A 57671-nucleotide genomic window follows, 5' to 3' on the forward strand; every position below is an offset into this window, starting at 1 on the left:
AAGAGGATGATGAAGTCGAGCATGGTGCTGGCATTTTTGACGTAGTAGAGATCGTATTCAAGCTTTCGCTTGGCATCCTCTTCAGATGCACCATAGGGGTAGAGCATCTGCGCCCAACCGGTCAGACCGGGCTTGACCCAATGTCGTTGTGGATAGTAGGGAATGTCGTTCGACAGCTGCATGACGAACTCCGGCCGCTCCGGTCGTGGTCCTACCAGGCTCATATCCCCATTTAGTATGTTGTAGATCTGCGGTAACTCATCCAGCCGGGTCTTGCGCAGGAAACCACCCAGCTTGGTGATACGGGCGTCATTTTTGGTAGCCCACCTGGCAACACCATCCGCCTCGGCATCGGTGCGCATACTGCGGAATTTATAGACCTTGAACAGCTTACCGTTTTTGCCTACACGAACCTGACTGTAAAGAATCGGATCCCGGCCCCCGGATTCGATCAGACTGGCGATGGTAACCAGAACCATCAGTGGCGCGGCAAACAGAAAGATTATGATGCCTACTGACATATCAAAGGCTTTTTTAATCGTCCGGTTCAATGCCCGCTGCCGATAACCATCGGTATAGAGCATCCAGCTGGGATAGAGCAGATCGATATTGATGATCGAAAGCTCTTTTTCAAAGAAGGTCAGTAGATCGAGTATTCTGATCCCTTTGATTTTACACTCAAGCAACTCATGGTTAGGCAGTTTCTTGCGTCGATCATCCACAGCCACCACAATCTCATCCACCGCCAGGCGGTTGGATATCTCCAGCAGCGACTGATCCTTGACGATCTGCCGATCCTTATCGATCAGTTCAATTCTGTCACCGAGATTCACATAGGCCACCACCACGATACCCAGTGTATCTTTATCTCTCATCGACTCCTCAATGCGATCCGCATTGATTCCCACACCCAGGACCAGAACCCGGCGTTTCAGGATTTTATCGGAAGTCACACGAACGAAAATGGTTCGCGCCACCAGAATTCCGAGCAGTGACAGAGCCAAACCATAACTGAGTACCGATTGGCCATTACCAACGAATATGGGCGCAACAACTAGTAACAACAGCATCGCCACACCACCGACTAGAAAGGCCAGGATAATCCGTAGCAGGAAGCCCGATGAGGTTGCCATCGACCCCTTCTGGTAGAGGCCCAGGGCGGTCATTGCGGAGAACATCACCAGCGAGAAAATTACTGGTATGTTGCCCTCCAAACTGGAGATTGTTTGGTTGGCGATTTGATGGAATAGCAGAATGGCGCCATGCATCGAAGAGAAAAATATCAAGACCTCAGCAACGGCCAGCAGTACTACGGCCTTAGAGATATAGATTCCAAAAAGCTTGATCATGGCTTAGCTATTGCTATCTCTCGATGGTACTAACAGACGTCATCCAATTTACATCAGAAATTCAATCCGTCGAATTTTACAATATCCTTGAGTTGACAGACCAGGGCCTGTTAATCCGACAAGCATAACAATTTCTGTACAAGAATGCTGTTGTTGTGTGGAATTTTTACTAACGAGCGGTATCGTCCCGGTAGGCGTAGTAGTCCTCCTTCGAGTTGAGCACGAATACCACATTGGCTTCACCATCAATTTCAGGGACTGCCTGCAAGGTGATTGGAGCTTCCAGATCACAGTCTTCTGCTTCGACTGAGTTGTCTCCGTCCCAGATCAATATTGAGTAGATCGAACGATCCTCCACATTGTAGCTGGCTTCGGCATACACCTCTTCGCCAACCACGGAGAGGAGTATTTTGGCATGGTTGAAATCAGGACTGAGATTCCTGGTATTGAGGAGAGGTGTGAGAAACTGTCTCTCTCCACTGTCTGTATCATGCATTGCCCAGACCAGAATCGGGTTCTGTTTCAGATCATCCAGGGTATACTCTTCGAGCATGTAGGGACTACCAAACTCGGGCATAGAACCACTCCTCATTGTAATCAAAAGATAATAGCCGGGAATCACGCTGAGCGCTGCCAAACAGACAACCCGCACAGAGCGGGTTGTCTGTTACCGCGTAGGCCATATTCAGCCGTTCAGCCTCTCCTGAATGGCATTCACTACTGCCTCACTGGAGGTGGCGCTGACGGTCAACAGCATATTTTCATTGCTGTAGTAACCGACCAGCGGTGCGGTCTTTTCCTGATAGACGTCGAGACGGTTTGAGATCGCCTCTTCCGTCTCGTCATCGCGCTGTACGACTTTTCCACCACATTTGTCGCAGACACCCTCGACTTTTGTCGGCATGCTTTTGACATTGTAGATGGCGCCACAGGCTTCGCAGGTTCTGCGGGTGGTCAGGCGATCCAGGATCACCTCCCTGGGCACATCGATCTCCACGGCGAAATCGAGATCCACATCGATCTTTTTAAGCAGTTCACCCAAGGCCTCTGCCTGAGGAATGGTACGGGGAAAGCCATCCAGCAGAAAGCCATTCTCACAATCCGGTTCCTGCAGACGCTGCTCCATGATGCCCATGATCAGATCATCAGGTACCAAGTCACCCGCCTTCATGAAGGCCTCTGCCTGCTTGCCCAGTTCTGTACCGGCCTGGACCGCACCACGTAAGATGTCACCGGTAGAAATCTGAACTGAACCGTCCAGCTTGGTCAATTCCTTGGCAACTGTGCCCTTGCCCGCACCGGGCGCACCTAAAAGTATCAGCTTCATAATATGATCGCTCCTGAAAGTTGTTTTTCTAAAATCGTGTTTTTGTTGTTAAGGCCGGCACAAAAATACCCGATATGGGGATAGTAACGCTCGGCCCATGGTCAAAACCGGCGCTATTATACGTGACAAGAACCCGGCAGTCCTGCAGGATAGGCCGGTAACTCATGCAGAACTTGAGGTGCCAAGTTATTTTCAAGCAAAAAGAAAAACTTACAGTAGCTTTCTCAGCTTCACTCTTATTGCTTAACAGCTGCTCAAGCTCGCCCCCCAAAGATACCGCTGACGCCTGCCAGATCTTTGAGGAAAAGAGCGACTGGTACGAAGCCTCCCAATCGTCGTTTGAAAAATGGGGTGTACCCATTCATATACAACTGGCATTCATCCATCAGGAATCCAGGTTCAGGCATGATGCCAAACCGCCCAGGGAGAAGCTGTTCTGGTTTATTCCCTGGTTTCGTAAATCCTCCGCCTACGGTTATGCTCAGGTTAAAGACTCCACCTGGGACTGGTACCGGGAGAAGACGGGTAATCGCTGGGCAGACCGGGATGACTATGAGGATGCCGTAGATTTCATCGGCTGGTATGTGAAAATGACCCACAGCAAACTCGGTATCTCGAAATGGGACCCGTACCGGCAATACCTGGCCTACCATGAGGGGCACGGTGGTTACGCAAAAGACAGCTTCAAGAAAAAACCCTGGCTGACCAAGGTGGCGCGCCGGGTGGAGAGTAATGCAAAACGTTACCGCCAACAGATCGCCAGCTGCCGAAGCAGACTGGAAAGTGGCTCCGGATGGTGGCCCTTTTGAGTCACCGACAGCACTCCCCGATCCAATCACCAGCGCACTCAGGCCAACAACAAGTATGGTTAGCTGAAAAGGACATCGCTGTTGCTATACCACCACTTTTATTAGGTTAAATTTCAGCCCACACCGCCGATACTCTTTCTGATAGGCCAGCATGGTTGAAATCCTATGCCTTGGGTATAGAGTTGAGTGTAGAGATTGGCATCAATCAGGGCACTTATGTGATCATTAGTTTTTTCAATGCTATTGAAGTATTTATAAAAATTAATACTTTCTATTTAACCCATTCCATAGACCAATACTAGCCCCAACATTAAACTATGTAAGGTTTCTAAAGGGTTTCAGTTAGGTTTCACAGGCATGACATCGGGTATTGGAAATGGATATTGAGATCGCACTAAACGTCACGACCGCTATCCTCTTCATGGGCATTCTTGGCCTATTGCTCTCTTCCATGCTGGTATTTGCCAACAAAAAACTCTGGGTCTTTGAAGACCCCCGAATCGATGATCTCGAAGGCATGCTGCCCGCCACCAACTGTGGCGCCTGTGGCAGTGCCGGATGCCGTCCCTTCGCCGAGGCGCTGATCTCCGGCGAGGTTACCCCCGCTCAATGTACCGTCAGCAACGCTGAGGCAATCGAGGACATCGCCGACTACCTGGGCGTGGAGAGTGGCGACGTGGTGAAACGGGTAGCTCGTCTAGCGTGCGCCGGTGGCAATCATGTCGCCCGTATGCGCGCCCAATATAATGGTTTGGAGAGCTGCCGCGCGGCCGCAGTCGTTTCCGGCGGTCCGAAAAGCTGTACATGGGGCTGTATCGGTCTGTCCGATTGCGCGGAGGTGTGTGACTTCGATGCAATCACTATGGATCACAACGGACTGCCCATCGTGGACAACGCAAAATGCACCGCTTGCGGCGATTGTGTCGATATCTGCCCCAAGGATCTGTTCTCAATTCAGGATGCTGCTCATCGGTTGTGGGTGGCCTGTAAAAACCTGGAACATGGTGACAGCGCAGAGAATGATTGCGAAGTCGCCTGCACCGCCTGCGAAAGGTGCGTAAAGGACTCACCGGAAGGATTGATTAGTATTCAAGACAATTTGGCTGTAATCGACTATAACAAGATTAGTTTAGCCTCCCCTATTGCTACTGAGCGTTGCCCAACCGGGGCAATTGTTTGGCTTGATGAAACCCTGGGAGTCATCAAAGGACAACAAGCCAAGCGCATAGTACGTAAAGAAGCACTGCCTATCTGATGTGGGCGGTGAAAACCTTAAGCCTATGCTTTCTGTTTCCACTCTTTGAGATACGCATCGAGAGAGTGGTGGAAGGTAAATTGCAAACCTAGCAAAGAGAAGTTTCCATGTTCGGTAAGAAAGAAGAGAAGAGCTTCAAATACCCTGGCATCCGTATGGCAATGGATGGTAACGGGGCAGTCATCATGTGTGAGAGGGAAGCCTCTGATGCCGCTGGTGCATACCCCATCACTCCATCAACCCAGATGGGTGAATATTGGGCCGAAGAGACCGCCAAAGGGCATGTCAATGTTTCTGATCGGTCACTGATCTTTATCGAGCCGGAGTCGGAGCATGCGGCCGCTGCGGTTACTGCCGGCATGTCCATGACCGGCTTGCGCGCCACCAACTTCTCCTCTGCCCAGGGCATCGCATTCATGCATGAATCCCTTTATGCGGCCGTGGGTAAGCGCCTCCCCTATGTACTGAATATCGGCTGCCGGGCAATCACCAAAGCCTCGCTCAACGTACACTGCGGCCATGACGATTTTCACTGTATTGACGATACCGGCTTTTTCCAGGTATTCGCCAACAACGCCCAGGGTGCCGCCGATCTGAACCTGATCGGCCGCAAGATCGCTGAGCTGTCTCTGACTCCGGCGGCTGTTGCTCAGGACGGCTTTCTGACCACCCATCTTATCGAACCGCTGCAGGTGCCTGAACGGGAGCTGATTGCCGAATATCTGGGTCTTCCGGAGGATGAGATCGAATGCCCCACCCCGGCACAGAAGCTGCTGTTCGGTGAGACCCGTCGCCGGGTACCGGCCATCTGGGATGTGGACAACCCCATGCTCTCAGGCTCGGTACAGAACCAGGATGCCTATATGCAGACCACCGCTGCGCAAAGGCCCTACTTCTTCCAGCACATCCCGGAGATCGCGGATCAGGCGATGGAAGAGTATTACCAACTGACCGGTCGCCGTTACGAGCGCATCGGCTGCTATAACACAGAAAAGGCAGACTATCTGATCGTCGGCATGGGCTCGATGATCGTACAGGCCCATGGTTTGGCCGACTATCTGGAAAAGACCCGCAAACTGAAGATCGGCGTGGTCGATATCACCATGTTCCGCCCCTTTCCGGGTGACCTCCTGGGGCAGATTCTGAAGGGTAAAAAAGGCGTCTGTGTACTGGAACGTACCGACCAGCCCCTGGCTGAAGATCTGCCACTGATGCGGGAACTCCGCTCGGTGGTCTCGAAATGTATCGAAAACGGTCAGGCAAAAGCGGGCAAACTGGCACAGCCCTATGAAAAGTATGACAGCTACAGCAGTTTCGCCGACGCCCCTCACCTCTATTCCGGCGCCTACGGCCTGGGTTCCCGTGACCTGCAGCCTGAGGCCTTGATTGCCGCCATTGAGAATATGTTACCTGACGGCAGTCAGCGTAAGTTCTTCTACCTGGGGATCGATTTCGTACGCGATGCGGATACGCCCAAGCAGGAGATCCATATCCAGAAACTGCTTGAAGCCTATCCCAACATCGGTGATATGGCACTGCGCGGTTCCGAAAATCCGAACCTGATGCCGGAAGGCTCGATTACCGTAAGAATGCACTCGGTCGGTGGCTGGGGCGCCATCACCACCGGCAAGAACCTGGTCATGACCCTCTATGATCTGCTCGGTTACGAGATCAAAGCGAATCCGAAATATGGTTCCGAGAAGAAGGGTCAGCCCACCACCTACTACCTCTCTGCGGCACCGACACCGATTCCGCTGAACTGTGAGTATCACTATGTGGATGTGGTCTTGAGCCCGGATCCGAACGTATTCGGTCACTCCAACCCGCTGGCCGGTCTGAAACAGGGCGGCACCCTGATCATCCAGTCGTACCTGGGTTCAGCGGATGAGGTATGGGAATCCTTCCCCCGCTGGATGCAGCAGCAGGTCATCGACAACGAGATCCATGTCTTCTATGTGGATGGTTTCAAGATCGCCAAAGAGGAGGCCTCCGACGCTGAATTGCAACTGCGTATGCAGGGTAACGCGTTCCAGGGCGCCTTCTTTGCCGGCTCTCCGCTGATGGAGATGGCAGGGCTGGATGAGAAGAAACTTTTCAGCGCCATCGAGAGTCAGCTCGAAGCCAAGTTCGGCAGCAAGGGTCGCCGGGTGGTTGAAGACAATCTGCGGGTTGTACGTCGTGGTTTCGATGAGATCCATGAGATCACCAACAAGACCATTGGCAGCCGTGCCCAGCTGCCGGTGAAGAAAGAGATCGGCATGCCGGTGATGCTCAAGCAGCTGCCTGAAGCGGAAGGCGGCATCTCCGATATACACCGTTTCTGGGAACAGACCGGCAGCTTCTATGCCACCGGTAAGGGCAATGAGAATCTGGCCGACCCCTACCAGGCTCTGTCGCTGATGCCGGCCTCCACCGGTGTCTTCCGTGACATGACCCAGATCCGTTTCGACTACCCGAAATGGGTCGCAGAAAACTGCACCGCCTGTGGCGACTGCTACACCATCTGTCCCGACAGTGCGATCCCCGGCCTGGTCAACAAAGTCAGCGATGTTTTCGCCACTGCGATCAACCGCATCGAAACCGCTGGCCGTCCGACCCAATACCTGCGCAGAGAGAGCCGCAACGTGGAGAAACGTCTGCGTGAACTGCTCGAAGAGGCCGGTGAAGCCGCCAACGTGCGCAGCGTGCTGGATCAGGCCGTACTCGAGACCATAGGTGCCGCCGAGATTGAAGAGGATACGCGGGCTGCCCTGGAAGAGGAGTTCGGTCTGTTTCTGCAGGCATTGGGTGAGTTCGACTTCTCCGTGACCAAACCCTACTGGAACAATATGGAGAAGAAGAGCAAAAACAGTGGTGGCCTCTTCTCCATTACCGTCAACCCATACACCTGTAAGGGCTGCATGGAGTGTGTCACCATCTGTGAAGACGACGCATTGGTCGCCACCCATCAGGACGAAGCCGCGATTGCGCGCATGCGTGACGACTGGAATTTCTGGCTGGATCTGCCGACCAGTGATCCTTCCTTCAACCGCATCGACGACCTGGATGAGAAAGTGGGTGCGCTGCAGACCCTGCTGATGGACAAGGAGAACTACAACTCCCTCTCCTGTGGTGACGGCGCCTGCCTGGGTTGTGGTGAAAAGACCATCATCCATCTGTTCACCTCAACCGTCACTGCCCTGATGCAGCCGCGGGTCAAACAGCAGATCGAGAAGATCGACAAACTGATCGAACAGCTGGAACAACACATCCGACTGAAACTGGCCGAAGGTGTGGATCTGAGCAGCTCGAAAGCCATCTCGGAAGCGATGTCCGGCAGTGAAGAGAGTGATCTGACCCTCTCCGGACTGAGCGAGAATCTGGACAGCGACCACGAGAAGACGGTCATCGATCGTGAGTGGCTGCAGTCCACAACCCGGTTGCTGGATGAACTGAGAGATCTGAAATGGCGTTACACCGAAGGTGAGACCAACAACGGTCGAGCGGAGATGGGTATTGTCAACGCCACCGGTTGTACCTCTGTATGGGGCTCCACTTACCCCTTCAACCCCTATCCGTTCCCCTGGGCCAGCCACCTGTTCCAGGACAGCCCATCCGTCGCCATGGGCCTTTTCGAAGGCCACATGCGTAAGATGGCGAACGGCTTTGCCACCATCCGTAAAGCGGAACTGGAACTGGCGGGCAAGTACAATGCCGTCGAGCACGGCGCCTTCTTCCAGCAGTTCAACTGGAAGCAGTTCAACGAAGAGGAGTGGCTGCTCTGTCCACCGGTCGTATCGGTCGGTGGTGATGGCGCGATGTATGACATCGGTTTCCAAAACCTCTCCCGTGCCCTCGCCTCCGGCATGCCGGTGAAAGTCCTGGTACTCGATACCCAGGTCTACTCCAACACCGGTGGTCAGGCCTGTACCTCCGGCTACATCGGCCAGGTTGCGGATATGAGCCCCTACGGTAAGGCCTGGAAAGGTAAGGAAGAGATTCGTAAAGAGGTCTCCCTGATCGGCATCGCCCATCGGACAACCTACGTCCTGCAGGGCACCATCAGTAACACCACCCACCTGTTGGAAGGCTACATCGATGGCCTGAACAGCCGCCATCCGGCACTGTTCAACATCTATGCGGTCTGTCCTCCGGAGCATGGAGTTGGCGACGACATCGCTTTCAGACAGTCGAAAATGGCTGTGGAATCGAGAGCCTACCCGCTGATGAAATATGATCCGGATGCCGGTGAGACCATTGAGGATTGTATCGATCTGGATGGCAATCCTTCACTGGACGATGACTGGCCGACCTACACCATCGACTACCTGGACGACAAAGGTGAAGCGTGTAAATTGGAAGTTCCCATGACCTTCGCCGACTTTGCCGTCACCGAAGGGCGTTTCCGCAAGCAGTTCCGCACGGCGCCTCCAGAGACCTGGAACGATGACATGGTCGCCATGCATGAGTTCCTGGAGATGGATGAAGATGATCGGGAAGGCAAATTCCCTTACATCTGGGGTGTGGACAGCAAGAACCGTCTTATGCGTATCATCTGTGCACAGGAGATCGCCAAATCCTGTCAAGAGCGCCGACAGTTCTGGCGTCAGCTGAAGGGTGTCGCCGGTGAGATGAACAAAGTGGATGTGGATGCCCTGGTCGATCAGGCCAAGGTCGATATGGCCAACCGCCTCAGCTCCACTCTGCTGTCGATGGCCGCCAGCGGCAATGCAGACGCCCTGGCAGGTTCCATCTCAGCCAACGGCAGCAATGGGGCAGCTGCCCCGGCGGGAAGTAACGGTGCAGATTCTGCGGATTACGAACCGGTATGGATCGAAACCCCGGAATGCACCGCCTGTGACGAATGTATCGAGATCAATCCGAAAATTTTCGCCTACAACGACGAAAAGAAAGCGATTATCGTCGATCCCAAGGGGGGTAAGTTCAAGGATATCGTGAAGGCTGCCGAGAAGTGTACGGCTGCCTGCATCCATCCGGGATCACCCTGGAACACTACTGAAAAAGACCTGGAAAAGTTTGTCAAACGGGCCGCGAAATTTCAGTAAATTCAGGGCGACCATGGGGCTCTGCCGGCATGGTCGATAAGGCTAACAGTATGCGGAGCTTCGGCTCCGCCTGTTAAATCTCGATTCCGCAATTGATCGCTACTATTCGGCGCAAGGATACTGTTATGGCAAACCCGATAATGGATTTCCCACAACACCGTGTTCAATTGCGAACTCAAGGTTAAACGAGATCAGAGAGACTATGGGATTGTTCAACCTGCTGTTTGGGCAGAAAGGCTTTACACACGGTATCCATCCACCCTATCACAAGGATACGGCGGATAAACCGATCCGCCGTCTTCCCTTCCCCCCGCAATTGGTATTGCCGCTGGACCAGCATATTGGTAAACCGGCAATACCCCTGGTCGTCAAAGGTCAGGAGGTGGTTCGGGGTGAACCGATTGCCAAGGCAGACGGTAACTTTTCAGTCCCTCTGCATGCCCCGGCCACTGGACGAGTGGCCGGTATCGAATTGATGCCAACCCCCAAGGGCCCGAAGACCAGTGCCATCCTCATCGATGTCTATGAGGGCTCGACTCAGGAGGTGCTTTGGGAACAGCCGCGGGATATGAGCGAACTATCCCCGCAGGAGATCATCCAGGCGATCCAGGACAGCGGCATGGTCGGTCTTGGTGGCGCGGCCTTCCCGTCGCATATGAAGCTCGCCATTCCTGATGACAAGCAGGTCGATACGCTGATCGTCAATGGTTGCGAATGTGAACCCTACCTGACCTGTGACCACCGGATCATGCTGGAGCATCCCAAAGCCCTGCTGCGCGGGATTCGCTACGCGATGCGCGCCACCGGTACGGAAAAGGCGATCATCGGCATCGAAGACAACAAAATGGATGCGGTGGAGCTACTGAAGGGCCACCTCTCCAAAGGCAGCCCGGTTGAGGTCAAGGCGGTAGAGACCAAGTACCCTCAGGGCTCTGAAAAGATGCTGATCAAATCGGCCCTCGACCGGGAAGTACCCACCGGCGGTCTGCCTGCCGATGTCGGTGTGGTGGTCAACAACGTGGGGACCCTGGCCGGTCTAGGCGATCTACTGCCAAAAGGACGGGGGTTGATCGAACGGGTGATCACCGTCGCCGGACCTGGCATCGCCAAACCGGGCAACTACCTGGTGCCTCTGGGTACCCCGATCCGACATATTCTCGACCATGTGGGTTATGAGGGTGCCCGCACCGAGTTTATATTGGGCGGTCCGATGATGGGGCCAGCCGTCTCCGCATTGGATACCCCGATTACCAAGGGAACCTCCGGACTGCTGGTACTCAATGAACCCTCTATCGAGGAAGAGAGCCATAAAATCTGGCCCTGTATCCGTTGCGCCCGTTGCGTCAGTGCCTGCCCGATGCATCTCAATCCCTCGATGCTCGGACAACTGGCGGCGAAACGCAAATATGAGGAGATGGCTGAAGACTATCACCTGACCGACTGTTTCGAGTGTGGCTGCTGCTCCTATGTCTGCCCCTCGAATATTCCCCTGGTGCAGTATTTTCGGATCGCCAAAGCGATCAACCGGGAACAGGCTGCCTAACCCTAAGGCCTATGTTGTATAGCTGAAAAACAAACATGAGTAAAAAAACCACCATTGAACTGCGTACCTCTCCTCATGCCCATGCCGGGGAGGATGTGGTCGTTATCATGCGCAATGTGGTCTACGCCTTGCTGCCGATCTGTGCATTCACTGTCTGGCAATTCGGCATCAGCGCATTGGCACTGCTGGTGGTCGTCACCCTGACCTGTCTGTTGAGTGAACGCCTGTTCAATGCGCTGAGCGGCAAGTCCAGCTCCCTCGGTGACTGGTCCGCCACCATCACCGGACTGTTGCTGGCGATGACCCTGCCCCCAGGTTTTCCCCTCTGGATGGGAGCGGTAGCCGCCTTCGTCGGTGTGGCGTTGGGCAAGGCGATGTTTGGCGGTCTCGGCATGAACGCCATGAATCCCGCACTGATTGGGCGGGCGTTCGTACAAGCGGCCTTTCCGGTTGCCATCACCACCTGGACTCCGGCATTTTTTGACGGCCGCTTCAGCCAGTTCATCCCCACCACACTCACCCCCCCGTTTCTGCAGCCCCCTGGGATTACGGACTGGGTCTCGGAAGTCACCGTGGACGCCTTTTCCGGTGCCACACCGCTGGCACTGCAGAAATTCGAAGGGGTGGTCACCGATCATATGGATATGCTGCTGGGTACCACCGCCGGCTCCGCCGGTGAAACATCTGCACTGCTGATCCTGGCCGGTGGTCTCTATCTGGCGGCAAGACGGATGCTCGATTGGCGCATTCCGGTGTTGGTCCTGGTCGGTGCCGCTGTGACCGCCGGAATCTTCTACATGATCGATCCGGTCAAATATCCGGACCCGCTGTTCGTGGTGCTCTCCGGCGGCCTGATGCTCGGTGCCTGGTTCATGGCCAGTGACATGGTTGGTTCACCGGTTACCCCCCTCGGCGTCGTGATCTATGCCTTGATGATTGGCGTGATCACTGTGATCATCCGACTCTTCGGTGGCCTTACCGAGGGTGTGATGTATGCCATCCTGCTAGGTAATGCCGCCACACCGTTGATTGATCAGATCACTCAACCCAGGGTGTTCGGAGAGCAGAGGGCAGGCAAATGAGTACACCGGAAGCTCAAGCCATCCAACCGTCCACCCCGACGGGCCCGATGATCCGCACCCTGATGGGAATCGCCATGCTGTCGGGTTTTCTGGTGGTACTCACCTACCAGCTGACCAAACCGATCATCGCTGAAAACCAACGGCGCGCCATCGAGGCCGCGGTGTTTCAGGTGATCCCCGGTGCGGTTGCCCGGCGTGATTTCCTGGTCACAGAATCTGCGGTGACGGCCGTCACCCCGGACGGTCCCACTGAGGGCGTGCTGGTGTATGCGGGTTACGATCAGCAGGGCAACCTGAAAGGTGTTGCCGCCAAGGCTGGCGCTCAGGGCTATGCGGATATGATCCACCTGCTGTATGGCTACGATCCGGATTGCGAATGCATTCGTGGTATCAAAGTGCTGAAACTGGCTGAGACCCCAGGACTGGGGGACAAGATCATTACCGATGCCGACTTTGTCGCCAACTTTGATGCACTGGAGGCCAAGCTGAATGCGAGTGGGGGTAAACTGGCAAACGAGATTGTGACCGTCAAAGCGGGCACCAAACAGAACCCCTGGGAGATCGACGCCATATCCGGCGCCACCATCTCCTCACAGGCGGTCGGCAAGGCGCTGAATCGATCTACTCAGCAATTGCTGCCCCAGCTGATGCCGCACATTGATGTAGTACGCAATGCGCCACCACCGCCAAGTGAGCCTGAAACTCCTGACAGCGGGACGCAGTGAACAATGCCTGATTAAATGATCATGCGCAAAGTAAGACAGAGTCCAATTGATTGACAACAACTGATTTGAACTAACTGATAACCATGGCGAAAAAACAAGACAACACCATCACCTGGGATACCTTCAGTGAAGGTTTGTGGCGTGAGAATCCTGTGTTTGTCATGCTGCTGGGTATGTGCCCGGTACTGGCAGTGACCAACTCGGCAATCAATGCCCTGGCGATGGGTATTGCCACACTTTTCGTACTGCTCGCCTCAGGCACTTTGATCTCGCTGCTGCGCAACAGTATTCCCAAGCAGGTGCGCATCGCCACCTACATCGTCATCATCGCCACCTTCGTCACCATTGTCGACTATACCATCCAGGCGATCTCCCTGGATCTCTACAATGCACTGGGTGCTTTTATCCAGCTGATCGTAGCCAACTGCATGATACTGGGCCGGGCCGAGGCCTACTCTTCCAGGAATCCGCCATTGAAGTCGATCATCAACGCCACCGGCATGGGACTGGGATTTACCCTGGCCCTGCTCTGCCTCGGTGTGGTGCGCGAGATCCTGGGTGCCGGCAGCTTGTTCGGCATCGATCTGTTTGGCCCCAGATTCGAACCCTGGGTGGTGATGGTACTGCCCGCCGGCGGCTTTCTGGTACTGGGTGCCTGGCTGCTGCTGTTTGAGTGGCTGAAGCAGCGGAAATCCGAGACAGAACTGAACCCGGCGGCAGAATCATGAACATCAGGCTCTCTCAGATGAAATTCGTTCAGATCCGTGCAGGCCGATACGGCCTGTTCCCCTCTAACCTAATCAAGTGACCACTATGGCGACAGAAACTCTAAGCTTTATCTTTCTCAACGCTGTATTGGCCAACAACTTCGTACTCGCCCTGTTCCTTGGCCTGTGCCCGTTTCTCGGTGTCTCGGGTAAGATCAATACCGCCCTGCCGATGGGCCTGGCAACCCTGTTCGTGATGCTGGTCAGTTCAGTCTGCGCGTTTCTCATCAATGAGGTCCTGGTGGCCTTTGAGATCGAATTCCTGCGTCTGATCGCCTATATCGCCGTGATCGCCAGTGCTGTACAACTGGTGGAAATGGCCCTGAAAAAATTTACCCCTGCCCTGTTTCGCTCTCTGGGTATCTTTCTGCCGCTGATCACCACCAATTGTGCAATTCTCGGTCTGGCCCTGTTTCAGACATTCAAGGAGTACAGTTTCCTGCAATCCCTGGTCTACGCACTGGGTGCCGGATTGGGTTTTATCCTGGCGATCCTACTGATGGCAGGTCTGCGCGAGAAGCTGGAGTTATCCACCATGCCAAGCATTACCCAGGGTGCCGCCGTGAGTCTGATGCTGGGTGGTCTGCTTTCACTTTCGTTCATGGGCTTTGCCGGACTCGGAGGTTGATTCGATGCTCGACTTTCTCATCGCCATGACTGTGATACCGATTCTGTTTTTGGGCTGGTTGATCGTCCAGTCCATCACCCGACGCTTTTCTAAACTGCATCCTGAGTTTGGTCCTCATAAGGAAGAGGGCACAGGCTGCGGTAAAAGCTGTCTGTGCAGCGGAAACAGCTGCCAACGTCAAGGAGACCACCTCAGAGGTTAAAACAATGACTGATCCATCCAATCAATCCACAAGCCGAGGGCAAGCGGTGAATGAACAAATAATCTGGTTTGAAAACCTGAAAATGCACGATGTCGATCAGGTCGGCGGTAAGAACGCATCGCTGGGCGAGATGATCAGCGGTCTTGCCGATGCCGGCGTCTCCGTTCCCGGTGGCTTTGCCACCACAGCCCACGCCTATCGTGAGTTTCTGCGACACAACCGCCTTGCGGAGCGAATCGACCCGCTGTTGCAGCAACTCGATGTGAGCGATGTCACGGCATTGGCGGAAGCGGGCAAGACAGTGCGCGAATGGGTGGTTGAAGCCGAGTTCCCGGAAGAGCTGGAGAACGCGGTCACTGCCGCTTACAAGAAGCTGGTCGGCGATGCCGCGGAAGTACCCTCTGTGGCGGTACGCTCCTCAGCGACGGCGGAAGACCTGCCCGATGCCTCCTTTGCCGGACAGCAGGAGACCTTTCTCAACGTAGAGGGGCTGGATGACGTTCTGATCGCGATCAAAGAGGTGTTCGCCTCTCTGTATAACGACCGGGCGATCTCCTATCGTGTTCACCAGGGATTCGCCCATGAGGATGTGGCACTCTCTGCGGGCATCCAACGGATGGTGCGCTCCGATGTCGGTTCAGCCGGGGTAATGTTCACCCTCGACACCGAATCCGGTTTCAAGGATGCAGTATTCATCACCAGCTCCTACGGCCTGGGTGAGACTGTGGTGCAGGGTGCTGTCAATCCCGATGAATTCTATGTGCACAAAGGCAATGTGGAAGCCGGCAGACCCGCTATACTGCGCCGTAACCTGGGCAGCAAGGCGATCAAGATGGTCTACGGCCAGGAAGGCGAGGAGCGGGTCAAGACGGTCGATGTGGCGCCACAGGATCAAACCAATTTCTCACTCACCAGTGAGCAGATTGAGAGCCTGGCCCAAATGGCGATCACCATTGAGAAACACTACCAGCGTCCGATGGACATCGAATGGGGTCTGGACGGTACCGACGGCCAGCTCTACATCCTGCAGGCGCGCCCAGAAACTGTTGAGAGCCGGGTCGACACCGCCTCTGTTGAGCGATTCAAGTTGGAACAGAGTGGCGGCAAAGTGCTGGCTCAGGGTCGCGCCATTGGACAGCGTATCGGCAGCGGCGTCGCCAAGGTGATTGCCGACGCCAGTGAGATGGCCAAAGTGGAGGCCGGCGATGTGTTGGTCACCGACATGACCGATCCTGACTGGGAACCGGTGATGAAGAAGGCTTCGGCGATTGTCACCAATCGGGGCGGCCGTACCTGCCACGCGGCGATCATCGCCCGCGAACTGGGTATCCCCGCCGTGGTCGGCTGTCATGATGCGACTGAAAAACTCCAGGAAGGCCAGGAGGTGACGGTCTCCTGTGCGGAAGGGGATGACGGTTTCATCTATGAGGGCCTGCTGAAGTACTCGGTCACCCAGGGTGATGTCACCAGTCTGCCGGAAGCACCGGCCAAGATCATGATGAATGTGGCCAATCCGAGCCGCGCCTTCGCCTTCAGCCGAATCCCGAATGGGGGTATCGGCCTGGCTCGACTGGAGTTCATCATCAACACCACCATCGGTGTTCATCCACGCGCGCTGATGGAGTTCGACAAGCTGCCTGAGGATATCAAGGCGGCCGCGCAGAGCCAGATGAACGGCTACGACGATCCGGTGGAGTTCTATGTGGAAAAGCTGGTGGAAGGTATCTCCACCCTGGCGGCCGCATTCGAGGGCAAGCCGGTCATCGTACGCATGTCCGACTTCAAGTCGAATGAGTACGCCAACCTGATCGGCGGCAAGCTCTATGAACCCTCCGAAGAGAATCCGATGATCGGTTTTCGTGGCGCATCACGCTATATCTCTGAAAGCTTCAGACCCTGCTTTGAGCTGGAGTGCCGCGCCCTGAAACGGGTTCGGGAAGAGATGGGCTTCAGCAATGTCGAGATCATGATTCCCTTCGTCCGCACCCTGGATGAGGCTGCCGGCGTCATCAGCCTGCTGGAACAGAATGAACTGAAACGGGGTGAAAACGACCTGCGTGTGATCATGATGTGCGAACTGCCCTCCAATGCCGTGCTGGCGGAAGAGTTCCTTGAGTACTTTGACGGCTTCTCCATCGGCTCCAACGACATGACTCAGTTGACCCTGGGACTGGACCGGGATTCCGGGCTGGTTGCCAATAGCTTCGATGAGCGAAATCCAGCTGTCAAACGGATGCTCAGCATGGCCATACAGGCCTGTAACAAGGCGGGTAAGTATGTCGGTATCTGCGGCCAGGGGCCGTCCGATTATCCCGATCTTGCCGAATGGCTGGTAGAACAGAAGATCACCAGTGTATCCCTGAACCCTGACACGGTTGTCGATACCTGGAGGCTGTTGACCGGCTTGAGTGACTGAAGTGTCGCGGGGAGACCACCGGTCTCCCCGCTGCCCTTGTGACACAATCTTGAGTCAACTGAAATCCCGATGAAACGTACCGTCTATTTCCTGGCTGACCATACCGGCATCACTGTCGAAGCGATGGGACGCTCCCTGCTGAGCCAATTCGACGGCTTTGAATATGAGACTGTGCATTGGCCGTTCATAGACGGTCTGGAAAAGGCCCGCCGGGTGGCTGAGCGGATCAATCAGACAACCATGGAGTCGGGACAGAAGCCGATCGTCTTCACCACCCTGGTGGATCCCTCGATCCGGGACTACTTCAAAACCCTGGATGTGCCGGTCATGGATTTCTTCGAAACTTTCACGACCCGCCTGGAACAGGAGCTGGGTCTTCCCTCCTCCCATGCCCTGGGGCAATTCCATACCACCAAGAACGGTCGCGCCTATGACCAGCGTATCCACGCGGTCAATTTCGCCCTCAACAATGACGATGGTGCAATTACCAAGAACTATGAGACAGCTGATCTGATTCTGATCGGTGTCTCCCGCAGCGGCAAAACCCCTACCTGCCTCTTTCTTGGCCTGCAGCATAGTGTCCTGGCTGCCAACTACCCACTCACCGATGACGATCTGCACAGCGATCTATTGCCGAAGATCCTCAACGGCTACAAGGATAAGCTGTATGGTCTGACCATCGATCCACATCAATTGCAACGTATCCGCCAGGAGAGACGCCCGGACCGGCGCTACTCCTCTCTTGAACAGTGTAAAATGGAGGTCAAACTGGCTGAGGGCCTGTTCAAGCACTATAACATCCCCTATCTCGAGACCACCTCCATGTCGATCGAGGAGATCTCGGCGAGACTGATTCAACACATCAAACGGGTCGCCTGAGCGATTAAACCGGTGCCTCTGTCGGGCCTTATCGATAATATCGACAGAGTCTACGACAGCGTGCGGAAATAGGGTTATAATCTCGCTCCCGGATTGCTCTGAAATCCTCATATAAAACCAATATAAACACCCCCATTCCATTGACTATATTGGATTATCGTTTTGATAAATTGGCTGGTTCGACTATTTCGTAAAGCACCTGTTCCGATCTCCATCAAGTGGACGATCTATATCGGTACCCTGATCACCATGGTCATGGGCATTCTCGGCTGGTTTCTGATCACCCAGCAGACCAGCTTTCATATGCGCGAAGTCCGGGGATTTGGAGAGGTACTGGTTGAGCAGCTGGCCCACTCGGCCAGTGAACCCCTGCTGGCGGATGACCAGTTCAACCTGCAAGGTCTGGTCAGTCGTCAGACACAGAACGACAATGTGGTGGGTGCGGCCATCGTACCTTCGGAGAAACCCTGGGTGATCTCGGGCAATGTACCCCATCAGCTGCCAACCACCGAGGAGCTCACCCCGATGATCTGGTCCTGGCGGGATGAGGATAACAGACGGTATCCGGCGATTACCTTCTTCAGCCCGATCCATTTCCGGGATGTCATCGCCGGTCACGCTGTGATCACCCTGGATCGGGCCTTTCTCGACCGCAACCAGAAACGCACCATTCGTATCATCAGTTTCGCCACCATCGGTCTGATCCTGATCGCCGCGATTCTCTCCTATGTGCTGAGCAAGCGACTCAGCCGACCGATCACCCTGCTGGCCCAGGCCGGCCATCAACCGGAAACGGGGATGCTGATCTCCCAGGGAGATGAGGACCGAAAGGATGAGATCGGACAGGTCTACGCCCATTTTGAGCGCATGTCGGCCGGGATGCTGGAAAAACGCCAGGTTGAGGATGCCCTCTCCCGCTATGTCTCACCGGTTGTCGCGGACAAGATCCTCTCCAATCTCTCACAGCCACGACTCGCCAACCAGGAGATGGAAGGCAGTGTACTGTTCTGCGACATCGTGGGTTTCACCCAGCTGTCGGAAGATCTGCCAGCGGATGAGGTCGCCTCGCTGCTCAATCTCTATCTCGGTGCGATTGCCGATGCGGCCCATCGTTGTCGCGGGGTGGTCGATAAATTCATCGGTGACAGTGCTATGATCCTATTTGGCGTCCCCGAAGCCGACAACGAGCATGGTCAGCAGGCGGTTCGTTGCGCCTGGCTGATCCAGGCCATGGTCCGACATATCAACAAACAACGCCGGCAAGAGGGAAAAGAGCCGATTATGCTACGCATCGGAATCAACAGTGGTGTCATGCTGGCCGGCAATATCGGCATTCCCGACCGGTTGGAGTACACCGTGGTCGGAGACAGTGTGAATCTGGCCTCCAGGCTCTGTGGCGCTGCTCCGGCTGATGGCATAATGATGAGTGAGACCACGGCAGAGTTTCCAGGAGTCAACGAGATGGTAGAGTTGCACCGACAGCCAGAATTGAAAATCAGAGGCAAAAAAAATCGGGTTTCTCCCTCCATCGCGGGAACACCGTCGCGAGAATTTGGTCAATGGTTGATGCGCACCATGGCCTATATCCTGAACAAACACCCTGGATGAAGTCTTCTCGGACACTAATTACACTCTGTATCTGTCAGTTACTGCTGAGCGGATGTCAATTGCTGCAATCCAGAGAGACACCCGCGCCTGTCAAAGATGATTCCCTTGAATATAGCCGACAGCTGGTCGCCAAAGGACGCTACAGCGAGGCCATCCAGCTACTCAATCAGGCCAGTGTGGGGCAACACAAGAATCAAACCTACTTCCAGGAACTGAAAAATCTGCGCGGACAACAGAAAATCGTCGAGGAGGAGCTGAACGACCAACTGCTGATCAGTAACACCTCGGCGCTTAAAAACCAGCTGCCGATCCTGGTGAAACTGACCAAATCCAGCAACAACCCCCAATACCTGCAACTGCTGGAACAGACCCAATCACAGCTACAGAGCATGCGTCTTGCCCTGTCAGACTGCGGCTGGCGTCACTACAAACGGAACAACGCACTGGCCAAGGATTGCCTCAGTATCGCGCTCTCATTGAAGCTGGACGAGTCCGATCAGAACCTGATGGATCACCTGCTGACAGAGCAGATCAAAAGCAAGAATGCACTGGAGAAAAAAGAGAAATCCGCCCGCCAGAAACGCTGGAAGGATAAGCTGAACAAGCGTTTGTCGGAGGCCAACCGACTACTGGAGAGTGGTCAGCTGCGGGATGCCAAACACGCCCTGCAGAAAATCCTCAAAGATGTGCCAAAAAACAGCCAAGCCAGAGAGATGCTGGCAAAGGTCAACCGGCAACTGCAACGCTATATCGACAACCTGCTGAGCGCCGGGGACCGGCTCTATCGGGATGGTGAAATCGAAAGCGCCAAAGCGACCTGGCGAGCGGCACTCGCCCTCGACCCCCAGGACCAGCGGGCACGGGAGAAGATTCAACGTGCCCAACGGGTATTGAACAATCTGGAAAACCTGCGCAAAACCAACTGACCCTCAAAACCTCACAATAGCAGTGGGCGACCGCCCCCCAATCCGCTATAATCGCGCGGTTTGACGATCCTGACGCCTCTTTCTTTGGCCCGACTCATCACCGTCTCAGCCCCGGATTTCAGGGCTGGTGGTTTAGGAATCAGAGTGGCAGCCGATGAATAGTAGCTGTTAACACGAATCCAATACGTTCTGCCGGGACTGTTTTTACGTCCAGCAAGGCGCAACAGGACGTATTGGATTCGTGTTAACAGGCCCTAGGTGCAGGTAGTCAGTTTCTGAGACTAACTGGCTGGACCACATGGACTGGTCACCAAAATTAGCCAATGACGCCCACAATCGAGCCGGGCGATTGGTGTGGATCCAAGTTGTATTAGATTTTCCGGGTGTTACAAGGATTTCTGGCATCTATGCAGAGTGCAATCAGACAAGCAGACATGAAAGGTGCCATGAGTCGACTGATTATCCTGATCATTAGCCTGCTCTCCTGGGGCGTGGCAAACAGTTCAGAATGGCTTTCAGAGAGCCCGGTTTCGTTCTACGAGACAGAGCTGCAACGCAGTGCACTGTTCAATTCCACCCGCCTATCCGCGTTGACCGGCAACGTCATCCTCGACAGCAGCGAACCGGCTGTTGAACGACCCTACGGATACGGCAGAGAGCTTGGAGACACCAGTCCGGCAGACTATCCTGGGCTGCGCAAGGATGCGGGATACTTCTTCGGTTACCAGTTCTTTATCGTCGGCCTGCTGTATGTGCTTCCGGAAGAGATCTCCGCCTGGACCGATGAGCAGAAAGAGGAGTACACGGTCAATAAGTGGTGGGACAATGTCACCCATCCCCGCTGGGATCCCGACGAGTGGTACATCAACTACATCCTTCACCCCTACTGGGGCATGACCTACTACACAAGGGGTAGAGAGCGTGGCCTGAGTGAGACCGGTGCATTCTGGTACTCATTCGCCCTCTCCTCGATCTATGAGTTCGGCCTGGAAGCTCTGTTCGAACCTGTCTCGATCCAGGACATGATCTTCACCCCCGGTCTCGGCTCTCTACTCGGCTGGTATTTCGAAGACACCCGTCGAGAGATTAAAAGTCAGTCGAGCTACAGTTTCTGGGACAAGAGCGTGCTCGTCCTCACTGACCCTCTGGGCACCCTCAACACCATTGTGGATGGTTGGATCGAAACCGACAGTGAACTGGAACTACGCTCCTTCTACCGCAGTCCCAGCTTCGGCATCTACGACGATACCGACTGGAACAGCCCCTACCGACAACGCATCGACCCATTGGTCAACGACTATCTCGGATTGCAGCTAACCGTTCACTGGCGATAGTTTTTATCAATTTCATTTCACTCATGAACGTGAATGAAGGCAAATTGTTGCTGATGATTTTTTTGGGAATGGCGTGTTTTATTTAATCCGCTAATAACTCAGCAAAGCCAGATGATCCAGTCCTTGGACATCCCAGCAAATATCAGACATAAGCACATGTCGTAAAAATGGTAAATCTGAAACACCTCGAACCGGCAGAGAGAGTAGCTCCCCTCTCCCCTTGCGGGAGAGGGGCCGGGGGAGAGGGGAAGTATCCATCAGCACCCTCATCAACCGATACAACCCTCAATACAAGCTATGTCGGGTGAGTGCACTTAACGCTTCAATTGCATCAACTACTTGATGCTCACCCTCCCCCATCAAGGGAGAGGGGTTTTATGCTTACTTTTTTGGTATGTGCGTGTTTTCGAGACAACGGTAACTCAATGCATCAGCAGCATTTGCGTTCATTTGCGGACTAAAAATTCTGATCCGATAGGTTGATTGGAATCTATCTTAATCCAAGTGCAACAGTGACGGGTTGCCAGATCAAAGCCGGTTTGCAATCTCCAGCAGATTGCCATCCGGGTCGCGCAGATAGATCGAAAGAATTGCCCCTTCAGCACCGGTTCGCTCCACCGGCCCTTCGATAATCTCAACCTGATTCCGCTCCAGATGGACGGCCACTTCGCTCACCGGTGCTTCAGTCAGAAAACAGAGATCGGCAGAGCCCGGTGTTGGCAGTGCAGCTTTGGGTTCGAACTCGTTATGATATTCGTGCAGATTGATTTTCTGTGCACCAAACTTGAGAGCTTTTCTGCCACCGGCGAACTCCACCAGCTGCATACCCAGTATGCGGGTATAAAAGTCGCAACTCACTTGGAGTTCCCGAACGGTCAGTACCAGATGATCGAGTTGTGTGACTTTCATGGACGACAATCGAAAGGCTGGCTTAAAGTGATGGGGAACTGAACCCGATGGTACTCAATCCTGCTCGGGATCGAACTGCCCCCTCGGGCCAAACTCCATATCCAGGCGCTGGTCGATGTGATAGCGGATCTTCTGCTCCAGGGTCGTATCCAGTTCATCGTGCAAGGCGCGTGTAATCTGTTCCCCGGCTTCCTCGATGGCACGTTCGAGTACCTCTGAGAGCATCTTGCTGAGGTCATCCTGCAACTGCTTTGCAATCTCATCACGCATCGCCAGCAGAACTTCATCATACTCGGGAATCCCGCTATCCTCCGAGGCTTCAGGCAGCTTGGTAAAGGTGTGAAATTCTGAAGCCAGTTCATCAGGTTCGATGACATCCTCCAGGAGAGGTATCTCATCATCAACTTCCGGCTTTTTCTCTTCGTCACTCATCTATCTGATATCGTGTTTGTTCAATGGATAGCCCCGGTCGCGGTAGAATTTGAATCGCTCCCGACCAGCGCTCACAACCGGTGGCTCCTGGTCGATGATTTCAGCAACCCGCTTGAAGCGGCTAAAAAAGTTTGGCACCTCTCGGCTTAAATTTATCAATACATCCTGCTCTTCTCCAGCTTCCTGCTGATGACTGATAATCACCGGGGTGACACTGTGATCGCAACGTTCGGCAATCCCATGAGGCACGAAACTGCCCTGGCGAAAGGTCCAGAGTAGACGCTCCATGTGCCTTGTCTCATCTTCACTTTCAGTATGGATGAGGATACGGCGTCCCTGGTGATAAATCTTTTCACACAACCGGCAGGTCAAGGTGAAACGATTACCCCTGGAGCCTTCATCGAGTACATAAAAGTCAATCTGTGTCATGGATTTTATCCGGCAAAGCAGAGCTCCGCACTCAAGAACAGACTCATAATCCGCAACGCCCCATCAGAAAGCGGGTCAGCAGGGGAACCGGACGACCTGTAGCCCCCTTGGCCGACCCGGAGCGCCAGGCGGTACCGGCGATATCCAGATGAGCCCACTTGAACTTCTTCGTATAGCGGGAGAGAAAACAGGCTGCGGTAATGGTACCGGCACCTTTGCCGCCGATATTGGCCATGTCGGCAAAGTTGCTGTCGAGCTGCTCTTGATACTCATCCCAGAGAGGCAGTTGCCAGGCCCGGTCACCACAGGATGAACCAGCATCCAGCAGCTCCTCCGCCAGTGCCTCGTTATTCGCCATCAGGCCTGAGGCCTGATTGCCCAGAGCAACGATACAGGCACCGGTCAGGGTGGCGATATCGATAACTGTGGCTGGTTTGAAACGCTCACTGTAGGTCAGAGCATCGCAGAGGATCAGCCGTCCTTCAGCATCCGTATTGAGCACTTCGATGGTCTGTCCGGACATACTGGTAACCACATCACCTGGTTTATTGGCATCCCCATCCGGCAGGTTTTCGGAACTGGGAACCACGCCGATCAGGTTGATCGGCAAATCCATCTCAAGGCAGGCCATCATCGTGCCGAAAACAGACGCGCCGCCACACATATCATACTTCATCTCATCCATCGCCGCTGCCGGCTTGAGCGAGATGCCACCAGCATCGAAGGTGAGTCCCTTGCCGACCAGCACCACCGGTTTGGCGTCCGCTTTGCCGCCCTGGTAGTTCATGATGATCAGTTTTGCAGGCTGTCGGCTACCCCGGGAGACGGAAAGCAGTGCTCCCATGCCGAGCTTCTCCATCTGTTTCTCTTCCAGCACCTGCACCTTCAGCTTGTCATGGGAGCGGCCCAGCTTACGCGCCTGGTCCGCCAGGTATGTGGGGGTGCAGTAGTTACCGGGCAGATTACCCAAATCCTTGGTCAGTTTGATGCCTTTGGCAATGGCTTTACCCTGCTGCAGGCCCTTCTGCGCCGTTTTCAGATGACGTCTGTCAGCGAGCCAGACAGCCAGCCGCTTGAGTGGTCGTTGGCGCTTTTTGACCGTACTTTTAGTCTCTGCGAACTGATACAGACTCTCTTCACACTGGACAATGGTTTCGCGGACGATCCCAGCCTCGGGAATATTGCTCACCGCAATGTCGCACAAACCCCAGACAGCCTCGATGGCATGCCCTTCATTCAAGCTTTTTATGCTGGCTGTGAGTACCTTCATATAACGCTTGCGATTCAACTCGGATGCTTTGCCCAGTCCGAGCAGCAGTACCCGTTCCGCTTGAATTCCCGGTACATCATAAAGCATCAACTGCTGACCGTTCTCACCATTCATGTCTCCCCGCTTCAGGATCTCCTTGAGGTGGCCTTTGCTGGCTCTATCCACGAGCAGTGCTGAAGGCGAGAGTTGCCGTTTGGCAAACACCCCCAGAATCAAACAGGCAGTACGTTGTTTGGTCAGGTCACCGGTTTTGATGCTGTATTCCATGAAGTCAAAGGCCTCTTCTAATCGTTGCTCACTCATTGTGACACATCTTATGGGAGGCAAGAGAAGCCGACAACCTGAAAATCAAAGGGATAGAATAGTGTCTGAAGTGTTCTATTCAATGGGGATCGTAATTCCAATAAGGTCCTGGCGAATCCGATCCCGCTAGCCGGGCCGAACAGATAGCCATGAGTCATAAAACCACCCAGAACTGTCTGCTGTCAGTTAAAATCTGTTTCCATTTGCGGACTTAAGCCTGATTTGCGAGGATTTGCGGCGGAACAGCCTGAATTGAATGAATGATTTCTGAAATACACACCACCGCCGGGAAGTCACGTTGATCACTCTGATCGATCGCTATCTGCTGCGAGAGGTATTGAAGGCGATGTCGGCGATCCTGCTGGTGTTGACCCTGATCCTCTCCAGTAACAGCTTCATCAAACTGCTCAAGGAGGTCGCCACCGGCGAGCTGCATGCGGAGCTGCTTGCCCAGGCCCTGGCACTGCAAATGGTGGTCTACTTCTCCCGCCTGATCCCGCCGGCATTCTTTTTTGCCGTGCTCTATGTGGTGGGCAGAATGTACCGGGACAGCGAGATGGTGGCCTTGGAGTCCTGTGGCATCGGTGGCATGCGGATCTACCGCTCGATGGTTCTGGTGGTCGTGCCGGTGGCGCTGATCACCGGCTGGCTCTCGCTCTACGTGACCCCCTGGGCCGGTCGCATGAGTGCCGAACTGCTCAGCAGTCAGCAGGGGCAGGCAATGGAGCTGGCCGGGATCAGTGCCGGTCGTTTTAACGAATACAGTCAGGGAGATCTGGTGCTCTATGTGGAATCCCTCGACAGTGACGAACGCCGCATGCAGAAGGTTTTCGTACAACAACGCCGGGAGGGTGCATTGACCCTGGTGAGCGCGAAACGGGGCTATCAGCGGATCGACAATAATAGTGGCGACCGCTATCTGGTGTTGGAGGATGGGCTGCGTTATGTCGGCATACCCGGTCAGGCTGACTACCAGGTCAGTGAATTCGATGAATATGCACTGCTGATCAAGACCTCAACCGGCGGGGAGACGAAAGTGACCCGAAGATCCCTCTCCAGTTACGATCTGCTCCACTCGGATTCGATCAAGGATCGGGCTGAATTTCAGGTCCGCCTCTCCCAGGTGCTGGGCCTGCTGGTGTTTGCCCTGTTGAGCCTTCCCCTGAGTCGGACTCTGCCGAGACAAGGCCCCTTTGGCCGGCTGGTCTTCGCCTTTGTGCTCTATACCGTCTACCTGAGCCTGCAGGGTGCTGCTGAAAACTGGATGATCCACGCACGCACACCGGAGTGGCTGGGTATCTGGTGGGTCCATCTGAGCCTGGCGGTCGTCGGCTTGCTGATGCTGTTGCCCGATACCCCGCCGGTTCGCCGTTTGCGGCGCCGACTGAGGAGTCAGCCGGCATGATCCTAGATTCCGCAGTTGACCACTCCATTCTGTTACTAAGTTATTGAATAAGATGAAAAATGTTTCGATAGAGGGTATCCCTCGCTGGGTGAGTCACGTTACAGGGCGAATTGCGCGCTTGTGGCGGCGCATGGCGGCGTTGCAACGCCTTGCCCTGCACCCCCACAAGCGCACACTTCACCCTGTCCAACTACGGATTCCAGGATGATCACTACCCTGGATCGCTACATCGGAAGGTCGGTACTCACCGGTGTACTGGCGGTGATGTTACTGCTGCTGGTGCTGATCGGCTTTTTCGAGGTAGTGGCCGAACTGGAGGACGTCGAGCGTGGTTATACCACCGGCAAGGCCTACAGCTATGTGTTTCTGGGACTACCCCGATACATCTATGAATTGTTTCCGGTGGCAACCCTGCTCGGCAGCCTGATCGGGTTGGGCGTACTGGCGAGCAATTCGGAGCTGATGGCGATGCGTGCCGCCGGGATCTCCATCGCCAGGATCGTCTCATCGGTATTGAAGGCGGGATTGCTGATTCTGGCCGCAGTAATCTGGGTCGGCGAGTATCTGGCGCCTCTCACGGAACAGCAGGCGCAACGCATGAAAATGGAGGCGCTCTCCGATCAGATCAGTCTGAAGACCCGCTACGGGTTCTGGTCCCGCGACGACAACACCTTCATCAATATCCGTCAGGTGCTGCCCGATGCACAACTCGCCGATGTCTCTCTGTATGAATACGACGGTGCATCCCGCCTACTCCGGGCGATCTATGCTGAACGGGCAAGCTATGAGTCTGACGGCTGGGTCTTGCATGGTGTCTCGGTGAGTCGGTTTAGCGATCAACGCATCCAGGTCCACCAACAAAATGAGCTGACCTGGCAGACCCAACTGGAACCGGCTTCCCTCGATGTATTGACGGTAAAACCTCATATGCTCGCTGCTTGGGACCTGTGGCGCTACATCGACTATCTGCGCAACAACGGGCAGGCATCGGTCAGTTATGAGGTCGCTTTCTGGGGCAAGCTCGCCGCGCCTCTGGTCACCCTGGTGATGCTGTTGTTGAGCATCCCTTTCGTGTTCGGATCTCTGCGCAGTGTGAGTGTGGGACAGCGGGTATTCGTCGGAGCGATGCTGGGGATTGTGTTCTACCTGCTCAACCGGGCCTTCTCCTATATGGCTGTGGTTTATTCGTTTAATGCCCTGTTCGCCACCGCTTTACCGCTGCTGTTCTTCATGGGATTGGCCTGGTGGATGTTCCGACGGGTGCCTTAGTTTTCTGTCCGCGAATGGACACCAATAGCAGCAAAACAATCATAGGCGATCACTACTGTACCGTTAACTCAAAAACATCCAAGGAGATGTATAAAAGCCCCTCTCCCTTGATGGGAGAGGGGTTGGGGAGAGGGTGAGCATCAAGCCATTGATGCAATTCAAGTGTAAATGGCACTCGCCCATCAATCCTTGTACTGGGGAATGTTTAGATTGATGAGGGTACTGATGGATACCCCCCTCTCCCCCGGCCCCTCCCCCGCAAGGGGAGAGGGGAGCTACTCTCTCACTGATTGGTACACTGATGATTGGTGCATTTTCTAGCCTTGATCTTCTGCTTGGTTATCTCTTTACATGTCACAAACCTCTATAGACTAGAGAAACCAATTGAAATTAACTCGTTGTTTCATATCGATCAAAGTTAACGGGACAGCAGAAATCGACTGCGATTTTTTTGTGTCCATTTACGGTGATTGGCGTTCATTCGTGGCCAATGGAATATTCAGATAATTCTAGTTTTATTAAACTCTGCAGGCCGAAAAAAAGCACAAGACAAAACCCATAATCTGGGACTAAAATCCGCGCATATTCCAAATCTACCCGGGAAGTTGAACCATGAGTCGAGTATTGATAATCGGTGCCGGCGGCGTTGGCAGAGTCGTCACTCACAAGTGTGCCCAGGTTGCTGAGGTTTTCAGTGAAATCTGGCTGGCCAGCCGAACCCTTTCCAAGTGTGATCAGATAGCCAGTGAGATCGAATCCACGACGATACAGACCGCCCAGGTGGACGCGGACAATGTGCCGGAGCTGGTCGAACTGATCAAACGGGTTGAGCCCGAACTTGTCATCAATGTCGCTCTGCCCTATCAGGATCTGACCATCATGGATGCCTGTCTCGAGACCGGCGTGCACTATCTCGATACGGCCAACTACGAACCACCGGACGAAGCGAAGTTCGAGTACAAATGGCAATGGGCCTACCAGCAGAGATTCCAGGCGGCGGGGCTGACCGCCCTGCTCGGTTCCGGTTTTGATCCCGGCGTCACCAACGTGTTCATTGCGTACGCACTGAAACACCATTTCGACCGCATACATCAGGTGGATATTCTCGACTGCAATGCGGGCGATCACGGCTATCCGTTCGCCACCAATTTCAATCCGGAGATCAACATCCGCGAGGTCACCGCCAACGGTCGCTTCTATGAAAATGGTCAATGGGTTGAAACCAGGCCGATGGAGATCTCCCGGGTATTCGACTTCCCGCAGATCGGCCCGCGCAAGATGTTCCTGCTCTACCATGAAGAGATGGAATCTCTGACCAAACATATTCCGGTAGAGCGGATGCGCTTCTGGATGACCTTCGGTGAAAGCTACCTGAAACATCTCGAAGTGATCCAGAACCTGGGACTCGACCACATTCAACCAATCGAGTTTCAGGGCCAGCAGATCGTCCCCTTGCAGTTTCTCAAGGCGCTGTTGCCTGATCCGGCCACCCTGGGCCCCCGTACCAAGGGAAAAACCAATATCGGTTGTATCATCAAGGGTGAAAAAGCGGGTCAACCAGTGAGCCGCTATATCTACAATGTCTGCGACCATCAGGCCTGCTATCGAGAGACCCGCGCCCAGGGTGTCTCCTATACCACCGGTGTGCCGGCAATGATCGGCGCCAAGATGATTCTGCAAGGCAAGTGGCGCGAGCCCGGTGTGTGGAATATGGAGCAGTACGATCCGGATCCGTTTATGGCGGATCTCGAGCGTTACGGCCTGCCCTGGCAGGACCAGGCATTTGACATCGATATCGACACACTGCCTGTCGATGAGTAGCGAATTCGACGCCCTGCCCTCACCTTGCTACCTGCTCGAAGCGGCCAGGCTGAGAGAAAATCTTCAGCTGATCGATCGGGTGCAGCAGGCGTCAGGCTGCAACATCATTCTGGCACTCAAGGGCTTTGCCATGTGGTCGGCCTTTCCAATGGTGAGGGAGTATCTGTCGGGCTGCTCCGCCAGCTCCTACAATGAGGCACGCTTGGCCAAAACCCATTTCGGCGGGGATGTTCATCTGTATGCGCCAGCCTACTCCGAAGCCGAGTTCCCGGAGCTGCTGCCGTTGGCCGAACGGATCAGCTTCAACTCCCTCTCCCAATGGCAGAGATTGGGGGATCAGGCGATTGCTGCCGGTAAATCCTGTGGCTTACGGGTCAATCCCGCCATCGATGAAGTGGCTATAGATCTCTACAACCCCTGCCACAGCCAATCCAGACTCGGCATCTCTGTTGAACAGGCCGCGCAGGATTTGCCAGCCGGAATAGAAGGCCTGCATGTACATGCTTTGTGTGAATCCCACGCCGATGCAACCTCCAGACTGATCCAGGCCATGGAAGAGAAATTCGCTCGCTGGCTGCCCAACCTGAAGTGGTGCAATCTGGGTGGCGGTCATCTGATGACCCGACAGGGTTACGATGTTGACGGCCTGATCGAGACACTGAAAGGCTTTCGTCAACGTCATCCACACCTGGATATCGTGCTTGAACCGGGCTCAGCCATCGCCTGGGATAGCGGTCCATTGGTCGCCACAGTACTGGATCTAATCGAGCGTGGAGGTATCGCCATCGCACTGCTGGATGTCTCGGCCACAGCTCACATGCCCGATGTACTGGAGATGCCCTATCGGGCGGAAGTCCGTCATGGGGGTAAACCAGGCAGCCGTCCCTATACCTATCGACTCACCGGACCGACCTGCCTGGCCGGTGACATCATTGGGGATTACGCATTCGATCACCCCCTGCAAATCGGTGAGCGGTTGATCTTTGAGGATATGATTCACTACACGATGGTTAAAACCACCCAGTTTAACGGAGTCCCGCACCCGGCCATCGCAATTCGTCATGAACAGGGGGAGATCGAAGTGATCAGGCAATTCAGCTATGACGATTATGAGCGCCGACTCTCATAACCGTGACCATCATCGATTCTGCCAGCAATAGAAAAACAGACCCAGCCCCACTGCTGTCCGGAATAAATACGTTTCATCTACTGAAAGCTGTGCAGCACTTGATTTTGGGGGTAGAAGTCATGGCATTGCCTGACAATCAAAGATTCATAATCTGCGCAAGGCAAACTCAAACAGACCTGTATGGTGCTTACTCAAACCCTATTTGGTGGGGCATGGCCCCACCCTACCATCGATTTCAGAATGTTGCCCCACCGAATACTACCATCGATTTCAGGATGTTGCCCCACCGAATACTACCATCGATTTCAGGATGTAGGGTGGGGCCATGCCCCACCAAATACGCTGATGGTCAGGTTAGTAATCAGGTGAAGCATCACCATGATCATCGAATAAACACAGACGCACTGATTTTTCCGGATAGCAATACCTTGATGGGAGAGGGTGCACCCGAAGCGTTTCACCTGGCAAAAACCTGGTTTCGTGTTATCACCCCCCTAACCAAGCCGGTCAAAGATCTCCTGAATCGACTCGATTGATGCCTCAATGTGTTCCAGCATCATAGCATCACGGGTTGCATCCGAATCCTTGTAACTGTGAAACATCCGCACAGTATTGCGTATCTGCCAGGTCAGCTCTTTGATCAGCAACTCGATCTCATTGAATTCACCCAGGACCTGTTGATCAACCCTGGACAGCTCTCTCTCCTTACACAGCCATGCGGCAATTTCACTGCTCAAAAGTCCGGACTCATCCAGTGTAGAGCGTATTCGACAGGTGACTGCGGCAATCGCGGATAGCTGCCTGGCATCATGCTGGTCAATTCGCTCCTTGAGCTCCAACAGGTTCTCGTGAATATCGTCAAGGGCCTGCTTTGCCTCTCTAAGGATATCGATCTGTTTACCAAGTTTCTTGGCATAATCCTTTGGACAATCGTCAGCGTTCAACCTGACCGGTTGCAGGCCTGACTTTTTGATGATCGACATCGTTGCCCGATACACTTCGTAACCGTTGGTGGTAGGGTTAAGTTGCAGGTATGGCTTGATATCACCAAGGGTTCGTTGGCTGTTTCGAAAAGATTTGACCCGGATGGAGTGGATACTGTCGGTCATGCTTATGATCTTTCCAGGATTACCGAGTTGCTCCTCGTTCAAGGCGAATGGATAGCCTGCGCCAAAACAGTCTTCATGGTGCTCTATGACGGCTCGGGAGACCTCTGGATAGATGCCTGGTACTGAGTCAGCAATAATCTTACCCACAATCACATGTGCACGAACGGTACTCCACTCCTGAGCGGAGAGTTTTCTGTTGCTGCAGACAATTTCAGGATCCAGATGAAGCAGTCCAATATCGTGCATCAGCGCCGCAACGAGGATGTCACGCCGCTCATCCACACTCAGTCCCATCTCCCGTGCGATCATGGTAGAGAGCCAGGCGGAGAAGATGCTTTTTTCAAACTCAGTATGCATCTGTGCCTCAAGAACGGTCAGTTTTTGAGTCAGCAGCGGATGCAGTCTTTCCAGTTGCAACAGTTTTTCGAACTCAGGTCCATAGTTCAGGGCCTCATTCACTCTGTTCAGGTCAGGATATTTTTCTAACAGTCGTCTGAATTCAGCGATCAGGGTCTGGGTATCCGCCTGATGTGCCAGACCTATGTGGTTATCCAGAGGCTTCAGCAGCTTGTGTTTGATCAGTTGCTGTCGTACATCCCGATCGATGTTGATGCCCTTACGTGCTACAAGGACGCCTTTGTCATTGAGAATATCGGATGTGGTGAACGCCTGGTTTCCCTTGTTTGAGATCTCTGACAAGTGAACAGAGTAGAAACCGTTTTTGGCATGATCTGTGTACTGCTGAATTAACTCTTCCATTACTACCACGATCTACAGCTACGTAGTTTTTACAACTAAAAACTATCCCAAAATCACAACAATTCTTATGGTCGCTTTTTCTGCTATATCTGAAATCTTTAATCAAATCCCTGTCAGACTCACTCAACGGCCAACACAAAATTTACTTTAGATACTTAGGGCTTAGGATCTGATTTTGCCAATCCAACAGCCCTAGCCCATCTCTTTTTAGTATCAATATGGGGGCAACAGAGCCGATTGGATTCGTGTTAACAGGCCCTAGGACAGACTTTCAATCAGAGGTATCTCCTTCCCGTCAATCCCAGCTTTCAAGTGGCGACTCTGAGTCAATACTCGACGGCATATTTTTTTATCCAGAAGGGCTACAGCCTGACGCTCAAGATATTCAGCCCCCTTCTCATCACCTGCATCCCGTAACCGCACAGCCATCACTTCCAGTTCACGAACTGACGCCTGTTTAACCATATGTCGGAAGCCTCTCGGTCTCGACCTGGTATCATCCATGCCCGGAAGCCGTTCATTATCAGTCAACATGTCACTTCCCCCGCTCAGTTTCCAATCCATTCTATTTTGGATTTTTTTAAACCTGTCTGAAACGACCACAGCCAGTGTAATCCTGACAGACATCAACCCTATACCTACTTAGGATTCCTCCACCGAAACCGGTGATTAACCAAACTGAAAGTCTGCTTTATTCAGTAAGTTAATTAAATAATAGTCGTTTAAATAATCGCTGAAGTGATCTTTGACACTGTTACTGTGTGACAAATTACTGATCTGCAAAACAGTGGAAATGTTCGGTTGGAAAGTATCTTCGGTATCAGCAAGCGCCACACTGAGGGTACCGCTTGACCTGGAGAGTATGGAGGATACGCTGCTATTGTTTTGTTTTTAACAGTCTGGCCGGATCATAACCGGAAGCTTCAACAATATGCTCAACCAGCTGCCAGTCATCGGCGGTGATTTCAGGTTGCCGCGACAAAACCCACAAATACTTTCTGCTCGGCATACCAACTACCGCAAAGTCGTAATCACTACCGAGTCCCAGGATCCAATAGTCACCCCAGAACAGATTCCAGCCAAACAGGGAGACGAAACTGACCGCCAGTTTTGCATTCGAACGGTTATCCACGATGCGTCCGATGCCCTTTGCCTCATCCATCTCACCCTGTTGATCCCGGCAGCGGTTGATGACCTGAATATCACCACCCTCAAGCTGTCTGTAGTTTGCCGTTACCTCACCGGCACAATGATCCTGAAAACGATTCGGTAGTCTGGCAATTTCATACCAGTTGCCAAGGTAGCGTTGCATATCCACGCTTGACACCGTCTTCAACTGTGATCGGTCCCGCGCGCAGCCCACTACTGTGCCCGACAACAGCACAATCAGGCAACTCACCAGTAACCGTTTCAAGAGTTGTTTCATGAGAAGAGGTCGAGGGATTTGACCGGATCATCGATCCAGCTTTTGTCCTGTTGCCAATCGATGGACGGATCATCCACATAGAGTTCGATCTCATTACCATCCGGATCTTCAAGATAGATACTCTGACTAATTGTATGGTCAGAAAGGCCGTTTATCTTTATACCGGCTTCGTTGAGCCGGTCGAGGGCCTGTTTCAGCGCAGCCAGTTCATCACCCACTTTCCAGCCGATATGATAAAGCCCCGTTCGGCGCCCCTGAAGCGGACCGGGCGCCTCACCCACCTCAATCAGCAATAACTCGTGATGGGTACGTCCACCACTGAACATGACCCCTTTGCCGCCAAATATCTCACCCTGTGCCTCCAGGCCCAGCGCTGCTGTGTAAAACTTTGATGAAACCTGCAGATTTTTCACATACAGCGCCACATGGCCAAGCTCTATCATCGTGTTATCCCACTGTTATTTGTAGTCAATCTGGCCTGCACCCTGGGGGCGAGAATTTTATCCCGATCCAGTATTTCCGGATAGAGTCGCCAATAGTACTCAATGCGGGAAACTCGCCGTCCCAGATTCGACTCCAGCCGACACCGCTCTGCCTCCTGCAGAGTCGGTAGCGTCAGTAGCGCAGGGGCTAACCAATCCACATAACGTTGTACAAGGGCACTGCTCTGATCATCCGGCCAATCTTCTGTCACACCAAAACTTGGTAAACCGGCCCGCTCGAACCGCTCACCCTGGTCGGTCTCGGCATACTGACGATCCACATCCCAGGTCAGCCACAGGTGATTGACATGAAAGCCCGCTCTTTTCCTGACCAGCCTCTCCAAGCGATCGATTTCCCTGAAGTGATGATCCCCACCAACCCCGGAACGCTCCAGGCAGCCTCGCCAGAAGCGGGGCTTGTGATTGCTGTGTCTGGGCCCAGGCTGCATCGACATCAGCAGCGCCAGTGGCTTGTGATCTGTCTGATCCAGTAACCATAACTCACGCCGGTCTGTTAAAGGAAAGGGTAGTTCATGTTGGTGTTGCAGAATCTGCTCTATCAGCAGAGTACACAGATCCCCATGCCAATCGCCGGGCCCCATCGGGGCTTTGATCAAACCCTCCTTCTCAGACCAAAGACCAACCAGTTGCCAGTTATTGATCGATGCATGGGCATTGAGACTTCCCCAACCGCCAGGTCGGACAATCTGTATCTCGAACTGCCACACCCTGCCATTGGTCGTTGAAGCCCGTCCACCCGCCAATTCGATGATCTGCAGAACACCCAGGAAAGGATTCAAACGACGTATCCCGTAACAATTGACTGGCGCATTACTGATCATTCGCTCTCTGCCGAGTAGCTGCGTAACTCTTCGAACCAGGTTCCACAAGGTGATGAAATTCAGGCGGAATCACCTCGAACAGATACTCAACTCGACCCACAACCGTTTCGATCTGCCGAGGCTGGGTTAGTGAGTCGGGTTTTCTGGATACCTGCTGTTGATAGGCATAGGGGTCTACACCATTCATCGAAAATACCTCCTGAATCTGTCACAGGCATTGTTCTCTTTCAGGCTGTGACAATAATTGTACAATTAAGTTTATTATGTACAAGTTTTCAGTGTAATTATTGTACCATTAGGAATTCAAGGTATTACCAATAGAAACTCCATATACACGCAGATCAATCGATCAGAGCCTCTCCGGATCCTGTAAAGTCAGGGATTGGCCTCTGTCACCCTGACAGCCCACTGGTCCGATGAGGAGGCATTCCATGAGGAGTGGCTGCATGCTGGGAAGTTCAGTATCTGGCGTGAGGTGGATAGGCGACCGCCGGATAACATCCATGCGGGTCATGCGCCCTTATCCGATCCTGTTTATGCCGCATGGGGTTACAAAGCGGATTGATCCGCAAGTTTGCTTCCCTGAGGGACCCAGATATAGCCCGCTTCCACATCACCGAAAACCAAGCCTGGGGTGTTGAGTGCATAGAGACCGGCAATATAAAGACAGATCACTGCATCCAAAGCATCCTCATTGGACTTCAACGACCGGCCTGTAAGCTGATCAATCTCTGTCGGATCGAAATATCTGCGTAGAACCGGATCGATTTCGAGTGGTAATACCGGGCTGCTTATCAGACACCCGATCAGTTCCGCCAGCTGTTTTTGACCAGCCCGTTTTTGCACCACAGGACCTTTCTTATAGAGCAGCCTACGGTCAAGTCCGAAGACCTCGATCATTGCGGGATGAGGGTAACACTCAATCTGCCACTTGGCCTGGCCCAGATGCTGAAAACCCTCTCTGCTGAGATGCCGGGACAACGCCACACTATCCGCTTGGGGATAGAGCCTGGTGTTGGAGGCATGGCAGGCTGCCCCTCTGGATCCGTAGACTCTGGACAGGGCTTTTTCACATGGCCGCTGGCCATGTGGATTGGGAATGATCAGCGAAGCATCGATGGCGACTCCCGACAAGCCTTCAAGTCCGCTCAGATGTTTCATCAGTTGATTGACAGGAAACAGGGCGACTTCGATTGTCTGCAGCCTGAGTACACCATCAACCAATTCTCCACTGGCCAACGCCGTTGGATTCCTGTCAGTACGCCAAGCCAGATCCACACCGAGAAGCTGTAGCTTCAAATCATCTCCATCACATATAGATTGTCAGTCACCGGTCATTCGATCTTACCTTACCACGCTCACTGAGGAATCAGATCCACCTCTGGTGGAATATAACACCGCCACAACCGGGACTGATGGACTCCCCGGAAACGGATCCCCGAATGGCCAGGGTATTCACCACGGACAGATAATTAAATGAACAGACAAAACCCGTTTGAAAGAGATTTCAGACTATCTGAACAGCAGGAATATCCAGTGCTTGGAAAGAAACCGATTGTTGCAGTGCAATAGCTATAACAGCACAAACAAGCCCGGTTAACGCATCAGGAATAACAGCACCAAATTCATTGATAATAGTCAACTGCATTGTTATTCTTTGGCGCTAATGAGGTTTAGGCATGGTATAAATGCCGAACCAAAGATTCCCTGGGTGGAACAGATTGCACGCCTTTTACTAACTAGAATCAACCCGGCCTGCAATCAATCAAGTAGTAGCACAAACAGTACACGCCCCGTCGTCGATGGATCGGTTGTGTGTTTGAAAAAGAATTTAAAAAGGGGGAAGGCATCATGCCTAAAACTGTTTCCAGGCTTGCTACCTGGCTAATTCCATTCTTTCTGATTCTGCTCGTACAGTCTGCACACGGCGCTACAGAGCCCGGTATCAGCATCCTTGGTGAAGAGCCTCCGGAAGGTTTCGATCCGGTTACCGGTGAACGCATCATCTCCAACGAACGTTGCCTGACCTGTCACGGCGATGAGCAGATGAAAACCGATGTTCGCGACGATGGCAGCGAAGTGAAGATCTTCGTCCACAGCAAGCAGATTCGGGAGAGTGTGCATGGTGAACTGAACTGCAACAGCTGCCACATCACCATCGATCGTGTCCCCCATCGCAAGGCGCCGGCTGTCATCGTCGGCTGTCTCGATTGCCATCGGGAGACCTGGGAAGAAGTGAAGGACGATCCGGACGACAAACATGAACGACTCAAAGTGGTCAACGAGTCGATCGACAGCTACATGCAATCGATCCATGCCCAACCCAACTCACTGGATCAGTCCCGCACCAATGCCACTTGCTACGACTGTCATGAAGCCCATAACGTGGGCGAGCTGGGCAGCATTCAACGAGCCGAAAAGCGCCTCAAGAATCCTGAAGTCTGTGGCAAATGTCATGAGCAGCAGCTGGAGGACTACCGCACTTCCGTTCATGGCATCGCGGTCCTGGAACAGAAAGACAGTGAATCGGCCGTCTGCTCCGACTGTCACACCACCCACCAGATCGACTCACCGGAAACCGACAAGGCCAAACTGGCGATCACCAAAAACTGTGGTGACTGCCATGAAGAGGCCCAACGCACCTACTTCGACTCCTATCATGGTCAGGTGCACCGGCTCGGTTACACCAACACCGCCAAATGTCATGACTGTCACGGCAGCCACAAGATCAAAGGCGAGGATGATCCCACCTCGGAGATCCACGCCAACAACCGCCTGGAGAACTGCCGGGTCTGCCACGAGGATGCGAATGATAACTTCCTGACCTTCTGGCCCCATGGCGATGCGGACGACCGGGAGAACTACCCTGGCCTCTGGTTCTTCAAACTGTTCATGCAGACACTGATTTTTGCTGTCATGGCCTTCTTCTGGGTACATGTGCTGGCGTGGCTCTACCGCGAAGTCATGGACCGCATTCAGGGCAAAGGCTTCATCGAAGATCTGGATAAACCGGACATCGTCTATTTCCGCCGTTTCCCGGTCGTCTGGCGCTGGATTCATGGCCTCTTCGCCATCTCCACCATGACCCTGATCCTCACCGGCACCACGCTGCTGTTCGCCCATACCGGTTGGGCCAAGGCGGTGGTGGTATTCCTCGGTGGAACTGAGATGGAGGGGATCATCCACCGTACAGCCGCCGTGATCTGGCTCGGAATATTCCTGGTCCATCTGACGATCGCCATGACCAACATCATTCGCGAGGGTAAGGACTTCAAATGGTTCGGCAGCACTTCCATGTTGCCCAACTGGAAGGATTGGAGCGACCTGAAAGGTATGTTCAGATGGTTCATCGGAAAAGGTGAGCGCCCTGAATTCTCCCACTGGACCTATTGGCAAAAGTTCGACTACTGGGCCCCCTTCTGGGGTGCCGCGGTAATCGGTACATCCGGCATCATGTTGTTTGCACCGGAGAAGACAGCCCTCATTCTGCCTGGCTGGATGTTCAACATCGCGACCCTGGTACATGCTGAAGAAGCGCTGCTGGCGGCGATATTCCTCAACTCGGTGCATTTCTTCAATGTGCACTTCCGGCCTGAGCGCTTCCCGATGAGTACCACCATCTTCACCGGCGCCATTCCGTTCGAGGAGTTCCGCCACGACCATCGCGAAGAGTACGAGCGACTGGCCGCCACCGGTGAGATCAACAACTACCTGGTCAGAAAACCCTCACGCCGGGCAGATCTGGCCGCCTCTTTTATCACTACGGTGTTGATCATGGCAGGCCTGGCATTGCTCACCCTGGTACTGATCGGCCTGGTTACCTCACCGAACTGATAGGCAGGGAATATGCAGAGAGAGAAAACTATGAACAAGAAAATGCCCTATCTCCTGCTGGGACTCGCAGTACTGTTTCCAGCCTCCGCTACGGCGGCACCCACTGGTCAGGCGCTGGCCTTCACCTGTGCCGGCTGTCATGGCACAGACGGCTCAAGTGTCGGCCCCTCGAGTCCATCCATTGCAGGCATGGATCCGGAGGTGTTTATCGATGCCATGCAGGGTTACAAATTCGATGAGCGAAACTCCACCATCATGAACCGCATTGCGAAAGGCTATAACGAGGAGCAGATCAAAAGTATGGCCTGGTTTTTCGCCAAACAGTCGTTGCGGCTCAGCCCACAGAAGCATGATGTGGAAATGGCCAAGCTCGGTGCCAAACTGCACGATGAGCATTGTGAAAAGTGTCATGAGGATGGCGGTAGACCCGGTGATGCCGGCACTCTTGCTGGTCAGTGGATGCCCTATCTGCACTACACCATGGAGGATTTCATCGATGGCCGCCGGGAATACCCGAGAAAGATGAAACGCAAAGTCGATGCCGCCATCGAAGCCGAAGGTGATCAGGCCATTCCGGCTCTGATTCACTACTACGGCAGCCAACACTGATTCCCGGGACAGGAAAAGAGCATGACAGAGATTAACCGTCGAGATTTTATTCGATTTGCCACCGTTGCCGGGGCATCCCTTGGCTTTCCCCAACTCGCACTGGCTGCCAATCCCAAAGTGGTGGTGGTTGGTGGAGGCGTCGGCGGCTGCACCGCAGCCAAGTATCTACGCAAACTCCACCCACAGACCGAAGTCACCCTGATTGAGACCAAAAAGGTCTACCAATCCTGCTTCATGAGTAACGAAGTACTCAGTGGCGACCGTACCCTGGATTCCATCACCTTCGACTATGAGGGGTTGAAGCGTCATGGGGTGAAAGTGGTGATCGACCGGGTCGACGCCATCGAGCCCGACAAAAAACAGGTGGTTACCCAGGGCGGCGAAACATTCGCCTACGATGCCTGCATCGTCTCCCCGGGAGTGGACTTCAAGTGGGATGCGATCGAGGGCTACGACGAGAAAGTCGCCGAAGTGGTGCCGCACGCCTGGTTTGCCGGACCTCAGACAACCACCCTGCGCAATCAGATTCTGGCGATGCCGGAAGGCGGCAAGGTGATCATCGTCGCGCCACCCAATCCCTACAAGTGCCCCCCCGGCCCTTATGAGCGGGCTGCGCAGATCGCCATGTACTGCAAACACCATAAACCGAAGGCGAAAATCCTGATCCTCGATCCAAAGGACAAATTCTCCAAGCAGGGGCTGTTCACCCAGGGCTGGAGCAAGCTCTACGGCTTCGGCACTGAGAACAGCATGATCGAATGGGTCGGCGCTGCCGGTGGCGGCACGGTTGAGGAGCTCGACCCTTCCACCATGACCCTGCAGGCGGAGATCGAGGAGTTCCAGGGGGATGTGATCAACATCATTCCACCGCAGAAAGCGGGCAAGGTCGCCTTCGCCTCTGACCTCACGGATGGGGACTGGTGTCCGGTCGATAAACTGACCTTCGAATCCAGCAAGCATAAAAACATCTATGTTCTGGGTGATGCCTCAAGCGCCGCGAAGATGCCGAAATCGGCCTACGCCGCCAATTCCCAGGCCAAGGTTGCAGCGGCTGCCATTGTCTCGCGCTTCAATGGTATCGAACCGCCGGATCCCACCTTCGTCAACACCTGTTACAGCATCCTTGGCGAAGAGCACGGTATTTCCGTGGCAGCGGTCTATACCCTGGACAAGAGCAGCAATACCATCCTGCCGATCAAAGGTGCCGGTGGCCTCTCCCCGATGGACGCCTCGGATCAACAACGCAAGCGCGAAGTCAGCTATGCACACAGCTGGTTCGCCAATCTGATCGACGACATGATGATGTAGCCAATACAACGGAAGGCCGCTTAGCGGCCTTCCGATGACGCAATCGACAGTCGCAATTTCAATCCGATTCAAACCAAAGAGAGATCCGCCCTGCCCTTCTCCCGGGCAACATCCTCCGTAGTTCTGACACAGTTCTTACCGCACCTTTTCGCCAGATAGAGCGCATTGTCTGCCGCATCGAACAACTCCAGCATGGTCTGGCCCGGCTGATACTCCGCCACGCCGATACTGATGGTAATCCTTTCACTGATCAGTGACTGCTCCCGGTTTAAATCCTGGATTGCTTTTCTGACCTTGTCCGCTATGTAGGCCGCGTCTGTCAGGGACGATTTATCGAGCAGAATGGCAAACTCCTCTCCCCCCCAGCGAGCCAGGGTATCGATGTTTCTGATCTGGGACTGCACCAGATTGGCGATCTGTTTGAGAATCTCATCCCCGAGCAGATGACCGTAGCGGTCATTCGTCGCTTTGAAATCATCAATATCCACCAGGGCGAGGGAGAAGGATTGATTGATCCGTTGTGAGCGGTTCACTTCGCTGTTGAAGTTCTCTTCCAATCCCCGTCGGTTCAGCAGCCCGGTCAATTGATCCGTTCGGCTGATATCCAGGATCTGCTGGTTTAGTTTGTTCAACAGGGCAGCTGCCTTGGCGCGGGAAAATTCCAGACTCCAGACCAGCCAACTCAGTGCAAACAGGGTGGCGATAAAGCGGATTTTGAACGTATCCGAATAGTGCGGAACCAAACCATAGCTATCTCCAAAGCCCAACAGCACGGAGAGCAGCGCGATCACAAACAGGGATAAAAAATAGCCGTGCAAGTGGCCCAACAGGGAGATGATGATGACCACAATTGGATAGGTCCAAAGAGGGCCGGTTGCCTCAACTCCCCCACTGATAATCAGATAGACTACCTGCACCAGCATAACCGTACTGTAGAGCCAGGCCGCGATCTTGTGGTTTTCGGTCTTCAGAACAAACAGGTTGATGACTATGGCCGCCAGAAGTGAGCCGGAGAGGAAATAGGCGGTCTCATAACGTAGATTGATATAGCTGGCCAAGGCAAAGGCAGCGAGAAAAAATGCACCGATCAGGAAGATCAGATGATATTGGATACGCCGCCGTTCAGCCTCGATTGAGTTGAAATCATTCAAGGCCTGGCGGGGTTGACTGAATAGGGACCTCATCCCCCAAGCATAGTACATCCAGCCATCGACCGCATGATTTAACTCACTGAAATACCTAGGATTTTAGTAATTTATTTCATTTTTTGTAAAACAATGCGATTAATCAATCCGAATGATATCTCGGTACTGATCGGAATCATTTTTTCAACCTTTTCACATCACAGGAGCGAGTTACCGGCACCGTAACAACGCTCCACCAGATAGGCCAGGAACGGAACGGAATGCCGCTGTGCAGTGACAACCCGATCTCACAGGTACGATTGTTGGTGTAACCCTGGTTACAGCCCGGCGGAAGTTGCTCTCTGAGGCGTGTGAATTGAGTTGAGGATGGGAGAACTCCTAATCACCGGCAAATTCACAACCCCCCTCTTCGAGCGCCAGCACCGCTTCGCTGGTACAGACTTGAGCAACGCTAAGAAAGTCCTCTTCCAAACCCATTTTACAAGCAGTACAGGTGATATGAAGTACGAGCCTGTCGAGCTGGTCAATCTACTTCAGGTTCACCACAAAGGAATTTACTCCGCCTATTTGAAAACGGTCAGGTGAACATCAAACCAGACCGGCACTTTGTACTGAAATTGCGTGCCAATAAAAAGTGTATATGGCTACTATCGATAGTGATAGCACTACTGCAAAAACCAGGGACAATAGAGCTCACTTGGAATGGTGATAATAAATGTCGCCATTAGATAAAATAAATTATTTGGTTTATTGGTCTGTCCTATTTCTATTAGCAATAATATTTCTCCTATCAATCTCCCAAAGCCAAATCCTCTCAAGATATTATGAATAAAATATTATATTTCATATACATATAGATTATTAATTTCTTGGTTATGAGTTGTCTACTTAAGAATTTTTTCTTGTTGTTCAATTGAAGGCAGTCTAAACTGCCGAAAAGGACAATTGGTATGACCAAATAGAGCATAAAATGCAGCGACGAAAACTCTCGGATCAGATCGCAGAACAGCTGGAGGGCATGATTGCCGACGGCACCCTCAAGCCCGGAGAGCGTCTGCCGGCCGAGAGGCAGCTGGCGGAACGGCTGGGAATCTCACGCCCCTCTCTGCGGGAAGCGATCCAGAAACTCTCCAGCAAAGGGCTGCTGCATACCCATCAGGGCGGTGGCAACTACGTCACCGAATCCCTGGCGCACAGCTTTACCGATCCCCTGATGGCCCTGCTGCAGGACCAGCCGGATGCGGAGTTCGATACCCTGGAGGTGCGTAAAGAGCTTGAGGGCGTGGCCGCCTTCAATGCGGCCACCAGAGCCACAGAGAGCGACCGACAACGAATCTGGAGCCGATTCAACGAGATGGTTGAGATTCACCGCGCCGAGGCCTCGAGCATCGAAAAGCTGAAGGTGGATGCGGCCTTCCACCAATCGATCACCGAAGCGGCCCACAATGTGGTGCTGGTGCACTTCACCAACGCCATACACGATGTATTGAAGAACACCGTCAGTGCATACCTGGACATGTTCTATGCGGAACCCGCGTTCGTCGATAAGCTCTGCAAGCAACATAAAACCATTGTCACAGCCATCATGGACCGGGATCCGGAAGAGGCGCGTGACAAGGCGCGCTTTCATCTGCAGTTTGCCTTCCAGGCATTCCACGAGTTCAAGAGCCAGGCCAAGCTGTCCCGTAACTCAGAGCTGTACGCCTCCATGTTCAGTGAGGAGTAACGATGAACCAGCCGGACCAGATTTACTTCTTCGGCACCTGTCTGATCGACCTGCTCTACCCGAAGGCAGGATTGGCCGGCATGGCGCTGATCAAACGACAGGGTGTAAAAGTCATCTATCCCGCCAACCAGAGCTGCTGCGGTCAACCCGCCTTCAACTCCGGCTATCGCCAGGAGGCGCTGGCGGTGGCCCGCGCCCAGTTGAACTGTTTCCCCAATGACTATCCCATTGTGGTGCCATCCGGCTCCTGTGCGGGAATGGTCAAACACCACTGGCCGGAGCTGTTCGCCGGTCAGCCGGATGAGTCACAGGCGATCGCCGCCGCACAGCGAACCTATGAGCTGACCGAGTTCCTGGTCGATGTGCTGAAGCTGAAACTGAAGGATCTGGGGCAACCGACCCGTATCGCCATCCACACCTCCTGCTCGGCACGAAGGGAGATGGGGGTTGCCGACCGGATCGACTCGCTCATCGCCCAACTCAGCAATGTGCAGGTCGTGGAGCAGGCGCACAAAACCGAGTGCTGTGGATTCGGCGGCACCTTCTCTATCAAACAACCGGACATCTCCGGCGCCATGGTGGAGGCCAAATGTGAGGCCCTGCTGGCCACTGGCGCCGAGTCGGTGATTAGCCAGGATTGCGGTTGTCTGATGAACATAAGTGGATCACTGGAGCATCAGCAGCGTGAGCTGCCAACCCAGCATGTGGCGGAATTTCTCCTGCAGCGAATCACAGGGGAAGGCAAATGAACCAATACCAGGCCTTCTACCAGCGCATCGACAAGGCACTGCAGAATGACCAGCTGCGACGTAACTTCCGCAGTGCCATGGACGGCATCCGGGAACGTCGCCTGGCCCAGTTCCCGGATGATCGGGAACTTCAGACACTGCGTTTTCAGGCGAAAGGGATACGCAACCGATCCCTCAGCCGCCAGGCCGAACTACTTGAAAGGCTCGAAACCAAACTTACAGAGAACGGCATCCAGGTACACTGGGCGGAGACCCCGCTGCAGGCCAACGCCCGGATCCATGAGATCCTTGAGGCCGAACAGGCCACCTCGGTGGTCAAGGGAAAGTCGATGGTCTCAGAGGAGACCGACCTCAACCACTACCTGGAGCAACGGGGCATCGAAGTGATCGAGTCCGACCTGGGTGAGTATATCCTGCAGATGGCCCAGGAGCCTCCCTCCCACATCATTGTTCCGGCGATCCACAAGAACCGTTTCGAGGTCGCCGAACTGTTCCAGAAGTTTCACCCGGAACAGCCCTACACCGACGATGTGGACGAACTGACCGGTTGCGCCCGCCAGGTATTGCGCAAAAAGTTCGCCTATGCGGACGCCGGCATCTCCGGGGTCAACTTCGCCGTCGCGGAGACCGGTACCCTCTGCCTGGTGGAGAATGAGGGTAACGGCCGACTCAGCACCACCGCACCCCGGATCCACATCGCCATCACCGGCATCGAAAAGGTGGTGGAGAAACTCTCCGACGTCCCACCGCTGCTGGAGATCCTCACCAAGTCCGCCACCGGCCAGCCGATCACCACCTATTTCAATATGATCAGCCGTCCTCGCCAACCCGGCGAGAAGGATGGTCCGGAGCAGGTTCACCTGGTGCTGTTGGACAATGGAAGATCACGCATCCGCAACGACGATGAACTGCTCGACACCCTGCGCTGCATCCGCTGTGGCTCCTGCATGAACCACTGCCCGGTCTATGTGCATGTGGGGGGACACGCCTACGGCACCACCTACCCAGGCCCCATCGGCATCCTGCTGGAACCACAACGTCTGGGCATCGACAAGGTCGGCAGCCTGACCTCAGCCTGCACTCTCTGTGGCGCCTGTGGTGAGGTCTGCCCGGTACGCATCCCGCTACCGAAACTGATCAACCGGCTGCGTGCCGAAGCAGTGGAGGCAACACCGGGCGACAACGGCGTACCCGGAACAGGGGCTCTGCGCAGCCGAAGTGAAGCCCTGATCTGGAAACTCTGGAAGCAGATCTACACCAGACCCCGGATCTACAGTGCCTTCAAATATCTGGCTACCCGCTTACGTCACATCAAGCCACCTATCTCGAATGGCTGGACACGCTATCGCCCCATCCCGACCCCCTCCTCCAAGCCGCTCAGCGAACTGGCCCGCCAGCAGGGATATGACGATGAGTAGTGCCAGAGACAACATCCTGCAACGCCTGCGTGGCAATCGGGTCGACCTGGAGCAGCCAGAGCAAAACATACCCCCCTTGGAAGCCTGGAGTGCCGAACAACGGATCACCCGGTTTACCGAGAACCAAGAGGCCGTTCACGGTGAAGTCCACACCCTGCCCGCTGACCAATGGATCGACTGGTTAGCGAAAGAGCTGCCCAAGCGGGGCCTGCATCAGGTCCTGACCGGTACAGGAGACACCGGCAACCAATTGGGCGCGAGTAACATCGAAAGCTGTGTATTTCATCAATACGATCAACCGATCGAATCCTGGAAGCCCGAGCTCTTCTCACAGATCGATGTTGCGATCACCAGCAGCCGTTGTGGAATTGCCGAGACCGGCACCCTGGTACTCATGCCTGACCGGGATGAGCCACGCCTGATGTCCTTAGTGCCGCCGGTTCATATCGCTTTGCTGGATGCAACGAAACTCTATCAATCGTTTGCTGAAGTGATTGAGGAAGAACGGTGGGCCGATGGTCTGCCAACGAATACACTGTTGATATCAGGCCCCTCCAAGACAGCGGATATTGAGCAGACATTAGCTTATGGGATTCATGGGCCTAAGCAACTTATTACACTGCTATTAGTGTAATGGGGATTTCCATTTCAATTGGTCCTATTTATGGCTGAATTCTTTGTCTTACCGATAAGACTGAGGTCTTCCCGCACATGGGTGTGGGCTGAAGGTCGGGATTGATTCGCTTCGCTCACCCCTTCGGGGCGCCTACGTTTCACTGCAGCGTCCTGCGTCGCTTCGCTCCTGGTGATTCGCTACGCTCACCCCTTCGGGGCGCCTTCGCTGCGCTGCGGCGTCGGCGTCACTTCGTTCCTTTCGAACGAAGGGTTCGAATCAAATCCTCTCTCTCCGCCAATAAAAAAAGGGGCCAGTGGGTCTCCTTGGCTTGAGTGTGGGCTGAAGGTCGGGATTGATTCGCTACGCTCACCCCTTCGGGGCGCCTTCGCTGCGCTGCGGCGTCGGCGTCACTTCGTTCCTTTCGAACGAAGGGTTCGAATCAAATCCTCTCTCTCCGCCAATAAAAAAAGGGGCCCCGATTGGGGCCCCTTTTTTTATTGGCGGTGTATTGAACCCCTTTGAGTTCGAATCCTCTACTCTCACCATTGTGTTGCAACAAATAATCGCCCTGAAAACAACTAAAGCCAAGTTTTATGTTGCAACGGTACCGAGGGTTCCCACCTTTAATACTGGGTAGCATTGCCCCCTTAATGCAGATTAATACCGTACCTAATCGTGCGTTCGAATTCCTGTTTGGGATTCATTGGAAACGTATCATTCTTCACGATCCGGTAGCCTGTAACTGGTACTACGTCCCCCACCGGGGTTTTGAATAAAGATGCTACGTTCCTTTAAATCCTGAATATCACGTAATGCTGTATCATTAGAGCATTTAGCCAGCTTGGCGTATTTGGAGGTGTTCATAAAGCCCTCAAAATCATCCTCAAGCATACGGTTGATGATCAATCGTTGTCGGTCATTAACAGGCTTTTGGTTGATTATATCCCAGAGCTGCGCTTTGAACAGCACATTACCAAGTGTAATGTCCGCATTGCTGATAGCCCGGCCAAGACAATCCAAGAACCATGAGAGCCAATCTGTTATATCAGGGGTAGAGCGTTGTTGCGCTTCAAGCTGATCGTAATACTGTTTCCGCTCAGCTTCGATCTGGGATGATAGGCTGTAAAAACGGTCTGGCGTACCATCGGCACGAGTGAGTGCCATGTCACCAATGGCTCTAGCAATCCGTCCATTGCCATCTTCAAACGGGTGGATTGTCACAAACCATAAATGAGCAATTCCCGCTCTGATAACAGGGTCGGTATTATCCTCTTCTGCCAGCCACGCAAGAAACACTTCCATTTCCTTATCTAAGCGATCCGCAGTGGGGGCTTCGAAATGGACTTTTTCTTTACCGATTGGACCGGATACAACCTGCATGGGGCCAGCCTCAACAGTTCGCCAACCTCCAACGGTAATTTTATGCATGCCATTGCGGCCTGTCGGAAACAAGGCAGCATGCCAATCAAACAGCCGATCCTTGGTTAATGGCTTGGAAAACTGTTGCGTGGCATCCAGTATCATTTCCACGATGCCTTCGACGTCACGGCTTGCGGGGATAAGTCCTGCAATATCAATTCCGAGCCTACGGGCAATAGATGAGCGTACTTCTTCCGGGTTTAGGTTCTCACCCTCAATGGCAGATGATTTAACGACATCACTGGTAAGCGTATTCAGAGACGCCTCGCGCTTCAGCTCAAAGCCAAGCCCCTCCATGCGCCCTAGCAAACGGCCTTGGCGATGGCGTATATCAGCCAGCTTGGATGCGAGTTCTTCTGCATCCCATGTAAAATTTGGCCAGTTCTGATGTTCATGAATCCACATATTAATCACCGCATTATTTAAGGTGATTATAGGAGCTATTCACCGCAAGGTCAAGATAAATCGCCGCATATAATGCGGTGATTATGACGGTTATTCACCGCATATCATTTTTTGCAATATTCTTTACCATATAGCGGCTTGCGGGTTCGGGATGCATGCGACCTCCAACAGGTTGCAAAGCATCAACCATAAGATCATGAATTAGAAAACTACGTGCTTACAATGTTATGCATGTGTTTTTGACTTTGAGGGATCATAAATTGGCATAGCGATAACAGTGGCAGTGGTGTTGATAGTGTTACTTTTCACCTCAAGGGTCGTTCCTTCGGGTATGCTTGGATTAATATGCGCCAATGCCAAAGATTTACCTAACCGATGCGAATAGGCAGGGCTGTTGACCATGCCAACCTCTTTACCATTGAAGCTAAGCACTTCTCCACCTTCGACCATGTCAGAATGATTAATATTGAGACCAACATTTATGATTTTTTCATTGCCCTTTGCTGCCATAAGAGCTTCTTTACCTCTAAAATCAGATTTAGATTTACTCACTGTAAAACCAAGACCAACTTCCCAAGGGGTATGATCAGTGGTCATGTCATAACCATAAAACAAGAGACCAGCTTCAATCCGTACTTTATCTAATGCGGTGAAGGAGCAAGGCATAACACCTGAATCGACCAGCTTATCCCAGATATCGCACACGACACTTGCATCCGCAAAAACTTCATATCCGCGTTCACCAGAATATCCGGTGCGTGAAATCCGGCAAGGATGTCCAAACAATCTTGCTTCGATATGATGAAAATATTTCAATGAGGCTAGTTCAACATCACAGTTGACATTCAGCATTTCCAATGCTTGAGGCCCTTGTACCGACACATCATGTAATTCATCGGTGAATTCAATTTCCACATTCTTACCAGACGCAGAGGCCTCCAGCAAAGCCATTGTGTCGCCAGAACCATGTACAATCATCCATTCATCATTGCCATTGTTAGAAACAATTGCATCATCCGCCATCGTGCCTTGTTCCGTTAGAACACTAACATATGCTGCTTGACCTTGGGAAATTTTACCCATATCGCGCGTTGTGAGATGATCTAGAACGGCTTGAGCATTACTGCCTCGCACAAATATTTTTTTGAGATTGGCCATGCAAGCCCATGGTTTTGTTTTGCCAATATTGATGTAGTGCTATTTTGAGATTTCGGCAGCACTCATTTCGGGTAAAGCCAAATTTCTCTGCCTCTTTGGCTTGCTTAATTGCAAAAATTATAAAATCGATATTTTTACTCATGACGTAGATCTATACAGATTTTTTGAGGTCGCGATAAAAGTTTTCATGCGTTCCCAATGCCAGAAGCGTCAATGTAATGGTTTGATTGTGGTAGGTATAGGCCAGTAAGGTTAGCTGTTTGGCCATTTTGAATTTGTAAACAAGAACACCAGAAAGGTCTCCCGTCTTGGATTGTCCAATGTCTGGGGCTTTCATGATGGTCTTGATCGCTGCATCTAGGTCAGATTTTTGGTTGGCGTGTAACTTTTTATAGGCTTTTTGAAAGAGCGGTTTTTGAAGTAGTTTCATGGATCACTCTTGTGAGAATTCAAAAGGGACTGCCTCTTCCTGCTTAGCCAGAAGAATATCTTTGATAAAACTGTAGGGCAGATCAGGGTTTTCTTCTGCAATCTTACCAATGCGTGACCAGTATTCGATCTGTTTGGGTGTTGAGCGGCTGTAAACAGCAGCATATCGCTTTGCTTCACTGATTAATTCGTCCGAAAGCTTGATTGTTGTTGGCATTTTGATGTCTCTCTTCATAGCGCTTATGGCTATATAATAGGTAAAATGGAGTAATAATGCAACCTAAAACGACCCATACACCCGATACAGCACATCGGGCAGTATCCCTGTTTGCCAGAGAGCTGGCATCATGGCTGCCGCCTGCGCTCACAAGCGGTTCTGCAACACCACAAAGCAACCACTGGCGAGGATAAGTGCAAGATCATCTCGTTCCCGCCGGATGCTTCTCATCCTTGGGGCTTTACCCGCATGCCTGTGCCCGATGATGGCGACCTGTTCTTCGGAAGGAGGTCAGTATCATGGCCTATCGCAAACATTTACCGATTACAGCGATTGCAACTCTTGAGACATGCCCTGATAGTTATAAAAGCCGTTTCTTGATACGGCTAAGGGCAACGGGTGTGATTCCAAGATAACGAGCGATATCATTTTGCGTCAGGCGCGTAACCAATTCTGGATCACGTTTGCATAGATTGAGATAGCGTTCCTCTGCAGGTAGACTCAAAAATTCATATTCTCGCTGCTCTTTACGCATGGAAAGAGTCAGCAATATCTGGATGACCTCCTCTGCAATGGCATGTGAATTATGCGTTGCGTCTACAAGCTCTTTAAAAGGTAACCGAATAAGCTGTGTATCTTCAAGTGCCATAAGGCTAAACGTACATGGCAAGCCTTTATAAGTAGCGCTTAAGCTACCGATTGTACTACCAGCTTGAATGAAGGATTTTATGCTTTCTTTGCCCTCGAATGAGACATAATAAGCTTTAAGCAATCCGGAAATGACAAAATACAGCATACCGTCCTGATCGCCTTGACGAAAGACACAATCATGCCTTGCCACCGAGAGCGGCTGACCGTGTTGTTTTGCAAATTTTTCAAAGCTCATTTTTGATCCGTTTTAACCCAGGTTAATGACTGTCTTTTTGCCCCATTGTAAAATCAAAATCAAAAAGGCTCGACAAACCATGGAAAGATTTACGACATTTAAAAATAAAACCGCTCTAATCACTGGCGGCACTTCTGGTATTGGCTATCATATGGTGCGCTTTCTGTCTCCATACAACAAAGCACTGGTTATCGCCCGTCCCAGCACACGGCTGGAGGCGTTACAAAAAGAATTTCCTGAGATTGAGGTGTATCCTGCCGATTTATCCAATCCTTTAGAATATGAATCTGTCGCCGATCAAATTATTAAAGACCATAAGCATATTGATGTCTTGATCAATAATGCAGCCGTTCAATATACGCCCACATATCTGGACGATGATTTTAGCTATGACACAATTCAACCTGAAATCCATCTGAATTTCACAGCAGTGTGCTCGCTCAGCTATCTGCTTCTTCCAGCGTTACTGCGTGAAGATAAACAAACCGTGATTGCCAACATCAATTCTGGCCTCGCTCTTGCGCCCAAAACGCATTCAGCCATTTATTGCGCGACAAAAGCAGCGATGGATATATTTTCCCAGAGCTTAAGCTATCAGCTTGAAAACACCAATGTACGTGTTGTGCAGGCCTTTTTACCCTTGGTTGACACACCGATGACACAAGGACGCGGCAAAGGGAAGATCAAGCCTGAAGCCGCCGCCATGGATATTCTTTTAGGCATTGAACAAGGTGTCAAAATTAAAAATATCGGCAAAGTGAAATTGCTGCGTTTTCTATTGGCTGTCGCGCCGAGCATCGCCAAAAAAATTATGAAAGGATTGTAAGTCATGAACAAACTTATTCGTATAGTATTAATGGGAGGCATAATCGCCATGGCGGCTCTAACACCGGCTTTGGCCAAAGATATAACTGTTCGTGTTATAAATATTGATACCACGCGCCCAGGCAACATTATGGCAATGGTTTTTGGGTCAGAGGGCTATCCGATTAAACATGGAAAAGCTCTGGAGATCCAAAATAAAAAAGCAGAAAACGTAGAGATCATCTTCCGTTTTAATATGACGCAAAAATCGTTTGCGATTAAGATTTTGCATGATGAAGATGAGACAGGCAAAACCTCTAAAAACTGGACAGGTATTTGGCCATCTGAAGGGCTTGGTTTTTCTAATGGCGCAAAACTTGGTTTGACAGGCGCACCAAGTTTCAAAAATGCGCGGCTCGATTTGGATGGCATTGAGGGCGATATTATTGTTCCTATCATCTATCCATAATAAAGAGAGTGCATCATGAAATCACTCCTTAAAATTATGCTGCTTCTGGCATTATTTTTCGCCAGCACATTTATTATCTTGAAATCAACAGGCATAATCACGGTTGAGAAAATTGAACTGTGGCTGGAGATGGCGAAAAATTCCAATCCTGTCTATGTCGCGGTCATTGTTGTTGGGCTCTTATTTGCAGATTTATTTGTGGCCGTACCAACATTAACCGTGATGATTTTAGGCGGCTATTTCCTTGGGCCGGTTATTGGTGCTTTGGCAGCTATATCTGGCCTTTTTGCCGCAGGCGTGTGCGGCTATGGCATTAGCTGGAAATATGGTGATATATTGATGCGCTTTTTGATCAAGGATAAACAAAAACGTGTAGAAGCCAAATGTAGCTTTAAAAGCCATGGTGGCGTTGTGATTTTACTCTCACGCGCTGTGCCAATTTTGCCCGAAGTCTCGGCCTGCATGGCAGGAATGACACGTATGCCATTTCTCAAATTTCTCGTTTTTTGGATGCTTAGCGCCGTGCCCTATGCCTTTATCGCGGCCTATGCCGGATCGATAAGCACGCTAGAAAACCCAACACCAGCGATTCTCACCATGATTTGCTTGACCTCATTTTTTTTGATAGGATGGTATGTTTTTTTTAGGGTCTGTCGTAGATAAGTATGACCCGCCCCCTATAATTATGTCCAGAATTATAGGGGGCGGGTCAGCGGCATGAACACAAAATCGATACATCTTAGCAAAGCCGCAAACCTGTCCTAAAAAACAGGACCACTTCAAATTATTGATGCGTCCAAAGCATTTAAAATGTTTAAAGTCGGTGGAATACTAATCTTTGATGATTGTTTTTGAATTTACTTCGTGTACTGTGCAAGTACGGATTGCGTCAATTATTGAATTGCAATCGCTAAGTGAGGTGCTCACTATTAGATGATGATCTGACAGAAGCCTATCACCAACATTTGACAATAGCTGTAGCTCATTTATTCGGTTCGACCGGTTATTCGGTTCGACCGGTTTTACAGTTTGACTGGTTTTATAGCTTGTGCTATCCGCAACGCCAGTCGGTAGTGGTTTAAATATAAATGCTAGGAGTTTCCAATTATGAATGCATTCTCTGCAAAATCGATTAGTGACCGTCTTAAGACGATAGGCCTAGACTTAGAAATTTATGACAAACCGTTTACAAATCGTTCGTATACCTTCGCTGACTTCGATGGATTCTCAAAATTTGTCTCTATGCCTCGGCTGAAGGATGCCCAACCTTCTTCTTTACCTGAGATCATAGAGAAGTATGGGTCTATCAAGGAAGTTCCAATACCGGTCCTTATTAACTACATTGCCCGAAACGTCCTGGGGATAGAGAAAGGTATAGATCCAGAAGTCAGGAAATATATTGATGTAATTCTACGGGGTGCTCACAATGTCACTTTATATACAGGAAAAAATATCACCGTTACGAAAGATAACCCTCTCATTATTGATCACGGGCATGCATTTGCTACTTACGGGACGGTTACCGTGAAAGACGATGGCTATATAGAGATACGTACAAATACTGTATTCACTGCATTGGTAATCCGAGGCGAAACGTCTGAGAGCCTTTTCAGAGTATATGGCGTATCCGGTACGGATGGCGAACATGGTAAACAGGGTGTTCAAGGTACACCTGGCATCAATGGAACCGATGGAACTTGTTCTAGCTGTGGTATTCGGGGTGCTGACGGGAGTGAGGGCTCCGATGGCGGAAACGGGGGGCAGGGAACGGATGGAAAAAATGGTGAAAACGGGAAAAATGCACCAACAGTAGCCATCAATATAGGCGATCTTCAATTGGATGCATCCGTCGTTTTATGTGGAGGTAATGGTGGTAATGGTGGAGTTGGAGGCCACGGTGGTAATGGCGGTCGGGGCGGCAATGGGGGGCTTTATAAAACATGCTCGGCTGAGCACACAAGGGGTGGCGATGGCGGTAAAGGGGGCAACGGCAGTAATGGAGGTAATGGCCGTAATGGGGGGAGTGGTGGCGATGGTAGTACAGTGATTGTACATTATAAGAGTAAATCGGGCCACGATTTGATAGGAAATGTGTTGACGTCTACAGGAGGAAAAGGGGGCACTGGTGGTGTTGTTGGTGCGGGTGGACCTGGCGGTAAGAGCGGCGGAAATGGTTCAAAATCAGGGGCCAGCGGGAATGCCGGCTCTATCAATGGGCGCACTGGTAATAATGGGAATGCAGGCAGTGGTGGGCATATAGAAATTAACCCTGCGATTGCTTCGTAAGCCGCTGCACGCGAATAGCTATCATCCATTCAGTCGAGGCACGCTTGATCATGTTTTTTATAAAAAAGACTTTTACATTTTTTTTTGCTTCTTTCTTCTTGTACGTTGCGGCTAATGGCGTTGTGCAAGCTGAAGCAAAAAAACAGGGAGATTCTAATGCGGGCCGTAACATTGCTTTTGCCATTCCGGGCAATTTGACGGTTTCCGCTAAGGGATCATTGAGTTACTCTATCCCATTATCAATAGCTCCGGCTATAACCAATCCGCGTTTGTCGTTAGAATACGATAGTGGTGCGGGTCCTGGTATACTCGGTTTGGGTTGGAAGATTGGCGGGCTTCAGAGTATCACATTGTGCCGTTTAACCCGAAGGCAGGATGGCATTTGGGGTAATATCAGCCTTAATGAAGGCAAAGAAAGTTATCAAGACAACCGGTTTTGCTGGAATAGCCAGCGTCTGGTTGCCACATCTGGTGCCTATGGTGCAGATGGCACCTTATATGCCACCGAGCATTTTCGTGCCCACCGTATTCGCAGTGTTGGTACATGTGGGAATGGGCCTTGTGGCTTTGAAATTGACTTGCAAAATGGTGGTCGGCTCGTTTTTGGTATGGCGAATGATGCGATACTGAGTATCCAGAATAAAGATATATTGGCCTGGGGGATAACCAAAAAGACGGATCGAAACGGTAACGAGATCGTTTTTGGCTATGACGCTACGACCGAGGACAATATTTTATATCCAGATACCATACAATACGGCGGCAATGCTCTCACAAAAGAAAAACATAATCGTACGATCAAATTCAATTACAGGACAGTATCCTACCAACCAAGACAGCCGCGTTATATTGGCACCGGCGGCACGCAAATAAAGCGGACAAGGATGTTAGAAAACATTACTTCTAGTCTTGAAGGTAATGTTGTTTACAAACATAATTTTACCCAGATACTCAACAAAGCTTTGAATGTGTATCAGTTAACTCAGTTTCAAATCTGCGCCAAAGACGGGAACACGCTATGTTATACTCCAACCCGGTTTAGCTACCCAGAAACCCAAGCGAATTTACCTGTTAATTTTGAGCGTAGCGATATTGTTAATTTAGGTTCAACCTCGGCAAAGTGGGAAGAAACACGAGCTATCGTGATGGATAAATATGGTTCGGGGTATGATGGGGTTGCCTTGATTACGAGGGAAAATGATCAGGCCATTTTCCGCTTTGCAGCCTCGAACAAACAGGGGAGATTTTCCCCATCAGTCTCTCAAAGTGTGTCTCTCGATTCATATGGTGTAGGGGAGCATGCTTTTCCCTTTTTACTCATGGATAAAGATGGTGACGGCGTTAAGGACCTCGTCAAAATTTTTCGTGGTTCGGATGGTAGCACTCTAGCCCAGGCTTATTTGAGTGTCTTGGGAACAGGTACTTTTACTCGAGAAACTAATGTTCAGAGGATAGATGATACTTATATCTCGTCGGGTGATAATAAACCAAGTTATATAAATCGTGATCTCAATGGTGATGGGCTGCAAGATTTGGTTCAGATTAAACCGGTTGTTTCTGAAAAAAATGGCGTTACAACATATGCGATTACAGCCTTTTATTCATCTCCTTCTGGTGGGTTCCCCACACGTGTTGATGTTAATCGGCAGATCAATGGAGATATTGTTCCCGTACAAGCGCAGTCCATTAACTTTGTTGATGTCAATAATGATCGTTTGTCAGATTTTTTTATACTGGGATCGGGTCAATCATTTTCAGGTCAGTCTGATATACCGAAAAATTTCGATGTTTTTGCCTCTGCATTATACAACCGGCAATCAGTACTAAATGGACCTGAAGGCACAACACAAAACCTTGTATCTCTTGGGAGAAATGACGACTGGCAGACGATACCAGCTTATAAATGGACTGATTTCAATCAGGATGGCTTAAAAGACCTTGTACTGTTTCGTTTTCAAGACAATACACCTTTGAACGGAGAAATTTGGATCAATCAGGGCAAATCATTTGCACAAATGTTATTGTCTCCTCAAGATCCTGACAATGTCACCGCACCATTTATTGCGAGCCAGCAACCGGAAAACAAGGATATTATTCGTAGTGCGCAGTTCATTGATATGACAGCTGATGGTCGACCTGATCTTGTCAAATATCAAGGCGGTGGTGGTCAGCCTTCCAGTACAAGCAATACATGGTTTGAAATTTATGCACATACGGGAACAAGCTATGCCTACCGTGGTCGCACCCCGACATTTGGCGCCAACACACGCAATTTGGTCATTGACCTAGGAGCTGATGGTGTTGGCGATATTGTTTCCATACAGCAGGAAAATGAACAACTTACACTTTCGGCCTGGAAAAATCAAAATGATCCTCAATATGTAACGGTTGAGAAAATAGAGAATGGTTTACAGTCAACAGTTCAAGTTTCCTATGATTTGATAACGGGGCAACCTGAATCCCTCCAGACCTCAAAACCTGTTGACTACCCTCTTATCACATTAAACCGTCCCCGCCGCCTGGTAAGCGAAGTCATAAGGGCAAATGGGTCTGTTGCCCCTTACGCATCTTCTGTTCTTGAACAATATCGCTATTGGGGGTCGATATACAATCGTTTGGATTGGATATTTCTTGGCTTTCAGCAAGTTGATAAAATCCAGCCCGCGAAAAGCCAGCGTATTGAACGCGAGTATTATTTGAAGTTTCCCTTAAC

53 protein-coding genes (2 of these 53 running past the window's edge) are annotated in these 57671 nt (G+C 52.2%); 31 read left to right on the plus strand and 22 right to left on the minus strand.

Features of this window, described 5'->3' with window-relative positions:
• The 3 genes from AC4IE8_RS20840 to AC4IE8_RS20850 all read right to left on the minus strand — a co-directional run.
• Window positions 1-1349, minus strand: the 5' portion of a protein-coding gene (locus AC4IE8_RS20840; RefSeq protein ID WP_490791943.1) for a TIGR03013 family XrtA/PEP-CTERM system glycosyltransferase. The gene continues 43 nt to the left of window position 1, outside the view; the window shows 1349 of its 1392 coding nt (coding positions 1-1349); it begins with the start codon at window positions 1347-1349; the stop codon falls past the left edge of the window.
• Window positions 1350-1518: 169 nt separating this feature from the next.
• A complete protein-coding gene (locus AC4IE8_RS20845; protein ID WP_490791944.1) occupies window positions 1519-1926 on the minus strand; it encodes a hypothetical protein in 408 nt (135 codons plus the stop codon).
• 108 nt (window positions 1927-2034) lie between these two features.
• Entirely contained in the window at window positions 2035-2676 is a 642-nt protein-coding gene (locus AC4IE8_RS20850; protein ID WP_068992346.1) for an adenylate kinase, read from the minus strand.
• A 239-nt stretch (window positions 2677-2915) separates the two neighbouring features.
• Between AC4IE8_RS20850 and AC4IE8_RS20855 the strand changes: the two genes are divergently transcribed.
• The 14 genes from AC4IE8_RS20855 to AC4IE8_RS20920 all read left to right on the plus strand — a co-directional run bounded on the left by AC4IE8_RS20855 (window position 2916) and on the right by AC4IE8_RS20920 (window position 21895).
• Window positions 2916-3485 (plus strand): transglycosylase SLT domain-containing protein, encoded by a 570-nt coding sequence (locus AC4IE8_RS20855; RefSeq protein ID WP_490791945.1) that lies wholly within the window; start codon window positions 2916-2918, stop codon window positions 3483-3485.
• 376 nt (window positions 3486-3861) lie between these two features.
• Window positions 3862-4740 carry an RnfABCDGE type electron transport complex subunit B gene (locus AC4IE8_RS20860; RefSeq protein WP_490791946.1) on the plus strand — a complete coding sequence of 293 codons (879 nt, stop codon included), beginning with the start codon at window positions 3862-3864 and terminating at the stop codon, window positions 4738-4740.
• A 107-nt stretch (window positions 4741-4847) separates the two neighbouring features.
• Window positions 4848-9785 carry a 2-oxoacid:acceptor oxidoreductase family protein gene (locus AC4IE8_RS20865; protein ID WP_490791947.1) on the plus strand — a complete coding sequence of 1646 codons (4938 nt, stop codon included), beginning with the start codon at window positions 4848-4850 and terminating at the stop codon, window positions 9783-9785.
• Between the two features lie 202 nt (window positions 9786-9987).
• On the plus strand, window positions 9988-11328 hold the full coding sequence (gene rsxC, locus AC4IE8_RS20870; RefSeq protein ID WP_068992356.1) for an electron transport complex subunit RsxC: 1341 nt from the start codon (window positions 9988-9990) through the stop codon (window positions 11326-11328).
• A gap of 35 nt (window positions 11329-11363) precedes the next feature.
• Window positions 11364-12410 (plus strand): RnfABCDGE type electron transport complex subunit D, encoded by a 1047-nt coding sequence (locus tag AC4IE8_RS20875; RefSeq protein ID WP_068992359.1) that lies wholly within the window; start codon window positions 11364-11366, stop codon window positions 12408-12410.
• Complete coding sequence (locus AC4IE8_RS20880) at window positions 12407-13135, plus strand: RnfABCDGE type electron transport complex subunit G (protein WP_068992362.1); 729 nt, start codon at window positions 12407-12409, stop codon at window positions 13133-13135. The genes AC4IE8_RS20875 and AC4IE8_RS20880 overlap by 4 nt, the downstream gene beginning before the upstream one ends.
• A gap of 83 nt (window positions 13136-13218) precedes the next feature.
• Window positions 13219-13863, plus strand: coding sequence for an electron transport complex subunit RsxE (rsxE, locus tag AC4IE8_RS20885; RefSeq protein ID WP_068992365.1), 645 nt, complete (start codon window positions 13219-13221; stop codon window positions 13861-13863).
• A gap of 85 nt (window positions 13864-13948) precedes the next feature.
• On the plus strand, window positions 13949-14530 hold the full coding sequence (locus AC4IE8_RS20890) for an electron transport complex protein RnfA (RefSeq protein WP_068992368.1): 582 nt from the start codon (window positions 13949-13951) through the stop codon (window positions 14528-14530).
• A gap of 4 nt (window positions 14531-14534) precedes the next feature.
• A complete protein-coding gene (locus tag AC4IE8_RS20895; protein ID WP_068992371.1) occupies window positions 14535-14732 on the plus strand; it encodes a chemotaxis protein in 198 nt (65 codons plus the stop codon).
• A 46-nt stretch (window positions 14733-14778) separates the two neighbouring features.
• Window positions 14779-17148: a phosphoenolpyruvate synthase gene (ppsA, locus tag AC4IE8_RS20900; RefSeq protein WP_490791948.1), complete on the plus strand. Its 2370-nt coding sequence runs from the start codon at window positions 14779-14781 to the stop codon at window positions 17146-17148.
• A 69-nt stretch (window positions 17149-17217) separates the two neighbouring features.
• Entirely contained in the window at window positions 17218-18027 is an 810-nt protein-coding gene (gene ppsR / locus AC4IE8_RS20905) for a posphoenolpyruvate synthetase regulatory kinase/phosphorylase PpsR (RefSeq protein ID WP_068992374.1), read from the plus strand.
• A gap of 162 nt (window positions 18028-18189) precedes the next feature.
• Window positions 18190-19635: an adenylate/guanylate cyclase domain-containing protein gene (locus tag AC4IE8_RS20910; protein WP_490791949.1), complete on the plus strand. Its 1446-nt coding sequence runs from the start codon at window positions 18190-18192 to the stop codon at window positions 19633-19635.
• 59 nt (window positions 19636-19694) lie between these two features.
• On the plus strand, window positions 19695-20561 hold the full coding sequence (locus AC4IE8_RS20915) for a tetratricopeptide repeat protein (protein WP_490791950.1): 867 nt from the start codon (window positions 19695-19697) through the stop codon (window positions 20559-20561).
• A gap of 446 nt (window positions 20562-21007) precedes the next feature.
• Window positions 21008-21895, plus strand: a complete 888-nt coding sequence (locus tag AC4IE8_RS20920; protein ID WP_490791951.1) for a DUF3943 domain-containing protein — start codon at window positions 21008-21010, stop codon at window positions 21893-21895.
• A gap of 528 nt (window positions 21896-22423) precedes the next feature.
• On the opposite strand, the gene AC4IE8_RS20925 is transcribed toward AC4IE8_RS20920, so the two are convergent.
• Genes AC4IE8_RS20925 through AC4IE8_RS20940 form a run of 4 tightly spaced genes read right to left on the minus strand, consistent with a single transcriptional unit; the run spans window position 22424 to window position 25202 of the window.
• Complete coding sequence (locus AC4IE8_RS20925; RefSeq protein ID WP_068992384.1) at window positions 22424-22804, minus strand: VOC family protein; 381 nt, start codon at window positions 22802-22804, stop codon at window positions 22424-22426.
• Between the two features lie 54 nt (window positions 22805-22858).
• Window positions 22859-23236 carry a hypothetical protein gene (locus AC4IE8_RS20930; RefSeq protein WP_068992387.1) on the minus strand — a complete coding sequence of 126 codons (378 nt, stop codon included), beginning with the start codon at window positions 23234-23236 and terminating at the stop codon, window positions 22859-22861.
• Window positions 23237-23665: a DNA polymerase III subunit chi gene (locus AC4IE8_RS20935; RefSeq protein ID WP_068992390.1), complete on the minus strand. Its 429-nt coding sequence runs from the start codon at window positions 23663-23665 to the stop codon at window positions 23237-23239. It abuts the gene before it with no gap.
• A gap of 43 nt (window positions 23666-23708) precedes the next feature.
• Window positions 23709-25202 carry a leucyl aminopeptidase gene (locus AC4IE8_RS20940; protein ID WP_068992393.1) on the minus strand — a complete coding sequence of 498 codons (1494 nt, stop codon included), beginning with the start codon at window positions 25200-25202 and terminating at the stop codon, window positions 23709-23711.
• A 334-nt stretch (window positions 25203-25536) separates the two neighbouring features.
• Between AC4IE8_RS20940 and lptF the strand changes: the two genes are divergently transcribed.
• From lptF to nspC, 4 genes are all read left to right on the plus strand, one after another.
• A complete protein-coding gene (gene lptF, locus AC4IE8_RS20945) occupies window positions 25537-26643 on the plus strand; it encodes an LPS export ABC transporter permease LptF (RefSeq protein ID WP_490791952.1) in 1107 nt (368 codons plus the stop codon).
• A gap of 204 nt (window positions 26644-26847) precedes the next feature.
• Window positions 26848-27912 carry an LPS export ABC transporter permease LptG gene (lptG, locus tag AC4IE8_RS20950; RefSeq protein WP_068992399.1) on the plus strand — a complete coding sequence of 355 codons (1065 nt, stop codon included), beginning with the start codon at window positions 26848-26850 and terminating at the stop codon, window positions 27910-27912.
• A gap of 612 nt (window positions 27913-28524) precedes the next feature.
• Entirely contained in the window at window positions 28525-29733 is a 1209-nt protein-coding gene (locus AC4IE8_RS20955) for a saccharopine dehydrogenase family protein (protein ID WP_068992402.1), read from the plus strand.
• Window positions 29726-30862, plus strand: a complete 1137-nt coding sequence (gene nspC, locus AC4IE8_RS20960) for a carboxynorspermidine decarboxylase (protein WP_490791953.1) — start codon at window positions 29726-29728, stop codon at window positions 30860-30862. The genes AC4IE8_RS20955 and nspC overlap by 8 nt, the downstream gene beginning before the upstream one ends.
• Before the next feature lie 494 nt (window positions 30863-31356).
• Here the strand turns inward: nspC and AC4IE8_RS20965 are convergent, their stop codons facing one another.
• The 6 genes from AC4IE8_RS20965 to AC4IE8_RS20990 all read right to left on the minus strand — a co-directional run bounded on the left by AC4IE8_RS20965 (window position 31357) and on the right by AC4IE8_RS20990 (window position 35667).
• Window positions 31357-32730 (minus strand): HD-GYP domain-containing protein, encoded by a 1374-nt coding sequence (locus AC4IE8_RS20965; RefSeq protein ID WP_490791954.1) that lies wholly within the window; start codon window positions 32728-32730, stop codon window positions 31357-31359.
• Between the two features lie 258 nt (window positions 32731-32988).
• Entirely contained in the window at window positions 32989-33264 is a 276-nt protein-coding gene (locus AC4IE8_RS20970) for a hypothetical protein (protein WP_490791955.1), read from the minus strand.
• 343 nt (window positions 33265-33607) lie between these two features.
• A complete protein-coding gene (locus AC4IE8_RS20975; protein ID WP_490791956.1) occupies window positions 33608-34156 on the minus strand; it encodes a lipocalin family protein in 549 nt (182 codons plus the stop codon).
• Window positions 34153-34599: a VOC family protein gene (locus AC4IE8_RS20980; protein WP_490791957.1), complete on the minus strand. Its 447-nt coding sequence runs from the start codon at window positions 34597-34599 to the stop codon at window positions 34153-34155. Before AC4IE8_RS20980 ends, AC4IE8_RS20975 begins: the two co-directional genes overlap by 4 nt.
• Entirely contained in the window at window positions 34596-35480 is an 885-nt protein-coding gene (locus tag AC4IE8_RS20985) for a hypothetical protein (RefSeq protein WP_068992421.1), read from the minus strand. The genes AC4IE8_RS20980 and AC4IE8_RS20985 overlap by 4 nt, the downstream gene beginning before the upstream one ends.
• Window positions 35470-35667 (minus strand): hypothetical protein, encoded by a 198-nt coding sequence (locus AC4IE8_RS20990; RefSeq protein WP_490791958.1) that lies wholly within the window; start codon window positions 35665-35667, stop codon window positions 35470-35472. The genes AC4IE8_RS20985 and AC4IE8_RS20990 overlap by 11 nt, the downstream gene beginning before the upstream one ends.
• A gap of 195 nt (window positions 35668-35862) precedes the next feature.
• Between AC4IE8_RS20990 and AC4IE8_RS20995 the strand changes: the two genes are divergently transcribed.
• Window positions 35863-36045, plus strand: a complete 183-nt coding sequence (locus AC4IE8_RS20995) for a hypothetical protein (protein WP_068992428.1) — start codon at window positions 35863-35865, stop codon at window positions 36043-36045.
• On the opposite strand, the gene AC4IE8_RS21000 is transcribed toward AC4IE8_RS20995, so the two are convergent.
• Window positions 36030-36779, minus strand: a complete 750-nt coding sequence (locus AC4IE8_RS21000; RefSeq protein ID WP_490791959.1) for a DUF429 domain-containing protein — start codon at window positions 36777-36779, stop codon at window positions 36030-36032. The two genes, AC4IE8_RS20995 and AC4IE8_RS21000, sit on opposite strands and share 16 nt — an antisense overlap.
• Before the next feature lie 208 nt (window positions 36780-36987).
• Complete coding sequence (locus AC4IE8_RS21005) at window positions 36988-37128, minus strand: hypothetical protein (protein ID WP_490791960.1); 141 nt, start codon at window positions 37126-37128, stop codon at window positions 36988-36990.
• 203 nt (window positions 37129-37331) lie between these two features.
• On the opposite strand from AC4IE8_RS21005, the gene AC4IE8_RS21010 reads away from it, so the two are divergent.
• Genes AC4IE8_RS21010 through AC4IE8_RS21020 form a run of 3 tightly spaced genes read left to right on the plus strand, consistent with a single transcriptional unit; the run spans window position 37332 to window position 41231 of the window.
• Window positions 37332-39314 (plus strand): cytochrome C, encoded by a 1983-nt coding sequence (locus AC4IE8_RS21010; RefSeq protein WP_071891881.1) that lies wholly within the window; start codon window positions 37332-37334, stop codon window positions 39312-39314.
• A gap of 30 nt (window positions 39315-39344) precedes the next feature.
• Window positions 39345-39923 carry a c-type cytochrome gene (locus AC4IE8_RS21015; protein WP_068992435.1) on the plus strand — a complete coding sequence of 193 codons (579 nt, stop codon included), beginning with the start codon at window positions 39345-39347 and terminating at the stop codon, window positions 39921-39923.
• A gap of 21 nt (window positions 39924-39944) precedes the next feature.
• Complete coding sequence (locus tag AC4IE8_RS21020) at window positions 39945-41231, plus strand: FCSD flavin-binding domain-containing protein (RefSeq protein WP_068992438.1); 1287 nt, start codon at window positions 39945-39947, stop codon at window positions 41229-41231.
• Window positions 41232-41299: 68 nt separating this feature from the next.
• Here the strand turns inward: AC4IE8_RS21020 and AC4IE8_RS21025 are convergent, their stop codons facing one another.
• Window positions 41300-42415 (minus strand): GGDEF domain-containing protein, encoded by a 1116-nt coding sequence (locus AC4IE8_RS21025; protein WP_490791961.1) that lies wholly within the window; start codon window positions 42413-42415, stop codon window positions 41300-41302.
• A gap of 931 nt (window positions 42416-43346) precedes the next feature.
• Between AC4IE8_RS21025 and AC4IE8_RS21030 the strand changes: the two genes are divergently transcribed.
• The 4 genes from AC4IE8_RS21030 to AC4IE8_RS21045 are packed head-to-tail and all read left to right on the plus strand — an operon-like array spanning window position 43347 to window position 46903.
• Window positions 43347-44102, plus strand: coding sequence for a FadR/GntR family transcriptional regulator (locus AC4IE8_RS21030; protein ID WP_068992447.1), 756 nt, complete (start codon window positions 43347-43349; stop codon window positions 44100-44102).
• 2 nt (window positions 44103-44104) lie between these two features.
• The gene (locus AC4IE8_RS21035) at window positions 44105-44851 is read left to right on the plus strand and encodes a (Fe-S)-binding protein (protein WP_490791962.1); all 747 of its coding nucleotides are present in this window, start codon (window positions 44105-44107) and stop codon (window positions 44849-44851) included.
• Complete coding sequence (locus tag AC4IE8_RS21040) at window positions 44848-46269, plus strand: LutB/LldF family L-lactate oxidation iron-sulfur protein (RefSeq protein ID WP_490791963.1); 1422 nt, start codon at window positions 44848-44850, stop codon at window positions 46267-46269. The genes AC4IE8_RS21035 and AC4IE8_RS21040 overlap by 4 nt, the downstream gene beginning before the upstream one ends.
• Window positions 46262-46903 (plus strand): LutC/YkgG family protein, encoded by a 642-nt coding sequence (locus tag AC4IE8_RS21045; protein WP_490791964.1) that lies wholly within the window; start codon window positions 46262-46264, stop codon window positions 46901-46903. Before AC4IE8_RS21040 ends, AC4IE8_RS21045 begins: the two co-directional genes overlap by 8 nt.
• Window positions 46904-47599: 696 nt before the next feature.
• Here AC4IE8_RS21045 and AC4IE8_RS21050 read toward each other — a convergent pair.
• The 6 genes from AC4IE8_RS21050 to AC4IE8_RS21075 form a co-directional block, all read right to left on the minus strand.
• Window positions 47600-48709, minus strand: coding sequence for a Fic family protein (locus AC4IE8_RS21050; protein ID WP_490791965.1), 1110 nt, complete (start codon window positions 48707-48709; stop codon window positions 47600-47602).
• A 225-nt stretch (window positions 48710-48934) separates the two neighbouring features.
• Window positions 48935-49867 (minus strand): aminomethyl transferase family protein, encoded by a 933-nt coding sequence (locus AC4IE8_RS21055; protein ID WP_490791966.1) that lies wholly within the window; start codon window positions 49865-49867, stop codon window positions 48935-48937.
• Window positions 49830-50009, minus strand: a complete 180-nt coding sequence (locus AC4IE8_RS21060; RefSeq protein WP_490791967.1) for a hypothetical protein — start codon at window positions 50007-50009, stop codon at window positions 49830-49832. Before AC4IE8_RS21060 ends, AC4IE8_RS21055 begins: the two co-directional genes overlap by 38 nt.
• A gap of 9 nt (window positions 50010-50018) precedes the next feature.
• Complete coding sequence (locus tag AC4IE8_RS21065; protein WP_490791968.1) at window positions 50019-50297, minus strand: type II toxin-antitoxin system RelE/ParE family toxin; 279 nt, start codon at window positions 50295-50297, stop codon at window positions 50019-50021.
• Between the two features lie 3 nt (window positions 50298-50300).
• Complete coding sequence (locus AC4IE8_RS21070; protein WP_490791969.1) at window positions 50301-50513, minus strand: TA system antitoxin ParD family protein; 213 nt, start codon at window positions 50511-50513, stop codon at window positions 50301-50303.
• A gap of 361 nt (window positions 50514-50874) precedes the next feature.
• Window positions 50875-51399 (minus strand): Crp/Fnr family transcriptional regulator, encoded by a 525-nt coding sequence (locus AC4IE8_RS21075; protein WP_490791970.1) that lies wholly within the window; start codon window positions 51397-51399, stop codon window positions 50875-50877.
• A 79-nt stretch (window positions 51400-51478) separates the two neighbouring features.
• On the opposite strand from AC4IE8_RS21075, the gene AC4IE8_RS21080 reads away from it, so the two are divergent.
• The 5 genes from AC4IE8_RS21080 to AC4IE8_RS21100 all read left to right on the plus strand — a co-directional run.
• On the plus strand, window positions 51479-52225 hold the full coding sequence (locus AC4IE8_RS21080) for an SDR family NAD(P)-dependent oxidoreductase (protein WP_490791971.1): 747 nt from the start codon (window positions 51479-51481) through the stop codon (window positions 52223-52225).
• Between the two features lie 3 nt (window positions 52226-52228).
• The gene (locus AC4IE8_RS21085) at window positions 52229-52672 is read left to right on the plus strand and encodes a DUF2141 domain-containing protein (RefSeq protein WP_490791972.1); all 444 of its coding nucleotides are present in this window, start codon (window positions 52229-52231) and stop codon (window positions 52670-52672) included.
• Between the two features lie 15 nt (window positions 52673-52687).
• Window positions 52688-53335: a TVP38/TMEM64 family protein gene (locus tag AC4IE8_RS21090; protein WP_490791973.1), complete on the plus strand. Its 648-nt coding sequence runs from the start codon at window positions 52688-52690 to the stop codon at window positions 53333-53335.
• A 444-nt stretch (window positions 53336-53779) separates the two neighbouring features.
• A complete protein-coding gene (locus tag AC4IE8_RS21095) occupies window positions 53780-54958 on the plus strand; it encodes a hypothetical protein (protein ID WP_490791974.1) in 1179 nt (392 codons plus the stop codon).
• 50 nt (window positions 54959-55008) lie between these two features.
• Window positions 55009-57671: the 5' portion of an RHS repeat domain-containing protein gene (locus AC4IE8_RS21100; protein ID WP_490791975.1), read on the plus strand. The gene runs 4039 nt beyond the window's last position; only the first 2663 of its 6702 coding nucleotides appear in the window; its start codon is at window positions 55009-55011; its stop codon lies beyond the right edge, outside the window.

This window comes from Candidatus Thiodiazotropha sp. AKAK2 (assembly GCF_058244685.1).

Bases quoted from the DNA above. Each gene is read 5' to 3' on its own strand.
- AC4IE8_RS20845 (WP_490791944.1), bottom strand. From the start codon at position 1,926: ATGCCCGAGTTTGGTAGTCCCTACATGCTCGAAGAGTATACCCTGGAT.
- AC4IE8_RS20850 (WP_068992346.1), bottom strand. From the start codon at position 2,676: ATGAAGCTGATACTTTTAGGTGCGCCCGGTGCGGGCAAGGGCACAGTT.
- AC4IE8_RS20860 (WP_490791946.1), top strand. From the start codon at position 3,862: ATGGATATTGAGATCGCACTAAACGTCACGACCGCTATCCTCTTCATG.
- AC4IE8_RS20865 (WP_490791947.1), top strand. From the start codon at position 4,848: ATGTTCGGTAAGAAAGAAGAGAAGAGCTTCAAATACCCTGGCATCCGT.
- rsxC (WP_068992356.1), top strand. From the start codon at position 9,988: ATGGGATTGTTCAACCTGCTGTTTGGGCAGAAAGGCTTTACACACGGT.
- AC4IE8_RS20875 (WP_068992359.1), top strand. From the start codon at position 11,364: ATGAGTAAAAAAACCACCATTGAACTGCGTACCTCTCCTCATGCCCAT.
- AC4IE8_RS20880 (WP_068992362.1), top strand. From the start codon at position 12,407: ATGAGTACACCGGAAGCTCAAGCCATCCAACCGTCCACCCCGACGGGC.
- rsxE (WP_068992365.1), top strand. From the start codon at position 13,219: ATGGCGAAAAAACAAGACAACACCATCACCTGGGATACCTTCAGTGAA.
- AC4IE8_RS20890 (WP_068992368.1), top strand. From the start codon at position 13,949: ATGGCGACAGAAACTCTAAGCTTTATCTTTCTCAACGCTGTATTGGCC.
- AC4IE8_RS20895 (WP_068992371.1), top strand. From the start codon at position 14,535: ATGCTCGACTTTCTCATCGCCATGACTGTGATACCGATTCTGTTTTTG.
- ppsR (WP_068992374.1), top strand. From the start codon at position 17,218: ATGAAACGTACCGTCTATTTCCTGGCTGACCATACCGGCATCACTGTC.
- AC4IE8_RS20920 (WP_490791951.1), top strand. From the start codon at position 21,008: ATGAGTCGACTGATTATCCTGATCATTAGCCTGCTCTCCTGGGGCGTG.
- AC4IE8_RS20925 (WP_068992384.1), bottom strand. From the start codon at position 22,804: ATGAAAGTCACACAACTCGATCATCTGGTACTGACCGTTCGGGAACTC.
- AC4IE8_RS20930 (WP_068992387.1), bottom strand. From the start codon at position 23,236: ATGAGTGACGAAGAGAAAAAGCCGGAAGTTGATGATGAGATACCTCTC.
- AC4IE8_RS20935 (WP_068992390.1), bottom strand. From the start codon at position 23,665: ATGACACAGATTGACTTTTATGTACTCGATGAAGGCTCCAGGGGTAAT.
- AC4IE8_RS20940 (WP_068992393.1), bottom strand. From the start codon at position 25,202: ATGGAATACAGCATCAAAACCGGTGACCTGACCAAACAACGTACTGCC.
- lptG (WP_068992399.1), top strand. From the start codon at position 26,848: ATGATCACTACCCTGGATCGCTACATCGGAAGGTCGGTACTCACCGGT.
- AC4IE8_RS20955 (WP_068992402.1), top strand. From the start codon at position 28,525: ATGAGTCGAGTATTGATAATCGGTGCCGGCGGCGTTGGCAGAGTCGTC.
- nspC (WP_490791953.1), top strand. From the start codon at position 29,726: ATGAGTAGCGAATTCGACGCCCTGCCCTCACCTTGCTACCTGCTCGAA.
- AC4IE8_RS20965 (WP_490791954.1), bottom strand. From the start codon at position 32,730: ATGGAAGAGTTAATTCAGCAGTACACAGATCATGCCAAAAACGGTTTC.
- AC4IE8_RS20970 (WP_490791955.1), bottom strand. From the start codon at position 33,264: ATGTTGACTGATAATGAACGGCTTCCGGGCATGGATGATACCAGGTCG.
- AC4IE8_RS20975 (WP_490791956.1), bottom strand. From the start codon at position 34,156: ATGAAACAACTCTTGAAACGGTTACTGGTGAGTTGCCTGATTGTGCTG.
- AC4IE8_RS20980 (WP_490791957.1), bottom strand. From the start codon at position 34,599: ATGATAGAGCTTGGCCATGTGGCGCTGTATGTGAAAAATCTGCAGGTT.
- AC4IE8_RS20985 (WP_068992421.1), bottom strand. From the start codon at position 35,480: ATGATCAGTAATGCGCCAGTCAATTGTTACGGGATACGTCGTTTGAAT.
- AC4IE8_RS20990 (WP_490791958.1), bottom strand. From the start codon at position 35,667: ATGAATGGTGTAGACCCCTATGCCTATCAACAGCAGGTATCCAGAAAA.
- AC4IE8_RS21005 (WP_490791960.1), bottom strand. From the start codon at position 37,128: ATGCAGTTGACTATTATCAATGAATTTGGTGCTGTTATTCCTGATGCG.
- AC4IE8_RS21010 (WP_071891881.1), top strand. From the start codon at position 37,332: ATGCCTAAAACTGTTTCCAGGCTTGCTACCTGGCTAATTCCATTCTTT.
- AC4IE8_RS21015 (WP_068992435.1), top strand. From the start codon at position 39,345: ATGAACAAGAAAATGCCCTATCTCCTGCTGGGACTCGCAGTACTGTTT.
- AC4IE8_RS21020 (WP_068992438.1), top strand. From the start codon at position 39,945: ATGACAGAGATTAACCGTCGAGATTTTATTCGATTTGCCACCGTTGCC.
- AC4IE8_RS21025 (WP_490791961.1), bottom strand. From the start codon at position 42,415: ATGAGGTCCCTATTCAGTCAACCCCGCCAGGCCTTGAATGATTTCAAC.
- AC4IE8_RS21030 (WP_068992447.1), top strand. From the start codon at position 43,347: ATGCAGCGACGAAAACTCTCGGATCAGATCGCAGAACAGCTGGAGGGC.
- AC4IE8_RS21035 (WP_490791962.1), top strand. From the start codon at position 44,105: ATGAACCAGCCGGACCAGATTTACTTCTTCGGCACCTGTCTGATCGAC.
- AC4IE8_RS21040 (WP_490791963.1), top strand. From the start codon at position 44,848: ATGAACCAATACCAGGCCTTCTACCAGCGCATCGACAAGGCACTGCAG.
- AC4IE8_RS21045 (WP_490791964.1), top strand. From the start codon at position 46,262: ATGAGTAGTGCCAGAGACAACATCCTGCAACGCCTGCGTGGCAATCGG.
- AC4IE8_RS21050 (WP_490791965.1), bottom strand. From the start codon at position 48,709: ATGTGGATTCATGAACATCAGAACTGGCCAAATTTTACATGGGATGCA.
- AC4IE8_RS21055 (WP_490791966.1), bottom strand. From the start codon at position 49,867: ATGGCCAATCTCAAAAAAATATTTGTGCGAGGCAGTAATGCTCAAGCC.
- AC4IE8_RS21060 (WP_490791967.1), bottom strand. From the start codon at position 50,009: ATGAGTAAAAATATCGATTTTATAATTTTTGCAATTAAGCAAGCCAAA.
- AC4IE8_RS21065 (WP_490791968.1), bottom strand. From the start codon at position 50,297: ATGAAACTACTTCAAAAACCGCTCTTTCAAAAAGCCTATAAAAAGTTA.
- AC4IE8_RS21070 (WP_490791969.1), bottom strand. From the start codon at position 50,513: ATGCCAACAACAATCAAGCTTTCGGACGAATTAATCAGTGAAGCAAAG.
- AC4IE8_RS21075 (WP_490791970.1), bottom strand. From the start codon at position 51,399: ATGAGCTTTGAAAAATTTGCAAAACAACACGGTCAGCCGCTCTCGGTG.
- AC4IE8_RS21080 (WP_490791971.1), top strand. From the start codon at position 51,479: ATGGAAAGATTTACGACATTTAAAAATAAAACCGCTCTAATCACTGGC.
- AC4IE8_RS21085 (WP_490791972.1), top strand. From the start codon at position 52,229: ATGAACAAACTTATTCGTATAGTATTAATGGGAGGCATAATCGCCATG.
- AC4IE8_RS21090 (WP_490791973.1), top strand. From the start codon at position 52,688: ATGAAATCACTCCTTAAAATTATGCTGCTTCTGGCATTATTTTTCGCC.
- AC4IE8_RS21095 (WP_490791974.1), top strand. From the start codon at position 53,780: ATGAATGCATTCTCTGCAAAATCGATTAGTGACCGTCTTAAGACGATA.